General features: G+C 67.9%; 52 protein-coding genes and 1 riboswitch (2 of these 53 only partly in view). Of the genes, 35 read left to right on the plus strand and 17 right to left on the minus strand.

Annotated features, from left to right (window positions below; translation table 11 throughout):
* The 3 genes from mltB to OVA13_RS16115 form a co-directional block, all read left to right on the plus strand.
* Positions 1-274, plus strand: the 3' portion of a protein-coding gene (mltB, locus tag OVA13_RS16105; RefSeq protein ID WP_267791467.1) for a lytic murein transglycosylase B. The gene continues 860 nt to the left of window position 1, outside the view; the window shows 274 of its 1,134 coding nt (coding positions 861-1,134); the start codon falls outside the window, past its left edge; the stop codon is at positions 272-274.
* Positions 271-1,458, plus strand: coding sequence for a septal ring lytic transglycosylase RlpA family protein (locus OVA13_RS16110; protein ID WP_267791468.1), 1,188 nt, complete (start codon positions 271-273; stop codon positions 1,456-1,458). The genes mltB and OVA13_RS16110 overlap by 4 nt, the downstream gene beginning before the upstream one ends.
* Before the next feature lie 116 nt (positions 1,459-1,574).
* A complete protein-coding gene (locus OVA13_RS16115) occupies positions 1,575-2,777 on the plus strand; it encodes a D-alanyl-D-alanine carboxypeptidase family protein (RefSeq protein WP_267791469.1) in 1,203 nt (400 codons plus the stop codon).
* A gap of 59 nt (positions 2,778-2,836) precedes the next feature.
* On the opposite strand, the gene OVA13_RS16120 is transcribed toward OVA13_RS16115, so the two are convergent.
* On the minus strand, positions 2,837-3,700 hold the full coding sequence (locus OVA13_RS16120; protein WP_267791470.1) for an EamA family transporter: 864 nt from the start codon (positions 3,698-3,700) through the stop codon (positions 2,837-2,839).
* 274 nt (positions 3,701-3,974) lie between these two features.
* Between OVA13_RS16120 and OVA13_RS16125 the strand changes: the two genes are divergently transcribed.
* From OVA13_RS16125 to glnE, 4 genes are all read left to right on the plus strand, one after another.
* Positions 3,975-4,886, plus strand: a complete 912-nt coding sequence (locus OVA13_RS16125; protein ID WP_267793554.1) for a CsgG/HfaB family protein — start codon at positions 3,975-3,977, stop codon at positions 4,884-4,886.
* Positions 4,887-4,989: 103 nt separating this feature from the next.
* A complete protein-coding gene (locus OVA13_RS16130) occupies positions 4,990-5,268 on the plus strand; it encodes a DUF493 family protein (RefSeq protein ID WP_267791471.1) in 279 nt (92 codons plus the stop codon).
* Positions 5,265-5,924 carry a lipoyl(octanoyl) transferase LipB gene (lipB, locus tag OVA13_RS16135; RefSeq protein WP_267791472.1) on the plus strand — a complete coding sequence of 220 codons (660 nt, stop codon included), beginning with the start codon at positions 5,265-5,267 and terminating at the stop codon, positions 5,922-5,924. The genes OVA13_RS16130 and lipB overlap by 4 nt, the downstream gene beginning before the upstream one ends.
* A 190-nt stretch (positions 5,925-6,114) precedes the next feature.
* Positions 6,115-8,940 carry a bifunctional [glutamate--ammonia ligase]-adenylyl-L-tyrosine phosphorylase/[glutamate--ammonia-ligase] adenylyltransferase gene (glnE, locus tag OVA13_RS16140; protein ID WP_267791473.1) on the plus strand — a complete coding sequence of 942 codons (2,826 nt, stop codon included), beginning with the start codon at positions 6,115-6,117 and terminating at the stop codon, positions 8,938-8,940.
* Here glnE and OVA13_RS16145 read toward each other — a convergent pair.
* Positions 8,937-9,911 (minus strand): mitochondrial fission ELM1 family protein, encoded by a 975-nt coding sequence (locus OVA13_RS16145; RefSeq protein ID WP_267791474.1) that lies wholly within the window; start codon positions 9,909-9,911, stop codon positions 8,937-8,939. The two genes, glnE and OVA13_RS16145, sit on opposite strands and share 4 nt — an antisense overlap.
* A 116-nt stretch (positions 9,912-10,027) precedes the next feature.
* Between OVA13_RS16145 and OVA13_RS16150 the strand changes: the two genes are divergently transcribed.
* The 5 genes from OVA13_RS16150 to OVA13_RS16170 all read left to right on the plus strand — a co-directional run bounded on the left by OVA13_RS16150 (position 10,028) and on the right by OVA13_RS16170 (position 14,067).
* Complete coding sequence (locus OVA13_RS16150) at positions 10,028-10,621, plus strand: malonic semialdehyde reductase (protein WP_267791475.1); 594 nt, start codon at positions 10,028-10,030, stop codon at positions 10,619-10,621.
* A 24-nt stretch (positions 10,622-10,645) separates the two neighbouring features.
* A complete protein-coding gene (locus tag OVA13_RS16155) occupies positions 10,646-11,224 on the plus strand; it encodes a YceI family protein (protein ID WP_267791476.1) in 579 nt (192 codons plus the stop codon).
* A 151-nt stretch (positions 11,225-11,375) separates the two neighbouring features.
* Complete coding sequence (locus OVA13_RS16160; protein WP_267791477.1) at positions 11,376-11,573, plus strand: zinc-finger domain-containing protein; 198 nt, start codon at positions 11,376-11,378, stop codon at positions 11,571-11,573.
* A gap of 39 nt (positions 11,574-11,612) precedes the next feature.
* Positions 11,613-12,752, plus strand: a complete 1,140-nt coding sequence (locus OVA13_RS16165; protein ID WP_267791478.1) for a glycosyltransferase family 4 protein — start codon at positions 11,613-11,615, stop codon at positions 12,750-12,752.
* The gene (locus OVA13_RS16170; protein ID WP_267791479.1) at positions 12,724-14,067 is read left to right on the plus strand and encodes an O-antigen ligase family protein; all 1,344 of its coding nucleotides are present in this window, start codon (positions 12,724-12,726) and stop codon (positions 14,065-14,067) included. Before OVA13_RS16165 ends, OVA13_RS16170 begins: the two co-directional genes overlap by 29 nt.
* Positions 14,068-14,091: 24 nt before the next feature.
* On the opposite strand, the gene OVA13_RS16175 is transcribed toward OVA13_RS16170, so the two are convergent.
* The gene (locus OVA13_RS16175) at positions 14,092-15,027 is read right to left on the minus strand and encodes an LpxL/LpxP family Kdo(2)-lipid IV(A) lauroyl/palmitoleoyl acyltransferase (RefSeq protein WP_267791480.1); all 936 of its coding nucleotides are present in this window, start codon (positions 15,025-15,027) and stop codon (positions 14,092-14,094) included.
* 98 nt (positions 15,028-15,125) lie between these two features.
* Between OVA13_RS16175 and waaA the strand changes: the two genes are divergently transcribed.
* Both waaA and OVA13_RS16185 read left to right on the plus strand, forming a co-directional pair.
* A complete protein-coding gene (gene waaA, locus OVA13_RS16180; RefSeq protein ID WP_267791481.1) occupies positions 15,126-16,427 on the plus strand; it encodes a lipid IV(A) 3-deoxy-D-manno-octulosonic acid transferase in 1,302 nt (433 codons plus the stop codon).
* On the plus strand, positions 16,424-17,647 hold the full coding sequence (locus tag OVA13_RS16185; protein ID WP_267791482.1) for a CaiB/BaiF CoA transferase family protein: 1,224 nt from the start codon (positions 16,424-16,426) through the stop codon (positions 17,645-17,647). The genes waaA and OVA13_RS16185 overlap by 4 nt, the downstream gene beginning before the upstream one ends.
* 224 nt (positions 17,648-17,871) lie before the next feature.
* Here the strand turns inward: OVA13_RS16185 and OVA13_RS16190 are convergent, their stop codons facing one another.
* The 3 genes from OVA13_RS16190 to OVA13_RS16200 all read right to left on the minus strand — a co-directional run bounded on the left by OVA13_RS16190 (position 17,872) and on the right by OVA13_RS16200 (position 20,712).
* Complete coding sequence (locus OVA13_RS16190; protein ID WP_267791483.1) at positions 17,872-19,221, minus strand: TolC family outer membrane protein; 1,350 nt, start codon at positions 19,219-19,221, stop codon at positions 17,872-17,874.
* Positions 19,222-19,241: 20 nt separating this feature from the next.
* Positions 19,242-19,898, minus strand: a complete 657-nt coding sequence (locus OVA13_RS16195; RefSeq protein WP_267791484.1) for a protein-L-isoaspartate O-methyltransferase family protein — start codon at positions 19,896-19,898, stop codon at positions 19,242-19,244.
* Positions 19,899-20,043: 145 nt separating this feature from the next.
* A complete protein-coding gene (locus OVA13_RS16200; RefSeq protein ID WP_267791485.1) occupies positions 20,044-20,712 on the minus strand; it encodes a TetR/AcrR family transcriptional regulator in 669 nt (222 codons plus the stop codon).
* Between the two features lie 77 nt (positions 20,713-20,789).
* On the opposite strand from OVA13_RS16200, the gene OVA13_RS16205 reads away from it, so the two are divergent.
* Complete coding sequence (locus tag OVA13_RS16205) at positions 20,790-21,929, plus strand: efflux RND transporter periplasmic adaptor subunit (protein ID WP_267791486.1); 1,140 nt, start codon at positions 20,790-20,792, stop codon at positions 21,927-21,929.
* Between the two features lie 3 nt (positions 21,930-21,932).
* A complete protein-coding gene (locus OVA13_RS16210; RefSeq protein ID WP_267791487.1) occupies positions 21,933-25,100 on the plus strand; it encodes an efflux RND transporter permease subunit in 3,168 nt (1,055 codons plus the stop codon).
* A gap of 112 nt (positions 25,101-25,212) precedes the next feature.
* Here OVA13_RS16210 and leuB read toward each other — a convergent pair whose 3' ends face one another.
* The 8 genes from leuB to ilvC form a co-directional block, all read right to left on the minus strand.
* Positions 25,213-26,301 carry a 3-isopropylmalate dehydrogenase gene (leuB, locus tag OVA13_RS16215; RefSeq protein WP_267791488.1) on the minus strand — a complete coding sequence of 363 codons (1,089 nt, stop codon included), beginning with the start codon at positions 26,299-26,301 and terminating at the stop codon, positions 25,213-25,215.
* On the minus strand, positions 26,291-26,872 hold the full coding sequence (leuD, locus tag OVA13_RS16220) for a 3-isopropylmalate dehydratase small subunit (protein ID WP_267791489.1): 582 nt from the start codon (positions 26,870-26,872) through the stop codon (positions 26,291-26,293). Before leuD ends, leuB begins: the two co-directional genes overlap by 11 nt.
* Positions 26,872-28,311, minus strand: coding sequence for a 3-isopropylmalate dehydratase large subunit (gene leuC / locus OVA13_RS16225; protein ID WP_267791490.1), 1,440 nt, complete (start codon positions 28,309-28,311; stop codon positions 26,872-26,874). Before leuC ends, leuD begins: the two co-directional genes overlap by 1 nt.
* 40 nt (positions 28,312-28,351) lie before the next feature.
* Positions 28,352-29,911, minus strand: coding sequence for a 2-isopropylmalate synthase (locus tag OVA13_RS16230; RefSeq protein WP_267791491.1), 1,560 nt, complete (start codon positions 29,909-29,911; stop codon positions 28,352-28,354).
* Positions 29,908-31,029 carry a threonine dehydratase gene (locus OVA13_RS16235; protein ID WP_267793555.1) on the minus strand — a complete coding sequence of 374 codons (1,122 nt, stop codon included), beginning with the start codon at positions 31,027-31,029 and terminating at the stop codon, positions 29,908-29,910. Before OVA13_RS16235 ends, OVA13_RS16230 begins: the two co-directional genes overlap by 4 nt.
* 72 nt (positions 31,030-31,101) lie before the next feature.
* Entirely contained in the window at positions 31,102-31,374 is a 273-nt protein-coding gene (locus OVA13_RS16240) for an ACT domain-containing protein (RefSeq protein ID WP_267791492.1), read from the minus strand.
* Positions 31,358-33,106: an acetolactate synthase 2 catalytic subunit gene (ilvG, locus tag OVA13_RS16245; protein ID WP_267791493.1), complete on the minus strand. Its 1,749-nt coding sequence runs from the start codon at positions 33,104-33,106 to the stop codon at positions 31,358-31,360. Before ilvG ends, OVA13_RS16240 begins: the two co-directional genes overlap by 17 nt.
* Positions 33,103-34,110, minus strand: coding sequence for a ketol-acid reductoisomerase (ilvC, locus tag OVA13_RS16250; protein WP_267791494.1), 1,008 nt, complete (start codon positions 34,108-34,110; stop codon positions 33,103-33,105). The genes ilvG and ilvC overlap by 4 nt, the downstream gene beginning before the upstream one ends.
* 368 nt (positions 34,111-34,478) lie before the next feature.
* Between ilvC and ilvD the strand changes: the two genes are divergently transcribed.
* Entirely contained in the window at positions 34,479-36,332 is a 1,854-nt protein-coding gene (gene ilvD, locus OVA13_RS16255; RefSeq protein ID WP_267791495.1) for a dihydroxy-acid dehydratase, read from the plus strand.
* Between the two features lie 7 nt (positions 36,333-36,339).
* The gene (locus tag OVA13_RS16260) at positions 36,340-37,188 is read left to right on the plus strand and encodes a phosphate/phosphite/phosphonate ABC transporter substrate-binding protein (RefSeq protein ID WP_267791496.1); all 849 of its coding nucleotides are present in this window, start codon (positions 36,340-36,342) and stop codon (positions 37,186-37,188) included.
* Between the two features lie 24 nt (positions 37,189-37,212).
* On the opposite strand, the gene OVA13_RS16265 is transcribed toward OVA13_RS16260, so the two are convergent.
* Positions 37,213-39,159, minus strand: a complete 1,947-nt coding sequence (locus OVA13_RS16265) for an alpha/beta hydrolase family protein (RefSeq protein ID WP_267791497.1) — start codon at positions 39,157-39,159, stop codon at positions 37,213-37,215.
* A gap of 122 nt (positions 39,160-39,281) precedes the next feature.
* Positions 39,282-39,382, plus strand: a riboswitch (TPP riboswitch).
* A 150-nt stretch (positions 39,383-39,532) separates the two neighbouring features.
* Between OVA13_RS16265 and thiC the strand changes: the two genes are divergently transcribed.
* From thiC to OVA13_RS16300, 7 genes are all read left to right on the plus strand, one after another.
* Entirely contained in the window at positions 39,533-41,419 is a 1,887-nt protein-coding gene (thiC, locus tag OVA13_RS16270) for a phosphomethylpyrimidine synthase ThiC (RefSeq protein WP_267791498.1), read from the plus strand.
* Between the two features lie 103 nt (positions 41,420-41,522).
* Entirely contained in the window at positions 41,523-42,131 is a 609-nt protein-coding gene (locus OVA13_RS16275) for a DUF4136 domain-containing protein (protein WP_267791499.1), read from the plus strand.
* Entirely contained in the window at positions 42,128-42,289 is a 162-nt protein-coding gene (locus tag OVA13_RS16280; RefSeq protein WP_267791500.1) for a hypothetical protein, read from the plus strand. Before OVA13_RS16275 ends, OVA13_RS16280 begins: the two co-directional genes overlap by 4 nt.
* A 16-nt stretch (positions 42,290-42,305) precedes the next feature.
* Positions 42,306-42,983 carry an ion channel gene (locus OVA13_RS16285; protein ID WP_267793556.1) on the plus strand — a complete coding sequence of 226 codons (678 nt, stop codon included), beginning with the start codon at positions 42,306-42,308 and terminating at the stop codon, positions 42,981-42,983.
* 255 nt (positions 42,984-43,238) lie between these two features.
* Positions 43,239-45,566: a winged helix-turn-helix domain-containing protein gene (locus OVA13_RS16290; protein WP_267791501.1), complete on the plus strand. Its 2,328-nt coding sequence runs from the start codon at positions 43,239-43,241 to the stop codon at positions 45,564-45,566.
* Between the two features lie 139 nt (positions 45,567-45,705).
* Entirely contained in the window at positions 45,706-46,614 is a 909-nt protein-coding gene (locus OVA13_RS16295) for a helix-turn-helix domain-containing protein (protein WP_267791502.1), read from the plus strand.
* 58 nt (positions 46,615-46,672) lie between these two features.
* Positions 46,673-49,522, plus strand: a complete 2,850-nt coding sequence (locus tag OVA13_RS16300) for a TonB-dependent receptor plug domain-containing protein (protein WP_267791503.1) — start codon at positions 46,673-46,675, stop codon at positions 49,520-49,522.
* 126 nt (positions 49,523-49,648) lie between these two features.
* Here the strand turns inward: OVA13_RS16300 and ppa are convergent, their stop codons facing one another.
* On the minus strand, positions 49,649-50,203 hold the full coding sequence (gene ppa / locus OVA13_RS16305) for an inorganic diphosphatase (protein WP_267791504.1): 555 nt from the start codon (positions 50,201-50,203) through the stop codon (positions 49,649-49,651).
* A gap of 153 nt (positions 50,204-50,356) precedes the next feature.
* Here ppa and OVA13_RS16310 point away from each other — a divergent pair, with 153 nt between their 5' ends.
* From OVA13_RS16310 to OVA13_RS16320, 3 genes are all read left to right on the plus strand, one after another.
* Entirely contained in the window at positions 50,357-51,142 is a 786-nt protein-coding gene (locus OVA13_RS16310) for a lytic transglycosylase domain-containing protein (protein ID WP_267791505.1), read from the plus strand.
* Between the two features lie 116 nt (positions 51,143-51,258).
* The gene (locus tag OVA13_RS16315; RefSeq protein WP_267791506.1) at positions 51,259-51,762 is read left to right on the plus strand and encodes a hypothetical protein; all 504 of its coding nucleotides are present in this window, start codon (positions 51,259-51,261) and stop codon (positions 51,760-51,762) included.
* A gap of 61 nt (positions 51,763-51,823) precedes the next feature.
* Positions 51,824-52,282, plus strand: a complete 459-nt coding sequence (locus OVA13_RS16320) for a DUF4920 domain-containing protein (protein WP_267791507.1) — start codon at positions 51,824-51,826, stop codon at positions 52,280-52,282.
* A gap of 12 nt (positions 52,283-52,294) precedes the next feature.
* On the opposite strand, the gene OVA13_RS16325 is transcribed toward OVA13_RS16320, so the two are convergent.
* Positions 52,295-52,927 (minus strand): NAD(P)H-binding protein, encoded by a 633-nt coding sequence (locus tag OVA13_RS16325; RefSeq protein ID WP_267791508.1) that lies wholly within the window; start codon positions 52,925-52,927, stop codon positions 52,295-52,297.
* A 272-nt stretch (positions 52,928-53,199) separates the two neighbouring features.
* Here OVA13_RS16325 and OVA13_RS16330 point away from each other — a divergent pair, with 272 nt between their 5' ends.
* From OVA13_RS16330 to OVA13_RS16360, 7 genes are all read left to right on the plus strand, one after another.
* Positions 53,200-53,595, plus strand: a complete 396-nt coding sequence (locus OVA13_RS16330) for a hypothetical protein (RefSeq protein WP_267791509.1) — start codon at positions 53,200-53,202, stop codon at positions 53,593-53,595.
* 206 nt (positions 53,596-53,801) lie between these two features.
* Positions 53,802-54,182: an EF-hand domain-containing protein gene (locus tag OVA13_RS16335; RefSeq protein WP_267791510.1), complete on the plus strand. Its 381-nt coding sequence runs from the start codon at positions 53,802-53,804 to the stop codon at positions 54,180-54,182.
* A 110-nt stretch (positions 54,183-54,292) separates the two neighbouring features.
* On the plus strand, positions 54,293-54,577 hold the full coding sequence (locus OVA13_RS16340; protein WP_267791511.1) for an EF-hand domain-containing protein: 285 nt from the start codon (positions 54,293-54,295) through the stop codon (positions 54,575-54,577).
* A gap of 60 nt (positions 54,578-54,637) precedes the next feature.
* Positions 54,638-54,943 (plus strand): hypothetical protein, encoded by a 306-nt coding sequence (locus OVA13_RS16345; protein WP_267791512.1) that lies wholly within the window; start codon positions 54,638-54,640, stop codon positions 54,941-54,943.
* 135 nt (positions 54,944-55,078) lie between these two features.
* Positions 55,079-55,801, plus strand: a complete 723-nt coding sequence (locus OVA13_RS16350) for an HAD family hydrolase (protein WP_267791513.1) — start codon at positions 55,079-55,081, stop codon at positions 55,799-55,801.
* A 169-nt stretch (positions 55,802-55,970) separates the two neighbouring features.
* Positions 55,971-56,423 (plus strand): hypothetical protein, encoded by a 453-nt coding sequence (locus OVA13_RS16355; RefSeq protein WP_267791514.1) that lies wholly within the window; start codon positions 55,971-55,973, stop codon positions 56,421-56,423.
* Positions 56,424-56,472: 49 nt separating this feature from the next.
* A protein-coding gene (locus OVA13_RS16360) for a hypothetical protein (protein WP_267791515.1) crosses the window boundary here: on the plus strand, positions 56,473-56,509 show its 5' portion. Its footprint extends 425 nt past the window's final position; 37 of the gene's 462 nt are visible here — the first part of the coding sequence; the start codon lies at positions 56,473-56,475; its stop codon lies off the right edge, out of view.

Raw genomic sequence — 56,509 nt, forward strand, 5'->3', positions numbered from 1 at the left:
ACTGCAACCCGGGTTCGCCGAATTCAATCCCGACACCTGGACGCCGGACTACACCCTGGCGCAGCTGGCCGAGCGCGGCTATCGCCCGCTCGATCCGGTGGCGCCCGATGCGACCGCCACGCTGGTTTCGCTGGAAGGCAGCACCGGCAAGCAGTACTGGCTGGGCTTCCAGAACTACTACGCGATCACCCGCTACAACAATTCGAAGATGTACGCGATGGCCGTGCACCAGTTGTCGCAGGCCATCGCCGGTCGTGAGATTCCTTCCGCATGAAGTGGCTTGCGCTGCCGTTGCTGGCCGTGGCGCTGGCCGCCTGCAGTACCGCCCCGAAGAAATCCGCGCCAGCGGGCGCCGTGCAGCCGGGCAAACCCGCCTCCTCACCGCAGGGCGCCCCCGTCGCCGCGGGTCGCGATGAGAAGCCCTGCAAGACCTATGCACCGGCGCAGGAAGACCTTTCCAAGCGTGGCAACTACACGGCGGGCGGCCTGTATGCCCCGGGTGTCAGCGACAGCACGCCGGCCTACGTGCCGCAGGTGGAATGCATCCCCGAACCGCAGGTGACGGACGAACCCCGTTCGCGCGTGGGCAACAAGTCGCCCTATGCGGTGCTCGGCAAGCAGTACCGCGTGCTCGACCGCGTGGATGGCTACGTGGAGCGGGGCACGGCGTCGTACTACGGCAGCAAGTTCCATGGCCGCCGCACGTCCAACCAGGAGGTGTACGACATGTACGCCTTCACCGCCGCGCACAAGTCGCTGCCGTTGCCCAGCTTCGCCCGTGTCACCAACCTCGACAACGGCAAGTCGGTGGTGGTGCGCGTCAACGACCGCGGCCCGTTCCACGAGGGACGCGTCATCGACCTGAGCTATGCGGCCGCGGTGAAGCTGGGCATCACCCAGCGCGGTACCGGGCGTGTGGAAGTGCGGGGACTGACCCCCGGTGATACGGGTCTGGCCGCCACCCCGGCGCCGACCCCGGCCGCTGCCGCCCCGGCATCGGCGTCGGCAATGGACCAGCTGGTCGGGCAGTTGCCCGCTCGCGCCACGCCCACCGGCAACCGTTACCACGCGAACGCCGGTTCGGAAGGTTTCGAGTCGTGGATGAAGGCCAATGGCGTGCGCGTGGCCACGGGCAAGCCGGCCACGCTGTCGCCGGGCACGGCGACGGTGCCTGCCACCGTCCCGGTGGTGACCCCGCCGGTCGTTGTTTCCTCCGCGTCCTCGTCCAGTCCGCTGCAACTGCAGGTGGCCAGCTTCTCCAGTCGCGACAACGCGGATCGCGCGCTGGCGCGCCTGGCGGCCGCAGGCATCACCGATGCGCAGCTCAGTGACGTGGCCAGCAACGGTCGCGTGCTGTGGCGCCTGCGCGTGGCGGCGGCGGATCCCGCCAGCGCGGATGCCCTGGCCGGTCGCATCGCAGGACTGGGTTTCGGCCGCCCGCAGATCGTCCGCGAATAAGCCCGACGCGAAAAGCCGCGGTTTTTTACGTCTTTCCAACCCAAGGGGCCGCCCGCGTCCCTACAATGGCCGCTTGATGATGTCAGGCCCACGGCCTTGCCAGGAGTTCTCAACCGATGAAGTTCCGTTTCGCCCTCGCCGCGCTGGCGACCACTGCCATGGGGTTCGCACTCGCGCAGACCCCGGCCCCGCAGCCCGCTCCTGCCGCCGCGCCTGCGGCCGTCGCCGTCGCGATCCCGCCCGCGCCCAAGCCCACCGCGACCGCGTGGGTGCTGATGGATTACATCACCGGCCAGGTGCTGGCGGGCGAGAACTACAACGAGCGCGTCGAGCCGGCCAGCATCACCAAGGTCATGACCTCGTACGTGGTCGCGGCCGAACTGAAGAACGGCAAGATCCGCCTTGACGACCCGGTGATGATGAGCGAGCGCGCCTGGCGCGAAGGCGGCGCGGGGACGGACGGCAGCTACAGCGGTTTCGCGGTCAACAAGACGGCCCCGCTGCTGGACATGGAAAAGGGCATGGCTGTGCAGTCGGGCAACGACGCCGCCATCGCGCTGGCCGAGCACACCGCCGGCAGCCAGGAAGCCTTCGCTGCGCTGATGAACAACTACGCCGCGCAGATCGGCATGAAGGGCTCGAACTTCGTCAACGCGCACGGCCTGTCCGCGCCGGAGCATTACTCCACCGCCTACGACCTGGCGCTGCTGGGCCGCGCGATGATCCGCGACTATCCGGAAACCTACGCCTACAACGCGATCAAGGAATTCACGGTCGGCACCATCACCCAGCCCAACCGCAACCTGCTGCTATGGCGTGACCCCAGCGTGGACGGCATCAAGACCGGCCACCATTCCGGCGCCGGCTACTGCCTGATGAGTTCGGCCAAGCGCGGTGACCAGCGCCTGGTGGCGGTGGTGATGGGCTCCACGTCCGAAAAGCAGCGCGCCGATGACAGCCTGGCGCTGTTGAACTGGGGCTTCCGCTTCTACGAAACGCACCGACTCTACGAGCCGGGCAAGGTCATCGCCACGCAGCGCGTGTGGAAGGGCCAGGCGAAGGAAGTGCAGCTGGGCGTGGCGCAACCGCTGCTGGTCAGCGTGCCGCGCGGCAAGTACGACCAGCTCAAGCCGACGATGGATGTGCCTAAGACGCTGGTGGCGCCCATCGCGAATGGCCAGGCCATCGGCAGCGTGAAGGTCACGCTGGATGGCAAGGTGGTGGCGCAGTCACCGCTGGTCGCCGTGTCGGCGATCGAAGAAGCGGGCTTCTTCAAGCGCCTGTGGGATGCCTTCTGGATGTGGTGGGAGTCGGAGTGATCCGCCACACCCCTTGATGAAGAAGCCGGCGCAAGCCGGCTTCTTCGTTTCCGTACCCGTCAGGCCAGACTTGCCGCGATCAGGCCGATCGCCACGATCGCCAGCGGGATCGCCAGCAGGTTGACGCGGCTGAGCCGTTCGCCGAATCCGAACACGCCGACCAGCGTACCCAGCACCACCACGCCGATGTTCATCATCGAGAACACTACTGCCGGACTGTCCGGCAGGGCGCGGTGTGCCTTCACGTAGAACAGGATGTTGGCGAAATTGAGCGCGCCCAGCAGCAGGCCGGACCACAGGCCCTGGCGGGTGATCGCCGTGCGCGTGCGCCAGGCGCGCAGCACCTGTACCGCCAGCATCACCAGGAACGCAGCAACAAAAGCCGCCTGCAGCGACGCCGCGAACGGGGTACCCGCCGCCGAGAGATGCTTCAGCAGCACATCGACGCTGGCGTAGCCGACCAGCACCAGCAGCGGCAATGCCCACGCCTTCCAACCCTCGCCGGGGGCATCGCGCCCGGGCCGTGCCACCAGGCACGCGATGGCCGCCACGCCGAGCGCCAGCCCGGCGATCCGCAAGGTGTCGGGTTGCTCGCCGAACCACAGGAACGCCGCCAGCAGCGACAGCACCAGCGACATCCGTTGCGCCACGTCCGTCCGCACGATGCCCGCGGCCCGCACCGATGCCGACAGCGCCAGGAAGATGCCGGGCAGCAGCAAAGCCAGCAGGGCCAGTTCCAGGTGCGGTGCACCGGCGTGCGCCAGCGCGGCCAGCGGCGGGTCCAGCAGCAGGAAGCACAGCACCGACGCGGCGAGGTAATTCCACGTGATCGCCTGCGAGGTGTCGACGCCGCGCCGCTGCATCAGCTTGAGCAGCACCGAGACCAGCACACTGCAGACGACACTGATGATCAGGTAGGGCACGACGATGCTCGCGGAGTGGGGCGCGCGATTATGGCGTCAATGTGAAGCCCGGGCATCCGGCAGCCCGGGCACATGGCCGCCTGATGTCACTCTTTGCGTCCCTAGCGGGCAAGGCGCTCACCATGGCCTATCATCATCGCGGGGAGTCCGGCGCACAGTGCGTGCCGCCCCCGTATCGATGGAATGCCCACGACGTTGGGCGACAACCCTTCAAGGAGATGCACCAGTGAACAGGGGAACACGCAACACCGCCATCGCCACCGCCTGCCTGCTGATGGCGGCGGCGACGACGCCCGCATGGGCGCAGCGCCAGAGCGCGCAGGACCAGCGCAAGCAGCAGATGGCGGAGATCCCGACCTGCAGCAAGCCGCTGGGTACGATCTCGGTGATCGAGCCGGAAGACGGCGTGAACTGGTGGAGCGGACAGCAGCTGCCGGCGCCGTCGAAGCTGATCAAGGTCTTCGTCAACAAGTCGCGCTGCTTCACGCTGGTCGACCGTGGCGCCGGCATGGGCGCGGCGATGGCCGAGCGTGACCTGGCGGCCAGCGGCGAGCTGCGCAACCGTTCCAACATCGGCAAGGGCCAGATCCGTGCGGCCGACTACGTGCTGGTGCCGGACCTGATCGCGCAGAACAGCAACGCCGGCGGCAACGCCATCGGTGGCCTGCTCGGCGGCCTGCTGGGCGGCGACGTCGGGCGCGTGGTCGGTGGCCTGGATTTCAAGAAGAAGACCGCCGACGTGGTCCTGACCGTCACCGACGTGCGCTCCTCCGAACAGGTGGCGATGGCCGAAGGCAGCGCCAGGAAGACCGACATCGGCTGGGGTGCCAGCGGCAGCCTCTTCACCGGCAGCCACTGGGGTGGCGCGGGTGCCAGCGGCTATGCCAACACCGAGATCGGCCAGGTCATCACGCTGGCCTACCTGCAGGCGTACACCGCCCTGGTCGACGAGCTGGGCGGGCTGTCGGGCAATGCCTCGGCGTCCAACGCGCAGCAGGCGGTGGAGATGACGAAGCCCGGCCGCCTGTTCGCCAATGCCAAGGGTACGGGCAAGGCCGTCCGCGATCTCGACCCCGGCATGCTGCTGTACCCCACCGGCAACAAGGATGGCGTCATGTGGGAAGTGGAGGACGAACTGGGCAACAAGGGCTGGGTGTCGTCCAGCCTGGTGCAGTTGGCCCGCTGATCCTCACGGGATCCGCCGGAAGGCCGCGGCATGCCGCGGCCTTCCTGTTTCCGGGCGACGCGGCAGACTTGGCTTTCAGCCCCCGCGTCCCAATAATCCGCCCATGGAAATCAAATCCGACAACCCCGACCACGGCTTCCAGTTCCCCGGCAGCTTCGAACTCAGCGCCATGGGCACCGCCGGTACCGGGCTGGAAAGCGAGCTGCCACGTCTGCTGGAATCCGCCGGCGTGCAGGTGGAGCACGAGACCATCTCGTGGAAGCATTCGTCCAGCGGCAAGTTCGTCTCCGTGCGCATCAGCTTCCGGGCTGAGGACCGCGCGCAGTACGACGCCGCGCACGCGGTGCTGCGCGACCATCCGGAAGTGAAGTGGACGCTGTGACGGCACCCTGCATCGTCCGCGAACTCGGCCGACAGCCTTACGAACCGGTGTGGCGCGCGATGCAGCGCTTCACCGATGCACGCACCGACGAAACGCCGGACGAACTCTGGCTGGTCGAACATGATCCCGTGTTCACCCTGGGCCAGGCCGGCAAGGACGAACACGTGCTGGCGCCGGGCACCATACCGGTGGTCCATGTCGACCGCGGCGGGCAGGTGACCTATCACGGGCCCGGTCAGATCGTCGCGTATCCGCTGTTCGACCTGAAGCGGCTGAAGGTGGGCGTGCGCGACTACGTCTGCAGGATCGAGCAGTCCATCATCGACACGCTGGCCGACTGGAACATCGAGGCCGCGCGCAAGGACGGCGCTCCCGGCGTGTATGTGGCCGGCGCCAAGATCGGCGCGCTGGGCATCCGCGTGCGCCGTGGCTGCACCTTCCATGGCCTGGCGTTCAACATCGCGATGGACCTGGAACCATTCCACCGTATCAATCCCTGCGGTTACCAAGGCCTGCAGGTCGTCTCGCTGGCCGACCTCGGCGGCCCCACCGCCATGGACCAGGTGAAGCCGGTGCTGCTGAAGCACTTGGCGGAGCAATTCGGCCTGTCGTTGCGGCACGAGGCCGCCCTGCCGGACCTGTCGCAGGCGGCGTAACGCCGCTGGCCTGCAGGAGCGACGTCAGTCGCGACCGCAGGCCAACACGCGGCAGAAAACGATGGTCGACACGCCTGCGCTCAGGGTGCAGGCACAGGCATTCTCTTCACTCCCTCCGGCGACCACGCCATGCGGTCGCGACGCGCGTCGCGCCTACAACCATCACGGCCCCATGCCACAATCGGCCGCGATGAATGACGCGACCCCTTCCCTCGATACGGAACTCGACGCCCTGACCGAGCGAGGCCTGGCGCGCCTGCGTGCCGCATCGCCCGATGCCGCCGCGCAGCTCGCCGACGCGCGCAGCGCCGACCGTACCGCACGCGTCATCGCGGCCAGCGACTTCGCGCTGGAAACGTTGCGTCGGCAACCCGACCTGCTGGCCACCCTGCTGCACGATGACGGCACCGCACCCTTGCCGGTGCCTGCACTGCTGGCGGACAACACGACGCAATGGCCCGCGCTGTTGCGCCGTTACCGCGCCGCCGAGTCCACGCGCCTGGTCTGGCGCGACGTGCATGGCCTCGACACCGTCGACGACACGCTGGCCGGCACCACGCGGCTGGCCGAGGTCTGCCTGCAGACCGCACTCGACGCACTGGAAGCCGAATTCGCGCAGCGCCACGGCGTGGTGCGCGCACCGGATGGCAGCGTGCAGCAGCTGGTGGTGTTCGGCCTGGGCAAGCTGGGCGGCGGCGAACTGAATTTCTCTTCCGACATCGACCTGGTGTACGCCTATCCGCAAGGTGGGGAATCCGATGGCGCGCGTCCGCTCGCGGCCGAGGACTACTTCATGCGGCTGGGCCAGCGCTTGGCCAAGCTGCTGGACGAACCGACGGCGGACGGCTTCTGCCATCGCGTCGACCTCCGGCTGCGGCCGTTCGGCAACGCCGGACGCGTCGCGCTGTCGTTCGCCGGCATGGACCAGTATTTCCAGCGCGAGGGACGCGACTGGGAACGCTACGCCTGGCTGAAGGCGCGTGCGGTGGCGGGTGACATCGAAGCGGGCGAACGCTGGCTGCAGTCGTTGCGCCCCTTCGTCTACCGCCGTTACCTCGACTACACGGCGCTCGATGGCCTGCGCGAAATGAAGGCGGCGATCGCCGCCGAAGTCGCTCGCCGTGAGCTGGCCGACGACATCAAGCGCGGACCGGGGGGCATCCGCGAGATCGAATTCCTGGTGCAGGCCCTGCAGCTGATCCGTGGCGGCCGTGAATCCGCGCTGCGGGAACGGCGCCTGCGCGCGGCCCTGCCGGCGCTGGTCGCCACGCGGCAGATGTCCGAGGAAGAAGGCGACGCGCTGATGGCCGCGTACCGCTTCCTGCGACGGCTGGAGAACCGCCTGCAGATGCTGCGTGATGCCCAGACGCATGTCTTGCCGGAAGACCCGATGGATCGTCTGCGCATCGCGCGTGGCCTGGGTTATCCGGATTGGGAGGCGTTGCGCGTGGCGCTGGAGGCGCAGCGCGTGCGGGTCTCGGCGGAGTTCGCCGAACTGCTGGCGCCGCGCCGCCGTGATGCGGCGCCGGGCGCACTGGCGCAGTACTGGCGTGCGCTGCCGGACGGAGGCGATGCGGAGAGTCTTGCGTCAGCGGGCTTCCACGATGCGCCGGGCGCGGACGCGGCATTGCGTGAATTCGTGCAATTCTCCGGGGTGAGGACGTTGTCCGATGCATCCCGGGCACGCCTTGACCGGGTGTTGCCCGCGTTGCTGGAAGCATGCGCACGGTCATCGCAACCCGATGCCGCGCTGCGCCGCGTGCTGAGCCTGCTGCAGGCCATCCTGCGCCGTGCCAGCTACCTGGCGCTGCTGGATGAACAACCCAGTGCGCTGGCGCGGCTGGTCGATGTGCTGGCGCGCAGCGCGTTGCTGGCAGAACGCCTGGCGTTGTATCCGCTGTTGCTGGACGAACTGCTGGACACGCGCGTCTCCGGGCCGCTGCCGGATCGTGCGCAGATGCATGCGGACTGCGGGGAGGCACTGCAGGAAGACGACCCCGAGCTGCTGCTGCGCGCGCTCAACGAACGCCGCCTCGCATTGAGTTTCCGCATTGCGCTGGCGGCGCTGGACGGCCGGCAACCGGCGCGCGAGAGCACCCGCCAGCTGGCATGGCTGGCCGATGAAGTGGTGTGCATCGTGCTGAAGGTGGCCATGCGTGACGTGGCCACTGCGCACGGTGCGGTAGCCGATGGCCGCTTCGCGATCCTCGGTTACGGTAGCCTGGGCGGCGAGGAGCTGGGCTTCGGTTCGGACCTCGACCTGGTGTTCCTGTTCGATGCGCCGCCCGATGCCGTCTCCGACGGCGCGCGGCCGCTGGAAGCCGGTCGCTGGTACGCGCGGCTGGCGCAGAAGATCGTGGCGCTGCTGGGTGCGGTCACGGGTGCCGGCCGCCTGTACGACGTCGACGTGCGCCTGCGGCCCGACGGCGCCAAGGGGTTGCTGGTCTCGTCGCTGGCGAGTTACCGCGATTACCAGCGCGAGCGCGCCTGGACGTGGGAACACCAGGCGCTGGTGCGCGCGCGTGGGGTCGCGGGTGATGCCACGCTGCTGGATGCTTTCGAACAGATCCGTGCGCAGACGCTTTCCACGCCGCGCGATGCGACCAGGCTCAATGAGGACGTGACCAGCATGCGCGCCCGCATGCGTGGCGAACTGGACCGCAGCGATGCCGCGCGCTTCGACCTGAAGCAGGGCGCGGGTGGCCTGGTGGACCTGGAGTTCCTGCTGCAGTACCTGGTGCTGCGCGAGTCCGCCCAACACGCCGCGCTGCTGTTGCCGCGCGATACGCCCGGCCTGATCGCTGCGCTGGCCCGGTGCGGCGTGATGCCGGCGGGGGAAGCTGCAGCGCTTGAGCAAGTGCATGCCGCCTTCGTCGCCGATGGCCTGGCCTGCACGCTGGACCGGCGCCCGCGCCTGGTGCCCGAAAGCGGTGCACTGGCCGCCGCGCGGGCGATCGTCACGCGCGCCACGCAGGCACACGGCCTGCGGTTCGTCGACGCGGGCAAGCCGTCCTAGAGCGCCAGGCGCTCGCGCAGCACCGCGGCCACGCGCGCCGTTTCGCGCAGCGGTTCGCTGTCGAAAGCCACCATCGCGCTGTCGAGGGCGCGGATGCGTCCACGCTGCAACAGCGCATCGAGGAACCGCCGCGGCCGGCCATCCACGCGTTGCGGCTCGAAGACGTGGACCGGCACCGTGGTCGCGCAGGCTTCGGACACCATGTTCACCGAATCCGGTGTGCAGACGATGCGGTCTGCCCAGGCCAGCAGGCCGGGGTAGGGGTTGGGGCCATCGCGTTCCCCGCACCAGAGGATGCCCGGGGTGCCCGTGTAACGCTGGCGCACGGCATCGATCACCTGTGGCGGGGTGCGTCGCGAGGTGGTGACCAGCAGGCTGCCGCCGTCGCGCGCCCATGCCGCATCAAGGTCTGCCGCCAACGCCTGGAAGGCTTCGTGGTCGAAACGCGCATGCGCGCTGCCGCCGCCCAGCAGCACCGCTGTGCGGGGCGAGGGCAGTCGGGCGAAGGCTGCGAACTGCACGCGCGCCTCCGCCAGCCAGGCATCGTCGACCGGGGTGAGGCTGCCGGTCAGGGTGATGACGTTGGCACCGCGCAGGCCGTCATGCTCCGGTGCGATCACCACGTCCCAGTGGGTGGGATCGATGCGGGGATCCAGGATCTGCACGGCCTTGCTGCCGCGCGCGCGCAGCAGTCGCGTGGCCAGCGCCGCCTGCCGTCCGCAGCCGATGGCGAGCGCGGGAGGCGCGGATAGTCCCGTGGTGAACTCGCTGCCGAAGGCATGGCGGGCACCCGGCCAGTGCCGCGGCGCGACCCATCGCCACGGTGCGCGGGGCGCCAGCGTCCATTCCCGTGCGGGGCCGATACCCAGCTCACGCGCCAATGACCCGGCCTGCCGCACATTGCCGGCATTCCCGTCGGTCAGGGTCCAGAAGCGTGCGGAATCGGCGGCAGGCAGGCTTGTTCGTTCCACTGGTTAAAACAATCCGTTCCGGGGCGGTTGGATGTTGCCATAGTCAGGACACTCTACACTGGCCGCCTTCACCGCTGCGCCCACGGCAGCCACCCTTTCCTCTGCCAGGTATTCCCATGTCCGAAGCCCTCAATGCCGCCGCGCTGGACCAGCTGTTCCGCACCGCACGCTCCCAGAACGCCTTCCTGGACACCCCCGTCAGCGACGAGCAGTTGCACGCGCTGTACGAACTGCTGAAGTGGGGGCCGACGGCCGCCAACAGCACGCCGGCGCGCTTCGTGTTCGTCAAGTCGGCCGAAGCGAAGGCCAAGCTGGGCCCGGCGCTGGATGAAGGCAACTACGCAAAGACTATGGCCGCGCCGGTCACCGTGATCATCGGCTACGACCTGGATTTCCACGAGAAGATCAACTACCTGTTCCCGCACGCGCCGGATGCGAAGAGCTGGTTCGACGGTCCGCCGGAGGCCCGCTACGAGCGTGCCATCCGCAATGGCAGCCTGCAGGGTGCCTACCTGATGCTCGCGGCCCGCGCGCTGGGCTTGGACGTCGGGCCGATGTCCGGCTTCGACAACGCCAAGGTCGACGAAGCCTTCTTCGCCGGCACCGCCATCAAGTCCAATTTCCTGGTCAATCTCGGCCACGGCGATCCGGCCGGCGTGTTCCCGCGCCTGCCCCGCCTGAGCTTCGACGAAGCCGCCCGCATCGCCTGATCCACCACCCAAGGAGACATTCCCATGCGCAAGACCCTGCTCGCCGCCGTCCTGTTCGCCTTCGCCGGCACCGCTTTCGCCGCCCCGGTCACTTACAAGATCGATCCGGGCCACACCAACGTGCTCGCCCGCTGGGACCACTTCGGGTTCTCCAACCCGAGCGTCAACTTCGGCCAGGCCGACGGCACGCTGGTCTACGACGCCGACAAGGTCTCCGCATCCAGCGTCCAGGTCACCCTGCCGCTGAGCGGCCTGAGTGCGCTGGCCGACCAGTTCTACGAGCACCTGACCAGCGACAAGTGGTTCGATGCCGCCAAGTACCCGACGGCCACCTTCAAGAGCACCAAGGTCGAGGCCGCGGGCGACAACAAGCTCAAGGTCACCGGTGACCTGACCATCAAGGGCATCACCAAGCCGGTCGTGCTGGACGTGACGCTCAACAAGGCCGCCGAGCACCCGATGAAGAAAGTGCCGGCGATCGGTTTCGACGCCACCGCCACGGTCAAGCGCAGCGATTTCGGCCTGGGCGCCTACGCGCCGATGGTCAGCGACGAGGTCACCCTGAGCATCACCACCGAAGCGACGGCCAACGCCGCCAAGTAAGCCGGGCGATGGGCCTTCACGGGCCTGCTGCCGGAAACGCCGTCCCGCACCCGCGGGGCGGCGTTTTGCGTTGTGGAACCCGCGCGGCATGGGGCGTGGAGGTGCGGGTGCTAAACTCGCCGTCCTGTTCCCCCCTGCATGACACGCCGCCATGAGCCAGACCGCCACCGCGCCCGCCAACGCCGAGAAGCGCTACACCGTGTATCGCGCCGACCTGCCGCTGAGCTGCCCGCTGCCGTCCATGGCGCTGTGGAACTCGCATCCGCGGGTGTACCTGCCCATCGAAGATGCCCCGGGTGGCGACGTGCAGTGCCCCTACTGCGGCTCGCATTTCGTCCTGGCCGACTGACCGGCTGACGATGGGGTTGTCCGCACCGGCGTTGCGCCCATGCGGCGACTGACCGTCGTCCAGCTGCTGCCGGCGCTGCAGTCCGGCGGCGTCGAGCGCTCCACGCTGGAAATCGCCGACGCGCTGGTGCGCGCCGGCCATCGTGCAGTCGTCGTGTCCGCCGGCGGACGCCTGCTGCCGACGCTGCAGCAGAGCGGCGCCGAGCACATCACCCTCGACATCGGCCGCAAATCGCTGTTCACGCTGCGCCACGTGCTGGCGCTGCGGCGCCTGTTCGCTGACCTGCAGCCTGACATCGTGCATGCGCGTTCGCGCTTGCCGGCGTGGCTGGGCCTGTGGGCAGTGCGCGGCATGCCCGCCGCCAAACGGCCCCGCTTCATCACCACCATGCACGGCCTGAATTCTCCGGGCCGCTACAGCGCGGTGATGACCTTCGGTGAGCGCGTGATCTGCGTGTCCGACACGGTGCGCCGTTATCTGCTGCAGCATTATCCGCGGACCGATCCCGCCCGGCTGGTGGTGATCCCGCGCGGCATCCAGCCCGACCAGTTCCCGCGCACCGCGCATCCCGATGCCGACGCGCGCGCATGGGCGATGGCGCAGCATGCTTCGCTGGTGGGCGAGGGCCCGCTACTGCTGCTGCCCGGCCGTGGTACGCGCCTGAAAGGGCACGCCGATGCCCTGCGACTGCTGGCCGCGCTCCGTCGCGACGGCGGCGACGCACGCCTGTGGTTGCCCGGGTCGCGCGAACCGGGACGCGAAGCCTACCTGCAGGAGCTTGAAGCGGAATGCGCGCGCCTGGGCATCGCCGATGCCGTCGCCTTCACCCCGCCTATCGCCGGAATCGCGCGTGCCTACGCGGGCTGCGACATGGTGCTGCAGCTCTCGCGCAAGCCGGAGTCGTTCGGGCGCACGGTGATCGAGGCCTTGTCGGTGGGCCGGCCGGTGGTGGGCTGGGCGCACGGTGGCGTGGGCGAACTGCTGGCTGAGCTGCAGCCGCAAGGCGCGGTGCCGCCGTTTGACGAGTCCGCACTCGCCACCACCACGCGCGCGGTGCTCGCCCATCCGCCACCGCCATTGGCTACGATGGATGCCTACACCCTGCGCGCGATGCAGGACGCCACGCTGGCCCTCTACCAAGACCTCGCCGATGAACCACGCCCCCGCCACGCCGGCTGACCCGCCTTCACCCGTGCCCATGTCCGTGCAGGGCTGGCGCTGGGCACCGGCCTGGGTACTGACGTTCGTCGCGCTGTGGCCGGCACCCGGTTATGCGGAAGCGGTGATGGTGCTGGGTGCGTTCGCGGCGATCATCCTGCTGCTCGCGCGTTTCCGTGGTGGCGCGAAACTGCTGAGTGGCCCGGCCTGGGCGCTCACCAGCGCCCTGTTCGTCGCGTACTGGGCACCGCAGGTGATCTCCGCGGTCGACGCGATGGATCCGGCGCGCGCACTGCGCGAGTCGGTCGCCGACCTGCGCTACCTGCCTTTCCTTTGGCTGGTGGCGGCCGCGGTGGCCAACGCCGAGGCCAGGCGCATCACGTTCCGCGGGCTGGCGATCCTGGTGGCGGTGTGGACGGTGGATGCGCTGGCGCAGGTCGTGTTCGGCACCAGCCCGTTGTTCTGGGGACTCGACCAGTTGAAGCAGATGATCAGCGGGCGCGGCATGTGCACGCCGGAGGAGATCGCCGCGCTCGACCGCCTGAGCGGTTTCCTGGGGCCCTGCAACCTGAAACTCGGCATGGTGCTGGCCAGCCTGTCGCCGTTCGCGCTGTTCGCCGCCGCCAAGCGCCTGGACGTGCTGGGCTGGATGCTGGCCGCGGCCGCGATGGGCATCGTGATCCTGCTGGCGGGCGCGCGCGCGGCGTGGCTGACCTATGCGCTGGTGCTGGTGTTTTCCGGCTGGCGCCTGCTCGGCTGGAAGAAGCTGCTGGGCGTGCTGGGCATGGGCATGCTGGTGCTGGCGCTGCTGTCGGTGTCCTCCATCCAGGTGCGCGAGCGGGTGGCGCGTACCGCGCATGCGCTGGCCGCCGACGAAAGCGGCGTGGACAGCGCCCTGTCCGGCCGCGCGCAGATCTGGTCGGCCGCGGGCTGCATGATCGTGCAGCATCCGGTCAATGGCGTAGGCGCGCGCGGTTTCCGCCAGGCGTACCCGGAATGCGATGCCGGCAACGGCGACAGTCCACCGGCCTGGGGCGGCGGGCCGGCCCTGCATGCCCATCAGATCGTGCTGGAAGTGCTCAGCGAAACCGGTGTGATCGGCTTGCTGCTGTGGCTGGCCGGTGCGGCGCTCGCCTGGCGAGCGTGGCGCTACGCCACGCCGGTGGCCAAGGAGCGTGCGCGACCGGCGATGCTGGCGCTGGCGGTGACGGTGTTTCCGTTGAACACCCACCTGGCGTTCTACTCGACGTTCTGGGGCGGCCTGACGCTAATGCTGGCCGCGCTGTATGCCGGCAGCCTGCTTTCGCGCGACGACGACACGCTCGCGCGTACCTGAGGCGCGCTCCGACCCCTGCCGCCGTCAGGGCGAGGGCGGCGTGCGCCGGTACAGCAGTCGCGGCGCGCTGTCCGGCTGCCGCTTGAAGCGGCGGTGGATCCACAGGTACTGCGCGGGTGCTTCACGCACCATCGCTTCGATCGCCGCGTTGACGCGCGCGCTGTCGGCGGTGGCGTCCGCGGAAGGAAAATCCTCCAGTGGCGGCGCCACGCGCAGGATGTACCGGCCGCCTTCGCGGCGATGGAAGAAAGGCACCACCGCGCACCCGGTCAGGCGCGCAAGCTGGTGGGTAGCGGTGATGGTGGCCGCGGGCACGCCGAAGAACGGCGCGAACACCGTGTCCTTGCCGCGCATGTCCTGGTCCGGCGCATACCACAGGAACCCGCCCTGCTTGAGATGGCGGACGGCCCCGCGGATCTCCTCGTTGGTGAACATGTGCACCGCATAGCGCAGGCGGCCGCGCTTGACCGCCCATTCGAACACCGGGTTGCGGTGCTTGCGGTACATGCCCGCCAGCGGCACGTGGTCGCACATCAGCCGGCCGCAGATCTCCAGCGTCATGAAATGCCCCGACACCATCAGCACGCCGCGCTTCTGCGCCCGCAACGCGTCCAGGTGCTCCATGCCTTCGATGACCACGTCGCGCCGCATCGGCGTCACCGTGCCCCACCAGGCGCGGGCGAATTCGAACAGGCCCACGCCCAGCGCCGAAAAACTCGCGTTGCGCAGGGCGAGGCGCTGGGCGGGCGTCCACTCGGGGAAGCACAGCGCCAGGTTCACGTCCGCGGCGTGCCGGCGCGAGCCCGCCAGCCACGGCGCCACGGCCCCGATGACGCGACCGACCCCGCGCTGCAGCGCCCACGGCAACCGCCCGGCGGCCACCATCACGCCCAGCGCGATCCACATCGGCCAATGGCGCGGGGCGAAGGACGGGCGTTGGAGCGTGTCGGTGTCGGCCATCCCGCGATTCTAGGTTCTCGGCCCGGTGCGGGGAACCGCGCGGCGGATCCGCCGCACGCGCAGTGACAGGCCTGCGCCGCCTGCCTATCCTTGTCGGGATGCCGAAGACCCTGACCGAGCGCCTGTTGCGTGGACTGTATTCCGCCACGCTGTACCTGCTGACGCCGGTGACGGTCTATCACCTGATCTGGCGCGGGTTCCGCTTCACCGAATACTTCCAGCGCTGGGACGAACGCTACGGCCGCTACGACACGCCGGCGGGCCCCGTCGACGTCTGGCTGCACGCGGTGTCGGTGGGTGAGGTCAACGCGGCCGCGCCGGTGGTGAATGCACTGCTGCGCCAGCATCCCGGCCTGCGCATGGTGGTGACCACGATCACCCCGACCGGATCCGAACGCGTGCGCACCCTGTGGGGCGACCAGCTGATGCACGTGTACGCGCCGTATGACCTGCCGGGCGCGGTCGGCCGCTTCCTGCAGCACTACCAGCCGCGCGTGGCGCTGGTCATGGAAACCGAACTGTGGCCCAACCTGCTGTTCGGCTGCAGTGATCGCGGCATTCCGCTGTACATCCTCAATGCGCGCCTGTCCGCGCGCTCGCTGCGCGGCTACAGCGTGCTGCGGCCCCTGATCGCGCGTGCGCTGCGCTCGGTCAAACAGGTGGCGGCGCAGTCCGACGAGGACGCGGCGCGCTTCGTGCAACTGGGCGCGGAACCGGCGCAGGTGCGCGACATCGGCAACCTGAAGTTCGACATCCCCGTGCCCGACAGCCTGCCGGGCTTCGTGGCCGAATACCGCCAGCGTCCGGGCACGTCGCGCCTTACCTGGATCGCCGCCAGCACGCATGAAGACGAAGAGGCCGCCGTCCTGCAGATCCATCGTCGCCTGCGCGCGCGCTGGCCCGACCTGTTGCTGCTGTGGGCGCCCCGGCACCCGGAGCGTTTCGCGCGCGTGGCCGATGTCGCGCGCGAAGCAGGCTGGCGGGTCGCCACGCGCCGCGTCGAGCGCTGGCCCACGCCGGACTGCGATGTGTTCGTCATCGATACGCTGGGCGAACTGATGGCGTTCTACGCCTGCGCGGACGTGGCCTTCGTCGGCGGCAGCCTGCAGCCGATCGGTGGGCACAACCTGCTGGAACCCGCGGCGGTCGGCACGCCTGCGGTCACCGGCCCGCACCTGCACAACTTCACCGAGATCGCGCGCCGCCTGAAGGAAGCCGACGCGCTGGAGATCGGCGCCGATGCCACGGCCGTCGGCAACGCGCTGGAAGCCCTGCTCGACGATGATGCGCGACGGCTGCGCGTGGCGGTGAACGGGCGCTCGCTGGTCGAGCACGGTCGCGGCGCGCTCGGCCGCACGCTGGACATGATCGCGCCGGAGTTGCCGGCCGCATCGCCATGACCGCACCCGTCGATGCGCGGGCACTGCAGGGCATCCGCGTACTGGACCTGACACGCGTGTTGGCAGGGCCCTGGTGCACGCAGGTACTCGCGGACCTGGGGGCGGAGGTCATCAAGGTCGAGCGCCCGGGCACCGGCGACGACACGCGTGGCTGGGGACCGCCTTTCCTGCGCGACGGCGCCGGCGAGGACACGGCGGAGTCCGCGTATTTCCTGTGCACCAACCGCAACAAGCGTTCGCTGACCGTGGACATCGCGCAGCCTGCCGGGCAGGCGATCATCCGCCGCCTGGCGGGGACCTGCGATGTGCTGGTGGAGAACTTCAAGGTCGGCGACATGGCGCGCCACGGGCTGGACGCGGCCACGCTGCGTGCACTGAACCCGCGCCTGGTGTATTGCTCGATCACCGGCTTCGGCCAGGATGGGCCGTACGCGCAACGCGCCGGCTACGACTTCGCCGTGCAGGGGCTGGGCGGCTTGATGAGCGTCACCGGCGCGGTGGACGGCGAACCGCAGAAGGTCGGCGTGGCAGTGGCGGACCTGTTCACCGGCATGTATGCCACCGTTGCGATCCTGGCGGCGTTGCGCCACCGCGACGCGACCGGCGAAGGCCAGGTGATCGACATGGCCTTGCTGGACACGCAGGTGGCGATGCTGGCCAATCTCGGCAGTCATTACCTGGTCGGCGGCGAAGTACCTTCACGCCAGGGCAATGCGCACGCCAACATCGTCCCGTACCAGGTCTTCGCGGTCGCCGACGGCCACCTCATCGTCGCGGTCGGCAACGACCGGCAGTTCACGCGCCTGTGCGACCTGCTCGACCTCGCATCGCTCGCGCAGGATGCGCGCTACGCGACCAACGCCGCGCGCGTGCGCCACCGCGAGACGCTGGTGCCGGTGCTGCAGCAGGCATTGCATGCGCGCGGACGGCAGGCGTGGTTGTCGTTGCTGGAAACGGCAGGCATTCCCTGCGGCCCGGTCAACGACCTGCGCGATGTGTTCGCCGATCCGCAGGTACGCGCGCGCGGCATGGTCGTGGAAACTCCGCATCCGATGGCGGGCACGCTGCCGCTGGTAGGCAGTCCGATGAAGCTGTCCGCCACGCCGGTCCAGCCGCCACGCACGCCGCCAGGGCTCGGGCAGGACAGCGACGACGTGTTGCGCGAGGCGGGGTACGGCGAAGAAGAGATCGCGGCGTTGCGGGCTGGCGGGGTGGTCTGACACGCCACCCGTGGGAGCGACGTCAGTCGCGACCGCGCCCCCGATGGAGTGCGCCGCTGGAATTCAAACGCGCTGCAGCGCGACCGAAAGGCGAACGACCGGCGTTCCGGGTGAAGCCCGGCCGTGCGGTCGCGACTTACGTCGCTCCTACAGGATCTTCTGGCGCGGAAACGACGACGGCGGGCCGAAGCCCGCCGTCGTGATCGCGTGCAACGGGTGAATGCTTACTGCTGCGTGGTACCCGGTGCTGCCAGACGCGCTTCGGCATCGGCCGTCAGCAGGCGGTTGATGTCCTGCACGTCGGTGCCGTCCAGCGTGCCGGCGGCCTGTTCCAGCAGCAGTCGGTTCTGCAGGAACTGGTACTTGGCTTCGGCATACACCACCTGTGCCTGGAACAGCGTGCGCTGGTTCTGCAGCACGTCCAGCACGGTACGGGTACCGACTTCCAGGCCGACCTGCGAGGCATCCAGCGCGCTCTGCGCGGAGAACACCGCCAGGCGGCGTGCTTCCACTTCGCTGACGCCGGCCACCAGGGCCTGGTAGGCGCTGCTGGTGTTGCGGACCAGGGCGCGACGGGTCTGTTCCAGCGCATCGGTGGCGCGATCGCGCTGGGCCAGTGCCTGGCGCACGCCGGACTGGGTGGCGCCGCCGGCGAAGATCGGCACGCGCAGGGTCAGGCCCCAGTTGTAGCCTTCCGCGTCTTCCGACACGGTACCGCCGACGGAATCCCAATCGGTGCCGTTGGAGTAACCGCCGCCGAAGCTCAGCGTGGGGTAGTGGCCGGCACGCGCGCTGGAGACGCCGAACTCGGCGGATTCGGCCTGAAACTGCGCCGACTTCAGGCTCGGGTTCTGCTCGAGCGCACGGTTGACCCACACGTCAGCGGTCTGGTCGACCGGCAGTTCCGGGCGGAAGTCATCCGGCAGGCCCTTCAGGCCGCTGATCGGCTGGCCGGTGATCTCGGCCAGCGCGCGGTAGCGGTCGTCCAGCAGGTTGCGCGCCAGGATGGTGTTGGCGCGCGCGCTGTCGTACTGCGCGCGGGCTTCGTGCACGTCGGTGATGGGCGCCAAGCCCACGTCCAGGCGCTTCTGCGCGTAGTCGAACTGCTTCTTCGAGGCGGCCTCGTTGGTTTCCGCGGCGGCCAGCGACTCGATGCCGATCAGCACGTCGAAGTAGGCGGCCGAGGTGCGCGTGATCAGTTCGTTGTTCGCCGCGGCCAGGTCGTAGTCGGCGGCGTTGCTGATGGCGCGCTGGCCACGCAGGTTGGCGATGCGGCTCCAGTCGAAGACCGACTGGCTGACCTCCACGCCGTAGCTGCGGCCCTTGGCATCGCCCAGCGGGCTGCCCGGGCGGCTGCTGTGCGCACGGCTGTATGCCGCAGTACCGTCAATCCGCGGCAGCAGCGCGGCGCGTGCCTGCACGGCGCCTTCCTTGTCGAACAGGCGGGTGGCTTCGGCGATGGAAAGCTGCGGGTCGCCGGCGCGCGCCAGCTCATAGGTCTGCATCAGGTCGGTGGCGTTGGCCGAGAACGGCAGCGCCAGAGCGAGCGCGAGTACGAGGGGGCGACGGCTCATGCGGTTTCCTTTTTTAATCTTCAGAAGACGAACTGGGGTGCCGGCGCGGCACCGATCAGATAGGGGAGGTCGGTTTCGAACAACGATTCGGTGCGCGTCCCGTTGACATCCTGGACGTGCAGCACGGCTTCCATCACCGGTGATGCGCCCTGCACCACGAACAGGCGTCCGCCCGGGCGCAGCCACTTCAGGAAGTGCGCCGGCAGCGCGCTGACCGCGCCCGTGACGCACACCACGTCGAAGCGGCGGTCGGTGTCGTAGGTCAATGCATCCGCGGTTTCGATGCGCACGTTGTTGCCCAGGCCCGCCGCATCCAGGCGTGCACGCGCGGCCGCGGCCAGGCCGGGATGGATTTCGAGGCTGAGCACGTCGCGCGCCAGGTGGCCCAGGCAGGCGGCCAGGTAGCCGCTGCCGGTGCCGATCTCCAGCACGTCTTCGTCGGCCTGCGGCTTCAGCGCCTGCAGCGTGCGGCCTTCCACCACCGGCTTCATCATGGCCTGGCCGTCGCCCAGCGGCAGTTCCAGGTCGGCGTAGGCCAGCGCGCGGTGCGCGTCGGCCACGAAGGCCTCGCGCGGCAGCGTCGCCAGTGTGTCAAGCACGCGCGCGTCCAGCACGTCCCAGGGACGTACCTGCTGTTCGACCATGTTCTCGCGGGCTTGGGTGTAATCGATCGTCATGGGGGGTTATCCGACGCGGAGGGCTGGGCCGGGCATTTTAGCGGGCTGGCCCCGTCCGCGCTGCGCAAGGATCGCGGTTGGCCCTGCAACGGACGCAGTGCCGGAAGTCACCGCGACCTCCGTCGGCCGGGGGCGGGCTTCAGGTTCAGCGCCGGCCATAGGCTCTCAGGAACATGTCCACGGTGGCGTCGATGTGGCGGTTGACGTCGCTGCGGCCCATCTGGCCACAAAGGCCGCAGGTCATCCGCATGTGCGCCTCGCCCTTGACCAGGGTGAAGAACTGCACCGAGGCCGTGGCAACGTCCGGGATATCCAGCTCGCCCTGGGCCACCTGGGCCTGCAGGAGGGCGGCGAACGCATCATGGGTGCGCTGCGGACCGGCTTCCCAGAAGGTCTGCTTGAGGCGGTCGTCGATGTTGCCGGGCACCATCATCATGCGGTGCGTGCTGATGGCCTCGTCGCTGCTGATCAGCGCGAAGAAGGCGTGCGCGATGGCTTTCAGCTGTTCGCGCAGCGAGCCTTTCAGCTCGATCTGGAACAGGGTGTCGGGCAGCATTTCCTCGCACTTGGCCTGCACGGCGGCGGCGAACAGCGCGTCCTTGTCGCCGAAATGGCTGTACACGGTCAGCTTGGAGACGCCCGCTTCGGCGGCAATCTGGTCCATGCTGACGCCATTGAAGCCCTCGCGGGCGAACAGCAGCTTGGCGGCTTCCAGGATGGCGGCGCGCTTGCCCAGGTCCTTGGGGCGCCCCGGCCCGCTGGCGGGCTTGGCGGCTGGCTTGCGACGGCTGGCAGGGGAAGAAGGACTGACCATCAGTGAATACTAGACTACCCGGTTCGATATTTATACTATACCGCCAAGTCTACTAATTGTTGAGCCGCGGAGCGGTTATGCCAAGCATGCGCTGGAACAGAGTGTTCGGGATCCTGTTGGTCGGCCTGGCGGCCTGCAGTGCGGAGCCGCCTGCCGAGTCGCCACGCCCCGCGCTGGTGGTGCAGCCGGGCGGTGGTGCCGAGGCCGCGTTGTCGGCCTACGCCGGCGAAGTGCGCGCCCGCGAGGAAAGTCCGCTGTCGTTCCGCGTGGGCGGCAACCTGGTCCGCCGCAACGTCGATGCCGGCGCGCGGGTGCAGAAGGGCGAGGTGCTGGCGCTGCTGGACCCCGGCGACTTCGCTCTGCAGGCACAGGCCGCGCAGGCACAGCTGGCCGCTGCCGAAGCCGACCTGGTCCGCACCCGCGGTGACCGCGACCGCTACGCCACGCTGGTGGGCGACAAGCTGATCAGCCAGTCCGCCTATGACGCGCAGGTCGCCGCCTACAAGGCGGCCGAAGGCCAGGCGCGCGCCGCGCGGGCGCAGATGGACGTGATGCGCAACCAGGAAGGCTATTCGCAGTTGCGCGCGCCGCGCGACGGCGTGATCGCCAGCCGCCAGGCCGAAGCGGGCCAGGTGGTGGCCGCCGGCCAGACGGTCTTCACCCTGGCCGCCGACGGCGGGCGCGAGGTGGCCATCGGGCTGCCGGAAAACCGCATCCGCGACTTCAGCATCGGCCAGCCGGTGGCCATCGAGCTCTGGAATGCCCCCGGCCAGCGCCTGCCCGGCGCCATCCGCGAGATCGCGCCTGCCGCCGATGCGCAGACGCGGACCTACGCGGCACGCGTGACGCTGGTGGGCGACGCTGCGCAGCAGGTGGAACTGGGCCAGAGCGCGCGCGTGTACGTGCAGGAAAACGGCACGAAGGCCGCACTGAAGCTGCCGCTGTCGGCCATCCAGCGCGGTGAAGGTGGCAAGACCACGGTATGGGTCGTCGATCCCGCCACGGGCAAGGTGCGTTCGCAGCCCGTGCAGCTGGGCGCGTACGGCGAGGTGTCCGTGCCCGTACTGGGCGGCGTGAAAGCCTCCGACTGGGTGGTCGGCGCCGGCGGGCACCTGCTGCGGGAAGGCCAGGTCGTCACGCCGGTGGACCGCAACAACCGGCCGTTGAAGCCCGCGGCCGGTGGTGGTGCCGCGGCCGTCGCGTCGCGCGCGGAGTAAGCCATGCGCCGCTTCAATCTTTCCGAATGGGCGTTGACCAACCGCAGCCTGGTGCTGTTCCTGATGATCCTGCTGGGCATCATCGGCGCGTGGTCGTACCGGCACCTGGGCCAGTCCGAGGACCCGCCCTTCACCTTCAAGGCGATGGTGGTGCGCACGGTATGGCCGGGCGCCAGCGCCGAGGAAGTCTCGCAGCAGGTCACCGAGCGCATCGAGAAGACGCTGATGACCACCGGCAACTACGAGTTCATCCGCTCGTACTCGCGCCCGGGGGAGTCGCAAGTGATCTTCATGGCGCGCGACTCGATGAAGTCGAAGGAGATCCCCGATCTCTGGTACCAGGTACGCAAGAAAGTCGGCGACATCCGCGCCACCCTGCCCAGCGGCGTGGTGGGGCCGTTCTTCAACGATGAATTCGGCGACACCTTCGGCAACATCTATGCACTGACCGGCGAAGGCTTCGACTACGCGGTGATGAAGGACTACGCCGACCGCATCCAGCTGGAGCTGCAGCGCGTGGATGACGTGGGCAAGGTCGAGCTGGTCGGCCTGCAGGACGAGAAGATCTGGATCGAGCTGTCCAACACCAAGCTGGCCACGCTGGGCATTCCGCTGAGCGCGGTCCAGCAGGCGCTGGAGGAACAGAACGCGGTCACGCCGGCGGGCTTCTTCGAGACGCCCAGCGACCGCGTGCAGCTGCGCGTCAGCGGTGAGTTCACCACGGTCGACGAGATCCGCGACTTCCCGATCCGCGCCGGCGGGCGCACGGTCAAGCTGAGCGACATCGCCACCATCAAGCGCGGCTTCGCCGACCCGGCCGCGCCGCGCATGCGTTTCATGGGCAAGCAGGGCATCGGCATCGCGGTGGCAATGAAGGACGGCGGCGACATCCTCACGCTGGGCGAAACCCTCGAAGCCGAATTCCAGCGCCTGCAGAAGACGCTGCCGCTGGGCATGGAGCTGCGCAAGGTGTCCGACCAGCCGGCGGCGGTGGAAGAGTCGGTGGGCGAGTTCGTCCGCGTGCTGGCCGAGGCGGTGATCATCGTGCTGCTGGTCAGCTTCTTCTCGCTGGGCATGCGCACCGGCCTGGTGGTGGCGGTGTCGATTCCGCTGGTGCTGGCGATGACGTTCGCGGTGATGCACTACTTCGGCATCGGCCTGCACAAGATCTCGCTGGGCGCGCTGGTGCTGGCGCTGGGCCTGCTGGTGGACGACGCGATCATCGCGGTGGAGATGATGGCCATCAAGATGGAACAGGGCTTCGACCGGTTGAAGGCGGCCAGCTTCGCCTACGAATCCACCGCCTTCCCGATGCTGACCGGTACGCTGGTGACCGCGGCGGGCTTCCTGCCGATCGCCACGGCGGCGTCGAGCACGGGCGAGTACACGCGTTCGCTGTTCCAGGTGGTGACGATCGCGCTGGTGGTGTCGTGGATCGCGGCGGTGCTGTTCATCCCCTACCTGGGCGACAAGATGCTGCCCGACCTGGGCAACCCGCAACCGCCAAAGCCCGGTTCGCTGGCCGCGCGCTGGCACGGCTTCCGCGCGCGCCTGGCCGATCGCTGGCCGCAGTACGCCGGCATGCTGGCACCCAAGGCGCATGATGCGCACGACCACAACCCCTACCACACCCCGTTCTACCAGCGCTTCCGTGGCTGGCTGGACGCGTGCCTGCGCCATCGCTGGCTGGTCATCGGCATCACCGTGGTGGCGTTCATCGGTTCCATCGCGCTGTTCCGCTTCGTACCGCAGCAGTTCTTCCCGGATTCCGTGCGGCCGGAGCTGATGGTGGACCTGGAACTGGCCGAAGGCAGCTCGCTGAAATCGACCGATGCCCAGGCGCACAAGCTGGAACAACTGCTGGCCAAGCGCGACGGCATCCAGAACTACGTGGCCTACATCGGCACGGGCTCGCCGCGCTTCTACCTGCCGCTGGACCAGCAGCTGCCACAGGCCAACTTCTCGCAGTTCGTGGTGCTGACCGACAACGCCGAGGCGCGCGAGGACATCCGCCGCTGGCTGATCGACGAGGTCGGACCGCAGTTCCCCGAGCTGCAGTTCCGCGTGACGCGCCTGGAGAACGGGCCACCGGTGGGGTATCCGGTGCAGTTCCGTGTCTCCGGCGAGCACACCGAACGCGTGCAGGCCATCGCGCGCCAGGTCGCGGAGAAGGTGCGCGCCAACACGCAGGTGACCAACGTCAACCTGGACTGGAGCGAACCCAGCAAGGTCGTGCGGCTCGCCATCGACCAGGACCGTGCCCGCGCGCTGGGCGTCAGCACGGCGCAGGTCTCGCACTTCCTCAGCGGCTCGCTGTCCGGATTGAGCGTCAGCACCTACCGCGAAGGCAACGAACTGGTGGAGATCCTGCTGCGGGGCCCCGACGAGGAGCGCACGCGGCTCGACCTGCTGGGCAGCCTGGCGGTGCCGACCAGCAGCGGCGGCACCGTGCCGCTGTCGCAGATCGCCAACCTGGAATACGCCTTCGAGGACGGCATCATCTGGCACCGCGACCGCCTGCCGACCGTCACCGTGCGCGCCGACATCAAGACGGACGACGTGACGGCACCGACGGTCATCGCGCAGATCCTGCCCACGCTGGACGGGATCCGGGCCGAGCTGCCGCAGGGCTACCTGCTGGAAACCGGCGGCACGGTGGAAGATTCGGCACGCGGCCAGAAATCGATTGCCGCGGGCATGCCGCTGTTCCTGCTGGTGGTGGCGACGCTGCTGATGCTGCAGCTGCGCAGCTTCTCGCGCGTCGCGCTGGTGCTGCTGACCGCGCCGTTGGGCCTGGTGGGCGTGACGCTGGCGTTGCTGATATTCCGCGTGCCGTTCGGCTTCGTCGCCATGCTGGGGACCATCGCGCTGGCCGGCATGATCATGCGCAACTCGGTGATCCTGGTGGACCAGATCGACCAGGACATCCGTGCCGGGCACGACCGCTGGCACGCCATCATCGATGCGACCGTGCGCCGCTTCCGTCCCATCGTGCTGACCGCGCTCGCCGCGGTGCTGGCGATGATCCCGCTGTCGCGCAGCGCGTTCTTCGGCCCGATGGCGGTGGCGATCATGGGTGGCCTGACCGTGGCCACCGTGCTGACCCTGTTCTTCCTGCCGGCGCTGTATGCGGCATGGTTCAAGGTGAAGCGGGAAGAGGCCACGTCCTGACGTCCGGGTGAAGCCGGGCTTGCCCGGCTTCGCTGGCGTATCCAGTCGGCAATGGCGCGCGCTGCGTTCCCTGTTGCCAGGATGGAGCCGGGGGAACCCCGGCTCTGCGCCATCAGTCCCGCAGTTCGGTCACGTAGCAGTGCGCCTGCATCTGCTCCAGCACCGCCTGGGTGGCGGCCTGGGTGGAGACGCCGCGGCCGCCGGTGGCCAGGTCATTGGTGAAGACCTGGGCGTTGAGTGCGCCGTCCACCGCGCGTTCGATGCAGTCGGCTTCCTCGTAGAGGCCCAGCGAATGGCGCAGCAGCATCGCGCAACTCAGGATGGTGGCGTAAGGGTTGGCGATGCCCTTGCCGGCGATGTCGGGGGCGGATCCGTGGATGGGTTCGTACAGGCCGATCCTGCCATCACCCAGCGACGCCGACGGCAGCAGGCCCAGCGAGCCGGCCAGCATCGAGGCTTCGTCCGTCAGAATGTCGCCGAACATGTTCTCGGTGACGATGACATCGTATTCGCGCGGCTTCGCCAGCAGATGCATGGCCATCGAGTCCACCAGCTGGTGCTCCAGCCGCACGTCGGGAAACTCTTCGCGCCCCAGCCGCGTGGCGACGTCGCGCCACAGCCGGGAGGTTTCCAGCACGTTGGCCTTGTCCACCGATACCAGGTAGCCGCGACGCTGGCGCGCCAGCCGGAACGCACTGCGCACCACGCGTTCGATCTCGGTGACGCTGTAGCTGCACAGGTCGCTGGCGCCGCGCGCATCGCGCGTCTTTTCGCCGAAGTAGATGCCGCCGGTCAGCTCGCGCACCACCACGATGTCCACCCCGGTCAGCAGGTGCGGCTTGATGGGCGATGCATGCAGTGCCGCCGGATGCGGGCGCACCGGGCGCAGGTTGGCGAACAGCCCCAGCCCCTTGCGCAGCGCCAGCAGGCCCTGTTCGGGGCGCACTCTGGCATTCGGATCCGACCATTTCGGGCCACCCACCGCCCCAAGGAGCACGGCATCGGCCTGCTGGCAGGCCTGCAGCGTGGCCTGTGGCAGCGGCTCGCCATGCCGGTCGATGGCGATGCCGCCGATGTCGTGTTCGTGGAACGCGAACGTGTGGCCATGGCGGCGCGCCAGGGCGCGCAGGACGGAAACGGCGGCCTGGGTGACTTCGGGGCCGATGCCGTCACCGGGCAGTACGGCGATGTCAGCGTGCATAGCGGGTTGCCTCGTAGCGTTCGATGTCGGTCTGGCGGGCCAGCAGGTAGCCCAGTTCGTCCACGCCTTCCAGCAGGCAGGTGCGTGCGAAGTCATCCAGCGGGAAGGGGAAGATGGAGCCGTCGGGTGCGCGCAGCTCGCGGGCGGCGACGTCGATGACCAGGGTGTCGTCCGGGCGTTCCATCAGCGACTGCACGATCTCTTCCGCCAGCACCACGGGCACCAGGCCGTTCTTCAGGCTGTTGTTGCGGAAGATGTCGGCGATCTCGCTGCTGACGATGGCACGCAGGCCCAGGTCGGTCAGCGCCCACGGCGCATGCTCGCGCGAGGAACCGCAGCCGAAATTGCGCCCGGCCAACAGGATCTGCCGCCCGGTGTTCTCGGGCTGGTTGAACGGGAACGAAGGATTCGGCGTGCCGTCGGGCAGCCGGCGCCAGTCGTTGAACGCATGCTGGCCCAGGCCGGCGCGTTCGGTGGTGGACAGGAAGCGCGCGGGGATGATCTGGTCGGTGTCGATATTGGTTTCGGCCAGCACCACGCTCTTCGAACGGATTTCGCGGAAGCCGGCCATCACGCCACCTCCTTCCGCGAGGAGAAGGCCGCATCGTCGAACAGCCTGCGCGGATCGCTGACGCAGCCGTTCACCGCCGCCCATGCGGCGGTCAGCGGTGATGCCAGCAGCGTGCGCGAGCCCGGACCCTGGCGGCCTTCGAAGTTGCGGTTGCTGGTACTGACCGCCAGCTGGCCCGGTGCGACCAGGTCGCCGTTCATGGCGATGCACATCGAACAGCCCGGCTCGCGCCATTCCGCGCCGGCGGCACGCACGATGCGGTCGATGCCCTCGGCCTCGGCCTGGCGCTTGACCTGCTCCGAACCCGGCACGACCAGCATGCGCACGCGCGGATCGACCTTGCGGTCGCGCAGTACGCTGGCGACCTCTCGCATGTCGCTGAGGCGGCCATTGGTACACGAGCCGACGAACACCACGTCCACCGCGGTGCCCTCCAGCGCATGGCCACTTTCGAAGGCCATGTAGTCCAGCGATTTCTGCGCGGCGGCATCGTTGGCGGCAGGGATCGGCGTGTCCACCGCGATGGCGGTGCCGGGGTGCGTGCCCCAGGTCAGCGTCGGGCGGATGTCGCGGGCGTCGATGGCCACTTCCACGTCGAAGCGCGCGCCGTCGTCGGTGACCAGCGTGGCCCACTCGGCCTTCGCCGCCTCGAACGCTTCGCCTTTCGGTGCGCGCGGTGCGCCGGCCATCCAGTCGAGGGTGGCCTGGTCCGGGGCGACCATGCCAGCGCGCGCGCCGGCTTCGATCGACATGTTGCACAGGGTCATGCGCTGCTCCATGTCCATCGCGCGGATGGTGGAGCCGCGGTACTCGATGACATGGCCGGTACCGCCGTTCACGCCGATCACGCCGATGATGTGCAGGATCACGTCCTTGGCGCCGACCCCAGGCGCGAGCGGGCCTTCGACCGTGATGGCCATGGTCTTGGGCTTGCGCTGCAGCAGGCACTGGGTGGCCAGCACATGGCCGACCTCGCTGGTGCCGATGCCGAATGCCAGTGCGCCGAACGCGCCATGCGTGGAGGTGTGGCTGTCGCCGCAGACGATGGTCATGCCCGGCTGGGTGAAGCCCAGTTCCGGTGCGATGACATGGACGATGCCACGCTGGTCCGAGCCCATGTCGAACAGCTCGATGCCGTACTCGGCGCAGTTGCGCGCCAGCGTGTCCACCTGCGACTCGGCGGCCCTGGTGTAGTACGGCAGCCTGCCGTCGGTACCGGCCGGCAGCGTGGGCGTGGAATGGTCCATCGTCGCCTTGGTGCGGTCCGGGCGACGCGGCGCCAGTCCGCGCGAGGCCAGCTCGGTGAACGCCTGCGGCGAGGTCACCTCATGGATCAGGTGCAGGTCGATGTACAGCACGGCGGGCGCGGCGTCGGTCTCGGGGACGACGACGTGGGCGTCCCACAGCTTGTCGAACAGGGTACGGGGGTGCGGGGTCATGCGGAGGTTCCGGTGATGCGGTCGGCGTGGTGGGGAGACGTCATGCGGCGGCCATTTCCTGTCGCGTCGGGTTGCGCTGGCGGAGCAGGCGATTGGCGACGTCCAGCCAGGCCAGCGCGCTGGCTTCGATGATGTCCTTGCTGGTGCCCGTGCCCTCGTACTCGACGCCATCGCAGCGTACCGACAGGCTGGCTTCGCCGCGCGCGTCGGCACCGATGCCCACGCTGTGCACCTGGTAGCTTTCCAGCTGCAGCTGCACGCCGGTCGCGGCCGCCAGCGCACCGAACAGTGCATCGACCGGGCCGTTGCCCTGTGCGGTTTCCGAAATGCGGTTGCCGTCCGGATCGGACAGCTCGACCAGCGCGTTGGCGCGCGAGCCCACGTCGCTGATGGTCATCGACGACAGGCGGTAGCCTTCGCTGACGGGCGCATCCTGCATCAGGGTCTGCAGGTCGTCGTCGTCCACCACGCGCTGTTTCTCGCACAGCGCCTTGAACTGTTCGAACACCAGGACCAGTTCGTCCTCCTCCAGCAGGTAACCCAGCGCCCGCAGGCGCTGCTCGACCGCGGCGCGGCCGCTGTGGCGCCCCAGCACCATCTGCGACGACGGCCAGCCCACGTCCTGCGGCTGCATGATCTCGTAGGTACCGCGATGGCGCAGCATGCCGTGCTGGTGGATGCCAGACTCGTGCGCGAAGGCATTGGCGCCGACGATGGCCTTGTTGCGCTGCACGGGCATGCCGACCAGTCGCGACAGCAATTGCGAGGTCGGGACGATGCGGCGGGTGTCGATGCGGGTATCCAGGTTGTAGAAGGCGTTGCGCACCTTCAGCGCCATCACGATCTCCTCGATGGCGCAGTTGCCGGCGCGCTCGCCGATGCCGTTGATGGACCCCTCCACCTGGCGCGCGCCGCCTTCGATGGCCGCCAGTGAGTTGGCCACGGCCAGGCCCAGGTCGTTGTGGCAGTGCGCACTGAACACCACCTTGTCGGCGCCCGGTACCTGCGCGATGACCCGCTCGAACATGCCGCGGATTTCCTCCGGTGTGGTGAAGCCGACCGTGTCGGGCAGGTTGATGGTGCGCGCGCCGGCCGCGATGGCCACGGCGACCACCTTGTGCAGAAAGTCCTCCTCGGTACGCGTGGCGTCCTCGGCCGAGAATTCGATGTCGTCGATGTGGGCGCGCGCCAGCGTGACGTGCTTCTGCACCGATTCCAGCACCTGCTCGCGGGTCATGCGCAGCTTGTGCTCGCGGTGCAGCGGGCTGGTCGACAGGAACAGGTGCAGGCGCGGCTTCGCCGCGGGCTGCAGCGTGCGCAGGGAGGTCTCGATGTCGCCGGGCAGGCAGCGCGACAGCACCGCCAAGGTGGTGTCGCGCAGGTCGCGCGAGATCAGTGCATGCGCTTCGCGGTCGGACTGCGAACTGGCCGGGAAGCCGGTCTCGATGACGTCCACGCCCAGGTCGGCCAGGCCGCGCGCCATCACCAGCTTCTGCTGCGGTGACATGCTGCAGCCGGGCGACTGCTCGCCGTCCCGCAGGGTGGTGTCGAAGATGCGGACGTAGGCCGGTCCGTTCGGCGTGGCAATGGATGTGGTCACCAGATGGATTCCTCTACGACAGCGGTTGCGGTGCGGCGGGTCCTGGACTTGTGCGGCACGGCAGGGGGAAGGGAAACGGGAAGCGGGTTGGAGGGCGCGAGCGAAGGTTCGCCTTCGGCCGCGCGCCGGCGCGGTTTGCGCGGTGGGCGTGGACGCACGTCGGACAGCAGCTGGGCCAGCACGGTGGCGTCGATGTTGCCGCCGGACACCACTGCGCACTTGCGTTTGCCGGCCACGCGGCGGCCGGCGGCCAGCGCCAGCGCACCGGCCCCTTCGGCGATCAGGTTTTCTTCCAGTGCCAGCCGCACCAGGGTTTCGCGAAGCTCGGCCTCGCGCACGATGACCACGTCGTCCAGCAGCTGCGTGCACAGCCGGCGGGTGATGAAGCCGGGCACCTTGACGCGCACGCCATCCGCCAGCGATGCGACCGGATTGATCGGTGCGGTGTCGCCGCGCATGGCACGGATCATCGAGTCCACGCCTTCCACCTGTGCGCCGACCACGCGCACGCCCTGCGACTTCAACGCAAGCGCGACGCCGGAGGCCAGGCCACCGCCACCGATCGGCACGATGACCACGTCCGGCGCATAGGGTGCGATCTCGATGCCCACCGTGCCCTGCCCGGCGATGACGTCGGGATCGTCGAAGGCGGACAGGAAGCGGTAGCCGTTCTGTTCGGCCAGGTCCCTGGCGAAGGCGAAGGCCTCGTCGTAGCTGTTGCCATGCTGGCGCACCGTGGCGCCCCAGTGGGCGACACCGGCGATCTTGGTCGCCGGCGCGCCATGCGGCATCACCGTGATCGCCTGCACGCCCAGGCGATACGCCGCCCATGCCAGTCCCTGCGCGTGGTTGCCGGCCGACGCGGCGATGACCGGCCGGCGGTCGCCGCGCTCGCGGGCGGCGAGCAGGGCATTCAGCGCACCGCGGACCTTGTACGAACCGGTGCGCTGCAGGTTCTCCAGTTTCAGCATCACGCCGAAGCGTTCGGCGTGATGCAGCGGCGTCGGCGGCAGGTAGCGCCGCAGCCGCGCCTGCGCCGCCAGCACGTCGGCCACGGTGACGACGACGTCGCCTACGTCGGGCTCATTGCTGGCGGGGGCGCGGCCGGCGTCAGGCATCGCGGCACGCGAATGGCTGATGTCGAAGAAGACGCCTCCGGACCACGACGTCCGCGTTGGCGGGCGTGGCATTCATGCGGCGCGGTCCTGGTGGCGGCGATCCCTGCTCAGTTCCTGCACGGCGCTGAAGGACAGTTCCTCCACATCGTAGATCTTCAGCAGCTGCTGGCGCAGCGTCTCCGGGGCACGGGTGCTGTCGATCACCAGCGCCAGTGCCCAATAGCCTTCGCTGTCGTGGGTGGCGTGTACCGCATGGGGCGGGAAACCACGGCGCTCGATCATGCCCAGCACGCGCACCAGCGCGCCCTCGGCAGGTTTGAGCTTCAGTTCAAGCCGGTAACGCATTCTTCTTCTCCGGGCCGTCGGCCGTGACGGCAGGCTCGGCGGTTGGGGTCGCGGGATTGGCATCCAGCATCGAACTGTTGGCGTGGTTCGGCGGCACCAGCGGCCAGACGTTGGCCTTGATGTCGATGCTGACGTGCAGCAGGGCAGGGCCGGGCTGGGCCAGCAGGTCGGCCAGGCCATCCTCGACTTCATCGCGCAGGCGGATGTGGCGTGCGGGGATGCCGAACACGCGCGCCAGCGCGGCGAAATCCGGGTTGTCGGACAGGTCGATCTCGCTGTAGCGCTCGGCGAAGAACAACTCCTGCCATTGCCGCACCATGCCCAGCGCGCTGTTGTCCAGCAGCACGATCTTCACCGGCAGCCGGCAGCGCGCGATGGTCGCCAGCTCCTGCACGTTCATCATGAAGCTGCCGTCGCCGCTGACCAGTACCACCGTGCGGTCCGGGCACGCGAACTGCGCGCCCATCGCCGCCGGAAGGCCGAACCCCATCGTGCCCAGCGCGCCGCTGGTCAGGTGGTTGCGCGGATCGTTGAACCGGCAGTGCTGCGCCACCCACATCTGGTGCTGGCCCACGTCGCAGGCAATGATCGTATCGGCGGGCGCGACCTCGCTCAGCCGTTTCAGCAGGCCGGGCGCGTAGATGTCGGTGCCCGGCGCGTCGTAGCGGAAGCCGAACTTCTCGCGATGGGTCTGGCAGCGCTTGCGCCATTCGTCGCAGGTGGTGCGCGCCGCAGTCAGCGTGCGCAGGCCGGTGGCGACGTCGCCGGGAATGGCGATGTCGGCGGTGCGCAGCTTGCTGATCTCGTAGGCATCGGCATCCAGGTGGATGACGCGGGCGAACGGCGCGAACTCGGCCAGCTTGCCGGTGGCGCGGTCATCGAAGCGTGCGCCGACCACGATCAGCAGGTCGGATTCCTGCACCGCCATGTTCGCCGCGCGCGTGCCGTGCATGCCCAGCATGCCCAGGTAGTGCGGGTGACTGGCAGGCAGCGCGCCCAGCCCGCGCAGGGTCAGCACGGTCGGGATGCGGGTGGCATCGACGAACTGGCGGAACGTGTCCACCGCATTCGCCAGGGAAATGCCACCGCCGCCGTAGATGACCGGCTTCTCCGCGCCGGCGATCGCGGCCAGCGCGTCGGCCAGCTTCGTGTCTTCCGGTGCCGGCAGCGGATCGACACTGGCCGGCACGTGGTCGGGGAGGTGCGAGGCATCGGCCATCTGCACGTCCTTCGGCAGGTCGATCAGCACCGGACCCGGGCGGCCTTCGCGCGCGATGCGGAAGGCTTCGCTGACGATCCGCGGCAACTCGTCCACGCGCCGCGCGATGAAACTGTGCTTGACGATGGGCAGGGTCAGGCCGAACACGTCCAGTTCCTGGAACGCGTCGGTGCCCATCAGCGCAGTGGCGACCTGGCCGGTAAGGCAGACCATCGGCACCGAATCCAGCATCGCATCGGCGATGCCGGTGACCAGGTTGGAGGCACCCGGGCCGGAGGTGGCCACGCACACGCCGACCTTGCCGCTGGCGCGCGCGTACCCGTTCGCCGCCAGCGCCGCGCCCTGCTCATGGCGCACCAGGATGTGTTTCAGGTTCGAATCCACCAGCGCGTCGTAGAACGGCATGATGGTGCCGCCCGGATAGCCGAACAGCGTGTCCACGCCCTCGGCTTCCAGGGCGTGGGCCAGCCAGCGGGCGCCATTGCGTGGTGCAGTGGCCGCGGGTGCGTTCATGCGGCGGCCTGCTCGTCTGTATCGGGTTGCGAGGCGTTGGCCTGCAGCCACACCATCTTCGCGCGCAGTTCCTTGCCGACCTTCTCGATCGGATGGTCCTTGTCCGCCTGCTGGAACCTCTTGTAGTTCGGCAGGCCGGCGTCGTACTCCGCCTGCCAGTTGCGGGTGAAGGTGCCGTTCTGGATGTCGGTCAGCACGTCCTTCATGCGCGCCTTGACCGAGGCATCGATGACGCGCGGGCCGCTGACGAAGTCGCCGTACTGCGCGGTCTCGGAGATGAATTCCAGCATGCGGGTGATCCCGCCTTCGTAGAACAGGTCGACGATCAGCTTCAGTTCGTGCAGCACTTCGTAGTAGGCGATCTCCGGCTGGTAGCCGGCTTCCACCAGCGTCTCGAAGCCGGCCTGCACCAGCGACGACGCGCCGCCGCACAGCACGGCCTGCTCGCCGAACAGGTCGGTCTCGGTCTCTTCCTTGAACGTGGTCTTGATGATGTTGGCGCGCGCGCCGCCCAGGCCGCCGGCGTAGGTCAGCGCGAACTGCTCGGCCTTGCCGCTCTTGTCCTGGTAGACGGCGTAGATGCATGGCACGCCGCGGCCGATCTCGTACTCGCGGCGGACCAGCGCACCCGGGCCCTTCGGTGCCACCAGCACCACGTCCAGGTCCGCGCGCGGGGCGATCATGCCGAAATGGACATTCAGGCCGTGCGCGAACAGCAGCACCGCGCCCTGCTTCATGTGCGGCGCCAGCACGTCCTCGTAGAGTTTCTTCTGCACCATGTCCGGCGTCAGCACCGCGACCAGGTCCGCGTCCTTCACCGCGTCCGCGGGCGCCTTCACCGTGAATCCGTCCGCCTGCGCCTTCGCTTCGGTCGGCCCACCCGGGCGGAGGCCCACGGTGACGTCGAAGCCGGAATCGCGCAGGTTGAGTGCATGCGCACGGCCCTGGCTGCCGTAGCCGACGACGGCGATCTTGGGCTGGGAAACGGTGTTGGCGGTGGTCATTGCGCTGGATTCCTGAGGGTTGAAGTGGTGTGGAAGATGCCTAAACAAAAAACCCCGCACTTCTCAGTGCGGGGTTTTGCGAATCTGGCGTGCTTTTCTGCTTACGCGCCGGTTCGTCCCGCACCTGTTGGCGAGGTAATAAGGACGAGTACGAGGACGGACGCCGCAGCGGGTGCGGTCAGGTCGGTCGTCGGGGGCGTGTGGCGCTGCAACATGGGGCCAAGAAAAACATGCCCCTGTCGGCAGTGTCAAGCGATTTGTCCACCCTTGCGACGATCGGATGATTTCAAGAGAGATGGTTGCAACTGAAACCGTGAAAAGCCCGCAGAATCAGGCCTCTCCCGCGTCATCGCAGTGATTCCGTTTCCATGCCCGAGTACCGCTCCAAGACGTCCACCCACGGCCGCAACATGGCCGGTGCCCGTGCGCTGTGGCGCGCCACGGGCATGAAGGACGACGACTTCCACAAGCCCATCGTGGCCATTGCCAACTCCTTCACCCAGTTCGTCCCGGGCCATGTGCACCTCAAGGACCTTGGGCAGCTGGTGGCGCGCGAGATCGAGCGCGTCGGCGGCGTCGCCAAGGAGTTCGACACCATCGCCGTTGACGACGGCATCGCGATGGGCCACGACGGCATGCTGTATTCGCTGCCCAGCCGCGAGGTGATCGCCGACTCGGTGGAATACATGGTCAACGCGCACTGCGCCGATGCACTGGTGTGCATCTCCAACTGCGACAAGATCACGCCCGGCATGCTGATGGCCGCGCTGCGGTTGAACATTCCCACCGTATTCGTGTCGGGCGGGCCGATGGAAGCCGGCAAGACCCGGCTGGCCAACCAGCAACAGGAACAGAAGCTCGATCTGGTCGATGCGATGGTGATGGCAGCCGACCCGAACGTGTCCGACGAACAGGTCGCCGCCGTCGAACGCAGTGCGTGCCCCACCTGCGGTTCGTGCAGCGGCATGTTCACCGCCAACTCGATGAACTGCCTGACCGAAGCGCTGGGCCTGTCGCTGCCGGGCAACGGCACGGTGGTGGCCACGCATGCCGACCGTGAGCAGTTGTTCCTGCGCGCGGGTCGTGTCGCGGTCGAGCTGTGCCACCGCTGGTATGGCGCGGAAGACCCCACGGCGTTGCCGCGCGGCATCGCCACGTTCGAGGCGTTCGAGAACGCGATGACGCTGGACATCGCGATGGGCGGTTCCACCAACACCATCCTGCACCTGCTGGCCGCCGCGCAGGAAGGCGAGGTGCCGTTCGACATGCGCGACATCGATCGCCTGTCGCGGCGCGTGCCGCAGCTGTGCAAGGTGGCGCCGAACACCCAGAAGTACCACATCGAGGACGTGCATCGCGCCGGCGGCATCATGGCGATCCTTGGCGAGCTCGCGCGTGGCGGCCTGCTGCATACGCATGTGCCCACCGTGCACGCGAAGACGCTCGCCGATGCCATCGCGAAGTGGGATATCACCATCGTCGATGACGAGGCGGTGCAGACGTTCTACAAGGCCGGGCCGGCAGGCATTCCCACCCAGGTCGCCTTCAGCCAGGCCACGCGCTGGGAATCGCTCGACGTGGATCGCGCCGACGGCTGCATCCGCAGCGTCGAGCACGCGTTCTCGCAGGAAGGCGGGTTGGCCGTGCTCTACGGCAACATCGCGCGTGACGGCTGCGTGGTGAAGACGGCGGGCGTGGATGAATCGATCCATGTCTTCGAAGGCACCGCACGCGTCTACGAGAGCCAGGACGCCGCGGTGGCCGGGATCCTCGGCGATGAAGTGAAGGCCGGCGACGTGGTGGTGATCCGCTACGAAGGCCCGAAGGGTGGCCCCGGCATGCAGGAGATGCTGTACCCCACCAGCTACCTGAAGTCGAAGGGACTGGGCAAGCAGTGCGCGCTGCTCACCGATGGCCGCTTTTCCGGCGGCACGTCGGGTCTTTCCATCGGCCACGCGTCGCCGGAAGCGGCAGCCGGTGGTGCGCTCGGGCTGGTGCGCGATGGCGACCGTATCCGCATCGACATTCCGCAGCGCTCGATCGATCTGCTGGTCACCGACGACGAACTGGCGGCCCGACGCAGCCGGCAGGACGCGAGCGGCTGGAAGCCCGCGCACCCGCGCACGCGCAAGGTCACGACCGCACTGAAAGCCTATGCGTTGCTGGCGACCAGCGCGGACAAGGGCGCGGTGCGTGACAAGGCCATGCTGGATGCCGTCTGATAGGGGCATGTTGCGTCCTTTCTTCGTCGCTTGCCTGCTTGCCCTTGTCGCGCTGCCCGCCTTCCCGCAGGAGGTCGCGCGAAAGCCGTGGGTCGTCGCCACCTACGCCTATCCCGACCGCGACCGCGCGGCCGCGATCCAGCCGCTGGCCGACTATCTGGCCAAGCGCGGCCTGCACCCCGTGCAGGTGCGCCTGTTCCCGTCGCCCACCGCACTGGTCGAAGCACTTCGCCGCGGCGAGGTGGATGTAGCCGTGCCCAACCTGCATGCGTACCTGCAGGCACGGCGCGGGCAAGAGCCCGTGGTCACGCTGCCCGTGCCGGACGTGCCTCCTGCGCAGGCCGATCGTTATCGTGCGGTGCTGGTGGCGCGTGGCGTGTCTTCACTTGATGCACTGGAACGCGATGCGCGACGGCTGAGGCTGGTGCTGGTCGGCCGCGACTCGGCGTCCGGCGGGTTCGTGCCGGCAGACCACCTCCGCAGGCTGGGACTCGATGCGGAAACGGCGTTCGCATCGGTGAAGTACGCGGGTTCACACGCCGCCGCCCTGCAGGCCGTCGTCGACGGCCGGGCAGACGTTGCCGCGCTCGCGGCCGACGTCTACGACGCGTCGCGGCCGCAGAGCGTCGTGGAGCTGTGGCGCTCCGACCCCATTCCACCGGGGCCGCTGCTGTGCCGTCCGGGGCCGGGCGTCCCCTGCCAGGCAATCACGGCATGGCTGCTGGAGGCGCACCTGCAGGATCCCGCCGTGATGGCGGCCCTTCGCGCTGGCTGGCCGGAATTCGGCGACGCGGAGCGCTTCATGGTGCCGGCGCGCGACGTCGCGGGTGCCCTGTTGCTGCAGATGGAGCCGTAGTCCCTGCCTCTGCGTGCCGCCGAGTCATTGTGGGCGCGGACCGATGTTTCGCGTAAGAAAGGCTTCCAACCGACGGTAGAACGCGATGTTGTTGGAATCAGCGTGGAATCCGTGGCCCTCGCCCCGGACCTGCATCCATTCCGGCACATTGCCGGCTCGCTCCAACGCCGTCTTCATGGCCTGGGCCTGGGCGATAGGCGTGCGCTCGTCGAGTTCGCCATGCGCGAGGAATACCGGAACCCTGATCCGCGCCGCCAGTGACGTGGGTGAATTGGCGGCGAGTTCCCCCTCGCTGCGTCCGATGGCGCGCCCCAGATAGTTGTTCCCCCAACGGGTAGCGTGTATGTCGCCCTTGGCATACATCATCTTCAGGTCGTATACGCCAGACATGCCCGCCGCGCACTTGATCAAGCCAGGCTCCTTCGCTGCGAGCATCATGGCGGAATACGCGCCAAAACTGATCCCGAATGTGCAGACGCGGTCCGCATCGGCGTAGCCTTGTGCGATGGCCCAGCGCAAACCGTCGAGCACATCGTCCTGCATCCGCGTTCCCCATTTCAGATAGCCGGCTTCCTGGAACGCCCGGCCACGTCCGCCGGAGCCGCGGAAATTCACCTGCAGGACCAGATAGCCGCGGCTGGCCAGGAACTGCGCATCCAGATCGAAGGCCCAGCCGTCCCGGATACCGTGCGGTCCGCCATGCGGCAGAACCACGACAGGAAGTTTCTCTGGAGTGGCGATGTCGTGGGGCAGGGTCAGAATGCCCTCAAGCTCCATGCCGTCGCTGGCCTTGAACCGGAATGGGCGCCGCTCACCCATGCGGCTCGCATCGAGTCCCTGGATGCTGGACAGCAGTATGGATGCCTTGCGCTTCACGCGATCAAACAGGTACCAGGAACCCGGGTCACGGTCGCTGTAGGCATATAGCAGGGTGACATTGCCGTCGCTGCTATGGTCCACATACTGGATGTAATGGTCGGGGAAGCTCAGATTGAGCGCATCATGCAGTTTGGCGTCCGGTGATTCCGGGTCGAAGTACACCACGCGGGGGCGTCCGTCACCGAGGGTTGCCGCGAACGGTAGCGACGGCCCGGATGACCATTCGATGGTGCCGAAGCTTCCGAGCGGATCGCTTGCCAGTACCTGGCGATCGGATGCGTCGGGGCGCGAACGTACGAACATCACCGGCCCACCCGCGACCGAATAGGAAGCGAACACCTGGCTGCCATCTGCGCTGAATCCGTACGGCGTCCACTGCGCACCCTGCTGGGGAGGAGGCATGGGCATCCATTCTTTGCCGCCCGCCTGGTTACCTGCTGTGTATAGAAGATAGCGGTTTTCGTCATCGGTGCCATACGCGTAGCGGGGTATGCCCTGACGGTCCAGGACGAAATTCAGGTCCCTGACGCCGATATCAGCGACCAGGCGAGCCACTGCCGTGTCCGCGTCTACATCGTAGAGTTGCGAACGATTGCTGTCGTGCGAGAGGCGGCGCAGGTAGAAGTGACCGTTCGGCTTCTCCGGTACGCCTGCGATATGGCCGAAACCCGGTTCGATGTTGCCGCTGCGCGTGGATTGCTGGTAGCCGAAGATGTACTTCTGGTTCCTGCCATCGAAGTCGGTGGCAACGATCTCGCCCATTGAGGTGGGTTGCTCGCGCGATCCCAGCAGGCGCCCCTTTGCAATGACGAGTCGCGTGGGGCTGACCCACTGTGCTTGTGCCGCCATCTCGTAGCGGGGCAGGCGCAGGAGCGTGGTCTGCTTCATGTCTTCGGTCCTGTAGACCGCCAATCCGTGATTGCCTTCGCCCAGATCCACGGATACGGCAATGTGGCGACCGTCGGTGGACAGCCGTGGCGAACTGACCTTGTTCGACGTCGCGAAAGCCTCTACAGGGACATCCTGTGCCGACGCATGAAGCGCGGACAAGATCAACGAGGCCACGGCGGCGGCCCTTATCGCAACATGCATGCTTCCCCCTGGTCCGCTTCAGCGTGCCTGCGGTCAGGTTAGCGTGTGCCTGCGCGGCAGGCCAGCGGGCGGGGGGACATGGACGCCCACGTGGCATTCGCCGGGGTTTGGATGTCTAATAGGCCCCGAAGCGGGGGTATCGCCGGCCTGGCCGGTGATTGAGACAGACCCTTCGAACCTGATCCGGTTGAGACCGGCGTAGGGAAGCTTCGCAGGATGCGCCGTATTGCCGTGTCGCCCGTCGCGGGCCCGCAATCCGTCCACCCATGCGCCGCCGCTTCGTCCGTGATGCGAGTTCCTCGCATCCCATTATGCGAATCCCTCGCAAGAGCCCGCACATCCATGTGCGGGGATTCAAAAAGGACGAACGCCGATGAATGCCATTCCCAAGCCCGCTACCGATCTGCTGCAACAGACCGGACAACTCTCCGAGTCCGTGACGCGCCCCATCCCGGGGTCGCGGAAGATCTTCGTGCAGGGTTCGCGCGCGGACCTGCAGGTGCCCATGCGCGAGATCACGCTGACGCAGACGCCGACGCTGTTCGGCGGCGAGGAGAACGCACCCGTCACCGTGTACGACACGTCCGGCCCGTACACCGATCCGGCAGCGACCATCGACCTGGCCGCCGGCCTGCCTGCGCTGCGCGCCAAGTGGATCGAGGAGCGTGGGGATACGGAACAGCTGCCGGCGCTCAGCTCGGAATTCGGCCGTTCGCGCGAAACCAATGCCAAGCTCGACAGCGTGCGCTTCCCCGGCCGCATCCTGCCCCGACGCGCGAAGGCGGGCGCCAACGTCAGCCAGATGCATTACGCCAGGCGCGGCATCATCACGCCGGAGATGGAGTACGTTGCCATCCGCGAGAACCAGCGCCTGGACGCGGTGCGCGATGCGATGCTGCTGAAGCAGCATCCCGGCGAATCCTTCGGTGCCAGCATCCAGACGTTCATCACCCCGGAGTTCGTGCGCGACGAGATCGCCCGCGGGCGCGCCATCCTGCCCAACAACATCAACCACCCGGAAAGCGAGCCGATGATCATCGGCCGCAACTTCCTGACCAAGATCAACGCCAACATCGGCAACAGCGCGGTCTCCTCCGGCATCGCCGAGGAAGTCGAGAAGCTGGTGTGGTCGATCCGTTGGGGCGGCGACACGGTGATGGACCTGTCGACCGGCAAGCACATCCACGAGACGCGCGAGTGGATCATCCGCAACTCGCCGGTACCGATCGGCACGGTGCCGATCTACCAGGCGCTGGAGAAGGTCGACGGCCGCGCCGAGGCGCTGACGTGGGAAATCTTCCGCGACACACTGATCGAACAGGCCGAGCAGGGCGTGGATTACTTCACCATCCATGCCGGCGTGCTGCTGCGCCACGTGCCGCTGACGGCGAAGCGGGTGACCGGCATCGTCTCGCGTGGCGGTTCGATCATGGCCAAGTGGTGCCTGGCGCACCACAAGGAGAACTTCCTCTACACGCACTTCGAGGACATCTGCGAGATTATGAAGGCCTACGACGTGGCCTTCTCGCTGGGCGACGGCCTGCGTCCGGGCTGCATCGCCGACGCCAACGACGCGGCGCAGTTCGGTGAACTGGAAGCGCTCGGCGAACTGACCAAGATCGCCTGGAAGCACGACGTGCAATGCATGATCGAAGGCCCGGGCCACGTGCCGATGCAGCTTATCAAGGAGAACATGGACAAGCAGCTGCGGGAGTGCGGCGAGGCGCCGTTCTACACGCTGGGGCCGCTGACCACCGACATCGCGCCAGGCTATGACCACATCACGTCCGCGATCGGCGCGGCGATGATCGGGTGGTTCGGCACGGCGATGCTCTGCTACGTCACGCCGAAGGAGCACCTGGGCCTGCCCAACCGGCAGGACGTGCGCGACGGCATCATGGCCTACAAGATCGCCGCGCACGCGGCCGACCTGGCCAAGGGCCATCCGGGTGCGCAGGTGCGCGACAACGCGCTGAGCAAGGCGCGTTTCGAATTCCGCTGGGAGGACCAGTTCCACCTGGGCCTGGATCCGGAGAAGGCCAAGGAATTCCACGACGAGACGCTGCCCAAGGATGCGCACAAGCTGGCGCACTTCTGCAGCATGTGCGGGCCGCACTTCTGTTCGATGAAGATCACCCAGGACGTGCGCGACTACGCGGCCGAACATGGCGTCGAGGAGCAGGCGGCGCTGGAAGCCGGCATGGCGGAAAAGTCGGCGGAGTTCCTGGCGCAGGGTGCCCAGGTGTATCGTCAGGGCTGAACCACCGCGCGGCCGCCTGCATCCATGGGGCGGCCGCCGGCGTATACCGTGATGACGTGCCTGCGGCCGGTGGGCACCATCGCCAACTCTTGAGGGCACGCCGATGGCACGACGCAATGCATTCACGCAGTACACGTTCTGGACCCTGCTGGTGGCTGCGGCGTGCCTGCTGTCGGCCTGCGCCACGGGGCCGCGCGTCACCAGCGACGTCGATCCGACCGCCAACTTCGGCGGCTATCGCACGTTCGCGTTCTATTCGCCGCTGGCCATCGAAGGGCAGGGCTACGCCACGCTGACCAGCGGCCGGGTCAAGGCCGCGGCGCGTGCGCAGATGGAGTCCCGGGGTTACGTGTACCGCGAAGCCTCGCCGGACCTGTGGGTGAACCTGAATGCCTACATGCAGGAAAAGACCGACGTGGTCACCATCCCCGAGGTGGACTACGACTACTACTACAGCTATCGCGCGCGCCGCTACGTGTCGGTGCCGTATTGGCGCGACCGCACCGACGTGTACCGCTACACCGAGGGCACGTTGAACGTGGACCTGGTGGATGCGAAGGAAAACCGGCTGGTGTGGGAAGGCGTGGCCGTCGGCCGCGTGGGCCGCAGCAAGCCGGAAGAGCGCGGCGCCAGGATCGATGCGGCGGTGGCGGAGATCTTCGCGCGCTACCCCTATCGCGCCGGCAGTGCAACGACCGTGGCGGCGCCATGAAAGGCGGCGGGGCGGTTGTCCGCGCGGGCATCGGCTTCGGCACGGCATTGGCCATCACCATTTCATGGAGCGCCAACAAGTCGCTGCTGTGGGTGGTGATCCACGGGCTGCTGTCGTGGATCTACGTCGCGTACTACGCCCTGGTCCATCACCGTTGATGCGGCGCGCATGACCATGCCGTTGACATGGCTGCGCTGGATGGTCACGGCGCGCCGGCATCCGTCCGCATTCCTGCTGCTGGTGCAGCTGTGCGGCGTGCTGCTGTATCCGGTGATGGAAGACACCCAGGCCGGCCGCGCGCTGTTCGGTGCGTTCGGCATCCTGGTGCTGGCGCTGGCGTTGTGGGTGGTCAACCGCAGCCGCTCGGTCAACTGGATCGCGTGGTCGCTGGCGGTGCCGTCGGTGGCGCTTTCGCTGGTGGCCGCGCTGTGGCACCAGCCCGGCCTGGGGGCGTATGCGCACCTGCTGGAAAGCGCGCTTTACTTCTATACGGCCGGCAGCCTGATCGCCTACATGCTGCAGGACCACAAGGTCACCAGCGACGAGCTGTTCGCGGCGGGCGCGACGTTCACGCTGCTGGCATGGGCGTTCGCGTTCGCATTCTCGGTGTGCCAGCAATGGTATCCGGGCAGTTTCACCGCGGCGGTGGATGCGGACTCGCCACGCACATGGATGGAACTGCTGTTCATCAGCTTCAGCCTGCTGTCCGGCGTGGGGCTGAGCGACATCATGCCCATCCTGCCGCAGGCGCGCGCGCTGGTGATGCTCGAACAGTTTGCCGGCGTGATGTACATCGCCGTGGTGGTGTCGCGACTGATCGGCCTGACCATCCTGAAACTGCCGCGCTCCTGAGCGCCGGCAAATCCGCAGGCAAAAAAATTCGCGCCGGAGCGCGAATGATGGAGCGTATGTAATAGGACGTCGGCGAGAGAGAGAGTTTGCCTGTGCTGCTCCCGTTCATGGGGAGCATGCGGGGAACTGTAAAATGCACCGCCACGGTGCGCTTTCCCCATCCCGTCCCTGCGTTTTGCCGGATCTGTCCTTTGGATGCGGCCTAGGCGTTCAGGCACATGACGGGTCGCTGGCCTCCGCGCACTATCCGCCCCGATGCCACGACCTCCCGAGCCCCCACCACCGCTGCCGTCCGACTGCCTCAGGGTCGGCGAATGCCATGTCGACATCCCGCTCCGCGAGGTGCGGGCGGTGGGCGCGCGCCGTCCTGCGCGGATCACGCCCAAGTCCATGGGCGTGCTGCTGGTGCTGGTGGAGAATGCGGGACGCGTGGTGTCGCGCGATGCCCTGCTGGCAGAAGTCTGGCCGGACACACTGCCCACCAACGACGTGGTGACGCAGGCCATCACGCAGCTGCGCAAGGCGTTCGGTGAAGGCCGCGACGAGCCGCGCTATATCGAAACCATTGCGAAAAGCGGCTATCGCCTGCTCGCCGAGGTGGACTGGTTGCCGGCATCCGAGCGCCCCGCCACGACGCCCGCTATGCCAGATGCCCCGGCGGTCGAAGCACCGCCCGCCCGCGAGCCTTCCGACGACAGCGACGGCTCCGGCAGTGCCGCCGCCGATCCGGAACGCCGGCCGCCGGTGTCCCTGCACCGGCGATGGGTCTGGGGGATGGCGCTGGGCGCGCTGGCGCTGGTGTTGCTGGGGGTTGGGCTGTGGCTGGGCCTGCAGCGGGACGCCCCCCAGGTGGGCCAGGCGGCGCCGGGGCTGCCGCTGGTGCCTGCCTCGCGCCCGTACCGGCTCATCACCTCGGCACCGGGATTCGAGCTTTCGCCCTCGCTGTCGCCGGACGGCTCGCAGGTGGCCTACCTGGCCAGTCCCACCGAGGAACTGGCCGGCACGGCTGTGCTGGTGCAGACCACGGAGCCCGCGCAACCCCGCACGCTGACGTTCCCGCCGGAAGGCGCCTGGGACAGCAATCCGGAGTGGTCGCCGAACGGCCGCGAGATCGCTTTCCTGCGCCGGTTCCCGGGTGAGGACTGCCGCATCATGGCGGTGCCGGCCAGTGGCGGCGACCCGCGGGTGCTCGCCGAGTGCGACCCCGCCAATCGCCCGAGCTTCGACTGGACGCCGGATGGCAACGGTCTGATCTTCAGCAGTTCGCTGGGCGGGGGCGAGCCCGGGCTGCGCCTGCTGGCGCTGGCAACCGGCCAGTGGCACTCGCTGCGATACGGCGCCACCGCGCAGGACGTGGACACCGCGCCCCGCTATTCCCCCGACGGCAAATGGATCGGCTTCGTCCGCAACACACCGCTGGGCGACCTGTGGCGCATCCCCGCGAAAGGGGGTCCGGCGGAGCGACTGACCCGGCAACGGGCGGAGTTCCGCGGCTGGGACTGGGCGCCCGATGGCCAGTCCATCGTGTTCGGCCGGCGCGTGGACAGCCATACCCGGCTTTACCGGTTGGTGCTGGACGACGGCAGCGTGCACGACCTGGGCATCGAGGATGCGCAGGCACCGGCGATGGCCGCCAAGATCGGGCAGGTCGCCTTCGTCCAGCGCAAGCCCCAGTTCGGCATCTACCGGATCGCATCCGACCCGGGCGCGGAAAACGGCGCCAGGGCGGCAACCCAACTCTTCGCCTCCACTGGTCGCGACACGTTGCCGTCGATTGCGCCGGACGGGCGCCAACTGGTGTTCACCTCGGACCGCTCCGGGGAATTCGCACTGTGGTGGGCCGACCTGCAGCGGCCGGCGTCACTGCGGCCCATCGAAGGCATCCGTCCGGAATCGCGTCACCTGCCGATGTGGTCGCCGGACAGCCGGCACCTGCTGGTGATCGGCACCGATGCGCGGGGACAGTACGGCCTGCATGAGGTGAACCCGGCCAATGGCCAGCTGCGCCGGTTGCCGGTGCCGGTGGCGTCGGAAGAACTCCTGTTCGCCGCCTACATGCCCGATGCTGACCAGTTGCTGGTGATCGCGGGCAAGGGCGACGGCCAGCAGCTGGTGCTTTATGACCGCCGTGGGTCGCCGTGGCGGAGCCTGGCCGTCATCGATGGCGTGTCCTTCGCGCGCGCGGACGTGGCGCAGGGGCGGGTGCTGTTCACCCGCATGGCGCGGGACGGCCTGTGGCAGGCGGACTTGGCGCTGAGCCCGGCCAGCATCCGCCAGGTGGATGGCAACCGCCCGGCCAGCCAGCGCTACCGGACCTGGACCGTGACCGAGGACGGGCAGGTGGAGTATCTGGAGTCGTTGCCCGGCTGTTATGTCAGCCTGCGGCACATCGGCCTGGGCCGGTCACATCCCGCGCCCCGTTGCCTCGAAGCCACCCACCTGGCCACCATCAACGGATTCAGCGCGCATGCGCGCGAACGGGTCACCTACGTCGCCATGGCGGTCAACGATGGTTCCGACATCGGCTTCATGCCGCTGGAGATGGACGCCGAACCCTCCGCATCCGGTGGCGCAGGCTATTGATTGGAAAGGAGTTAGTGTTTTCGTAAGTCTTTCGTAACGGGTATCGCGAAGATTTCGCGCAACTCTCCCGCAAATTTCCTGCGGGTTCCGTGCGTCTCGGGCAAATGAAACGCCCATTACACGCAAAGCGGAACGACCGATGGAGCAAACACTGTGGGGGGACCGGGGCCAGCTGGTGAAGCTGGAGCCGTCGGAATCGAATGACCAGACCGGCTGCGTGGCGGTGTCGCGGCTGGGCAATGCCCAGGTCGGGGCCGAACTGTTCTCGGTCTGGGTGCAGCTTCGCGGGGCCTCGTGGGTGGAGGCGAAGGAAGGCCGTTTCCGGCTGCGGCGTGGGCACTGGATCGCGCTGGAAAAAGATTCCAAGCCATTGGTCCAGACCGACCGCTACGGCCTGTGCCTGGGCGTGACGCTCAGCATGGAGGGCCTGCGCGCCATGGCGCGCTTCGCCGACAGCCCGCTGTACGCCGGGCGTGGGCGCCTGAACCGTCGCGACGCCCTGACCCTGGTGAGGCTGTGGCGGGAAGCGGGTCGCCGTGCGCAGGACGGCGCCGACATCAGCGCGCTGCGTCCGCTGCTGCTGCACCTGGCCGGCGTGCAGCAGGAGTTTTCCGAATTCATCCAGCGCTGCCCGGGCCGTTCGCGCAACCGCAAGCGCCAGGTGTTCGGCCGCCTGCAGCGCGCGCGCCTCTATCTGGAAGGCAACTGCGACCGCGTGGTACGCATCAGCGAACTGGCCGAACTGACCAGCTTCTCCAGCTGGTACTTCTCGCGCACGTTCTACAGCCTGTACGACGAAAGCCCGCAGGCCGCGGCGGCGCGCATGCGGCTGGAACACGCCGCGGAGCTGCTGCGCAACACCTCGATGATGGTGGGTGAAGTGGCGGCGGCATCGGGCTTCGACAACTGCTGCAGCTTCGCGCGGGCGTTCCGCGCGCGCTTCGGCACCTCGGCCAGTCGCTATCGCTCCTCGCTGGTGCCGTCCAGGACAGACTCGGCAAAGTCATCGGCCGCTGCCCGCAAAGCAGTGACGCGGACCGGAACGTAAGTTTGCAAGGCGTTTTAACACGCCCATAACGCTACACGTTCCTCTGAGGAGAGATTGAATGAACCATCGTAGTCCGCGTCAGGCGATGCGGGTCGGCTTGCTGCCGGCCGGTATTGCCATCGCATTGGTCCCGGCGTTCGCAATGGCGCAGGACGCCACCGATTCGTCCAGCACCACCACGCTCGACCGCCTTGAAGTGACGGGCTCGCGCATCCGCGGCGCCGACATGGAGACGCAGCAGCCGATCGTCACGCTGAGCCGCCAGGATATCGAGAAGCAGGGCTTCACCTCGGTCGCCGACATCCTGCAGAACCTGACGTCGGCCGGTTCGCCGGCGATCTCGCGCTCCGACGCGCTCGCTTCCGGCGAGAACGTGGGCGGTTACTACATCGACATCCGCAACCTGGGCGCGCAGCGCACCCTGATCCTGCTGAACGGCAAGCGCCTGGGCGCGACCACGTCCGGCTTCCAGGATCTGAGCCAGGTGCCGATGTCGGCCATCGACCGCGTCGAGATCCTGAAGGACGGCGCATCGGCCATCTATGGTTCGGACGCCATCGCGGCCGTGGTCAACGTGATCACCCGCAAGCGTTTCGACGGCGCCGAAGCCGAAGCCTACGTGGGCCAGTACAGCCAGGGCGACGGTGAGACCCAGACGTATTCGTTCACCACGGGTTCGACCAACGACCGTGGCGGCACGACGCTGTCGGTCGAGTACTCCAAGCAGGAACCGGTGTTCGCTCGCGACCGCGATTTCAGCAAGTTCGGCAACGCCGGCCCTGATTATCCGGGTTCGGGCTGGAGCCCGGTCAGCCAGAACGGTTCCTGGTTCGGCCCCTGCGGCACCGGCGGCGCCGATGCCTGGTGCACCCTGCGTGACGGTGGCAACCCGAACAATCTGGCGGACTACGTGCCGCACACGGCCGACTACAACGCCAATGCCAACCTGCAGATGATGCTGATGACCGGCATCGAGCGTCGTTCGGTGTTCGCCAACTCGAACTACGACGTGACCGACAACATCACGTTCAACGCCGACATCCTGTACAACCACCGCATCACCGACCAGCAGATCGCCGGTTACCCGTACCAGTCGGGCGCGTTCGACACCCCGCTGTCGGGTGACAGCGCGTTCAACCCGCTGCCGGGCACCGACATCGACTTCCGTCGTCGTCTGTGGGAAGTGCCGCGCACCACGCGCAGCGAGCTGGAAACCTACCGCTTCGCCGGTGGCTTCGCCGGCTTCTTCGAGATGGGCGGCAACACCTGGGACTGGGACGTCGGTGCGCTGATCAACCGCAACAACACCACCAAGACCGGTCACGGCGACGCCAGCCTGATCGCCACGCGCCAGGCACTGGGCCCGTCGTTCATCAACGCCGAGGGTGTCGCGCAGTGCGGTACCGCCGCCAACCCGATCGCATTGGGCGCCTGCCGTCCGTGGAACCCGCTGCTGCCGAACGGCGTGGCCGGCCAGGGCTCGCTGTCCGATCCGGACCTGCAGCGCTTCCTGTTCCCGTACTACACCGACACCGGCACCACCCGCACCACCAGCTACACCGCCAACCTGGCCGGTTCGCTGTTCGAACTGCCGGCGGGCGACCTGGGCATCGCGGTGGGTTACGAGCACCGCCGTGAGCAGGGCCGCTTCGTGCCGGACGCGTTCGCGCAGTCGGGCGAGAGCACCGGCCTGGCCGCGACCACCACCGAAGGCGATTACTCGCTGGACGAGTTCTACATGGAACTCAACATCCCGGTGCTGGCCGACATGGCGTTCGCCAAGGAACTGACCATCAACCTGGCCAGCCGTTACTCCGACTACAGCAACTTCGGTGACACGCTGAACAGCAAGTTCGGTTTCACCTGGCGCCCGATGGACGAGCTGCTGGTCCGTGGTACCTACGCCGAAGGCTTCCGCGCGCCGACGATCTCCGACCTGTACGGCGGCATCGGCAGCAGCTTCGAGTCGTACACCGATCCTTGCGGTACCGGTGCGGTGAACAGCGTCAACGGCAATGCCGCCTGTAATGCAGCGGGCGTCCCGCTGGGTTACGTGCAGCTGGGCCAGGGCCTGGTGCCCTGCACGGCCTACCCGTGCCAGACGCCGGACCAGTTCATCAGTGGCTCGGATCCGAACCTGCTGCCGGAAACCTCCGAGAGCCGCACCGTCGGTGTGGTGTGGAGCCCGCGCTGGGTGGAAGGCCTGGACATTTCGCTCGACTGGTACAACTACCAGCTGACCGATATGATCATCGAGGACAGCGTCGACCGCATCCTGCGCGACTGCTACGTGCTGGGTAACGCCGCACGCTGCAACGGCGTGGTCCGCGGCGCCGACGGCCACATCACCGACCTGTTCTACGGCCTGGCCAACCTGGGCGAGATGGAAACGGAAGGCTGGGACCTGGGCGTCAAGTACCGCCTGCCGGAACTGTCCGTGGGCCAGTTCGCCATCGACTGGCAGACCTCCTACGTCAGCAAGTACGACGAAGCGGGCGAGAACAGCGACGGCGAGCCGATCACCATCGGTCGCGTCGGCGAGCCGGGCATCTTCCGCGTGCGCTCCAACATGGGCGTGAGCTGGGAGAAGGACAGCTTCGGCGTGGCGTACACCGCGCGTTACTACTCGGGCATGAACGAGGCGTGCGTGGCCGGTCGTCCCTGCAACAACCCGGACCGCTACCAGAACGGCGAAGGTGCAGCCCAGCGTCAGACGGGTTCCAACACCTTCCACGATCTGCAGCTGAGCTGGAAGGCCCCGTGGAATGCCACCATCGCCGTGGGTGCCAACAACGTGTTCGACCACGAAGGTCCGATCATGTTCACCTCGCCGAACAGCGACTTCGCCTACTACGGCGGCTTCGACATCGGTCGTTACGTGTACATGAAGTACCAGCAGCGCTTCTGATCCCTGATCAGTGCGTTGTCGCTTGACTGCTACGGCCCCGGAAGGGGCCGTAGTTTTTTGCGGCGTGGCATGCGGCCAGAAAAAAGCCGCCCATCGGGCGGCTTTTTCGTTGCGTCGTCCTGTGGATCAGAACTTGTGCTTGTCGTTCTCGGGCTGGTCGGCCTGGCGGGCGATGGCGTCCAGCAGCACGGCCTTGGCTTCGGCGGCGTTGCCCCAGCCATCCAGCTTCACCCACTTGCCCTTCTCCAGGTCCTTGTAGTGCTCGAAGAAGTGGCCGATGCGCTCCAGCCAGTGCGGGCTGACCTGGTCGATGTCGTGGATGTGGCTGTAGCCGGAGAAGATCTTGTCCACCGGCACGGCCAGCAGTTTCTCGTCGCTGCCGGCTTCGTCGCTCATGCGCAGCACGCCGACCGGACGGCAGCGGATCACCGAGCCGGGGATCAGCGGCAGCGGCAGCACCACCAGCACGTCGGCCGGGTCGCCGTCGCCGCACAGCGTGTGCGGCACGTAGCCGTAGTTGCAGGGGTAGCGCATCGGGGTGGACAGGATGCGGTCGACGAAGATCGCGCCGCTGGCCTTGTCCACTTCGTATTTCACCGGCTCGGAGTCCTTGGGGATCTCGATGATGACGTTGATTTCGTCCGGCGGGTTCTTGCCGGCGCTGACCAGATCCAGGCCCATTGCGTGCTCCGAGGGGGTGCGGTGAAAGAGGGCCCGCATTTTACGCGGTTGGCTGTTGCGGCGCAGCAGCGCCCGCCGGATCTGGCCGAATATCACCGCCGCGGGCGTGATAAAGCCTGTCCTTCAGCTTTCCGGGCCTAGAATCCGCCCCCCATGGTCCCTTTCCCGCGCGCCGCCTGGCTGTTGCTCCCCGTTCTGGCCCTGGCCAGCGCGGAGGCCGGTGCGCGCACGGTCTACCGTTGCGTGAAGGGCGGCACGGTCAGCCTGGCCACGGCGCCCGAACCGGGCTCTAAGTGCACGGCGAAGGAGCTCGACGACAACGCCGTGGCGCAGCCCAACCTGTGGGGATCGATGGGCGTGTTCAGCGGCACCCTGTACGAGCGCGAGCAGGACGGCCAGCTGGTCTATTCCACCCGCAATCTTCCCGGCTCGCGGGTCTACCTGAAGTTCACCGTGCAGACGCCCCCGGGCGAACCCGCGCATCCGGGCCTGGGCAAAGTCGGCAAGCCCCGCCTCAACATGTATCCGGCCGAGTTCAAGGCGGCCGCGCGCACCACCGGCGTGGACGATGCCTGGTTGCGCGCGGTGGCGCACGCCGAGAGCGACTTCGACGCGAAAGCGGTGTCTCCGAAGGGCGCGATGGGCGTGATGCAGCTGATGCCCGATGTCGCCAAGGAGTACGGCGTCGCCGATCCGTTCTCGTCCGGCCAGTCCATCACCGCCGGCGCGCAGCATCTGCGCCAGCTGATGCGGCGGTACAAGGGCGACCTGACCCTGGTGGCGGCCGCATACAACGCCGGCATCGGCACGGTATCGCGTTACGGGGGCGTGCCACCGTACGCGGAGACGCAGGAATACGTGGCCAAGGTCACCGCCCTGTACGAACTCTACCTGCGTGCCATGGGCCGCAAGCAGGCGCCCGAACGCCCCGCGCTCTGACGCATGCACCGTGCGTCGGCGCGCGCCGATGCTTAAGCCTTTCTTCACCCGCTCGCGTCGCGCGCACGGCTAGGGTGTCCATGACGCAGCCCTTCCCGGTTGCGGAGGAGGCTGTCATGAAAACGCGCCGCGTATTCAGCGCACCCGACCTGGACACGGCCGAGCACGCACTGCACGCCGCCCTGGACATGGGCATCCGGCCCGACCATGCGGCCCTCGTGGGCGACGCCGACATCGAGATGACGCGCATGCCCGATCACGAAAAGGAAGGCTCTCCCACCGATTTCATTCCCGCCGCGTTGCGGGGACTGGTCGGCGGCGGCGTGGTCGGCCTGGCCTTCGGCCTGCTCGCCATGGCGGTGCCCGTCACCGGCATCCCGTGGCAGGCCGTCCTGCTGACCACGGTGGTGGGCGCGCTGGTCGGGGGCTGGGCGTCGGCACTGGCGGGCTCCTCGGTGCCCAGCGAGGTGCGCCGCGACTACCGGACCGAGATCGAGGCGGGCCAGGTGCTGGTGGTCATCGACGAGGAAGATGAAGCCCTGCTGGAGCGTGCCAGCCGCGCGGTGGCGGCCGCCGGCACGCAGCCGCTCAGGCTGGTCCACCACGGCCTGTTGCACTGACTCGCGCCGGCCGCCGCGGCGGGACTATCATCGCCGCTGATGAATTTCGCGGGGAGTTCCCATGCGGCAATGGCTGATGGCGGTGGGCTTGGTGGTGGCGGCGACGGGCGCGTTGGCGCAGTCGGCGGCTGCACCGGTGTGGGAGAAGTTCGGTGCCGACGTGCCGGCGGGTGATGCCGTGCCGTTGTCACAGGCATTGGCCGATGCCGCCGCGCACGAAGGACAGCCGCGCAAGTTCCGCGGCCGCATCACCGACGTCTGCCAGAAGAAGGGCTGCTGGGTGATGCTGGAGGACAACGGCCGCAGTGCGCGTGTCCTGATGGGTGACCATGACTTCTACGTGCCCAAGGATGTACGTGGCCCTGCCGAAGTCCATGGCGTGCTGTCGCGCGTGACCCTGTCGCCGGCGGCGCGCGAGCACACGGCCAAGGAAGCCGCGACAGGGGGCGCGGTGCCGGAGATCGAGTACCGCATCGTCGCGGAAGGCGTGCAGGTCCTCGCGGACGATCCCGGCGCCTGAGTCGACGCCGCGTCAGCGGATTTCACCGGACTCGATGATGCGGGTCCCCGGCGATGCGGTCAGCACGGCGGCCAGCAGGACATCGGCCACGCGTTCGGCCGGTACCACCCGATAGCGAAGCGGCAGTACCGGGTCCAGCGCATTCAGCGCGAGTGATGCCAGCCATTCGCCCGTGCGCCGCTGCGGGCGCTCCCCGCCCAGCAGCCCCGGCCGGACGAACGTCAGCGAGTCGAAACCGCAAGCCTGCAGGTCGCGTTCCAGCTCTCCCTTGGTGCGCGAGTAGAAGATGCGCGACGTCGGGTCGGCGCCCATGGCCGACACCAGGCCGTAAGTGCGCGCACCGTGGGCCTGCGCATGCCGGGCCACGTCCAGTGGATAGGCGTGGTCGACCCGCCGGAAGGCGTCCTTCGAGCCGGCATCGCGGATCGTGGTGCCCAGCGCGCAGATCACCGCGTCCACCTGCCACCAGTCCGCATCGGCGGGAAGGGCATCGAAATCGACAACCGGATTGAGCAGCCCCGCCTGTGCGGGGAGGGGGCGACGGGTAGGTGCGACCAGTCGGCTCACGCGTGGAGACGCGAGCGCTCTTTGCAGCACGGCACGTCCCACCAGGCCGGTGGCACCTGCCAGCAGGATGCGGGTCATGGCGTCTCCTGGGCGGCATGCAGTGCCGCGCACCGTCATGATGCCTGAGTACGCGGGCATGCCGTGTGCGGGTGCATCGGGTACGCTTGCAGGCTCTGCGTGCCGATGCCTGCGCGCGACTGACGGATCACCGTGGACCTGCGCACCGACCCTCGCGACACGATTTCCCGTACGCCCTGGTGGCGCACCGTGCACATGCACTGCGTCATTGCCATCGGGGATGCCTGCAAGAGCGGGGACAGCCTCTTCGTGGGCTGCGGAACCGCGTCCGCATGAATCTTCCTCTTCATCTGGGCTTCCTCGGCGCCCTGGAAGCCGGCGTCATCGCCTTCGTGATCGGCCTGCTGTGTTTCCTGCTGTGGCAGTGGCTGTGCCGGATGATGGCCTGGTCGGTGGGTCACGTGATCGGCTGGGCCTGCGTCACCGCCGTCATCATCAGTGCCGGCATCGACACCTGGAACCTGTTCTACCTGGGCATGATGAAGCTGGAATCCCCGCTCTACGCCCGCCTTGCACTGCAGGGCATCCACGATGCGGACGCGTTGGGTGCACGCGTGATCTGCGAACTGACCGGCGCACTCTCCGGCGTCGCCATGGGTTGGCAATGGTTCAGCAAGAAAAAGCGTGAAGACGATGCGGTCCAGAGCGACGGAAAAACGCCTTCCTAACGACAAAATCCGGCACGCGTCACGCAATCCGTCCTTCCACAACATCCGGCTCACGACGCACTAACGAAGCGTGTAGCGGATGCGTTTCGACGAGTGGTTAAGCAGGCGTGCACGTTCATTTCAGTACGCAAGTTTCGTTCAGTGGTGGCTTTGCATGGTGGGGTCGTGCGCAATCGGACGCACTCCCAACACACGGAGCAGACCCCATGAAGAACACCAACCGCAAGCCGCTGATTGCCCTGGTCGCCCTGAGCGCCGCGCTGGCCATGCCGCTGGCATTCGCCCAGGAGAAGACCGAAGACGCCGCCACGCAGGCGCAGACCGAGCAGACCCAGTCCACCGACCAGTCGGCCACGGGCTCGGCGACGCAGTCGCCCACCCAGAGCACGCAGGCAGCGGGCCAGAGCAAGCAGGGCTGGGCGGATGTCGATACCGATGGTGATGGTTCCATCAGCAAGCAGGAAGCCGCCGCCAACGCCGGCCTCAGCCAGGTGTTCGACCAGGCCGATGCCGACACCGATGGCAAGCTGACCGCCGATGAATACAAGGCGTTCGTCAGCAAGAACTACGGCGACCCGCAGAAGTAAGCCGCCCCTGCCCACGCGCCCGTGGGCTGACCGTGAACAGGGCGGCCACGTGCCGCCCTGTTTTCTTCCGGAATGCGCGACAGCGCCGTAACCCTGTCAGGAACCCGCCGATGAAACGTCTGTTGGCCCCATCCCGCATCGCCGTGCTGGCGATATTGCTTGCAGCCCATCCGCTGGTCCATGCGCAGGCCTCCGGCGCTGATCCCGCGACGACGGGCACGCCAGCGCCCAAGCCGTTCGAGGAACTCGACACCAACGCGGACGGCGCCATCAGCAAGGACGAGGCAGCGGCCGATCCGGCGCTGGTCCAGCTGTTCGGCACGCTGGACAAGGATGCCGATGGCCGCCTGACGGCGGAGGAATACGCCGACTACGTGCCGTTGGCCACGGATTGATCCCGGGGCGAGGCTCGCCGCGCAGTGATGGACCCATCCAACCCCTCTTTGGAGATCCCCATGAAACGTTCCCCCACTTCATTCACCCGCCTTGCGCTTTCGCTGGGCATCGCACTCGCCGGCGCAGGACTGCTGACCGCCTGCAACCCGTCGCCGGATGAAGTCGCCCCGCCGACTGCCGCGCCGGAACCGGTCGAGACGGTGCCGCCCGCCGACAACATGACGCCGCCGGCGCCCACGCCCACCGATCCCGCCGTACCGGCGCCGACCGATCCGAACCTGCCGCCGCCGGCCAACCCCAACGCGCGCCCGCCGACCGATACGCCGCCGCCGACGGACCAGCCTGCAGCATCTAACGGCGGTTGAACGGCCAGTCGTCCGTTTCAGGAAGCAACATCAACCGGGGCCGTCGGCAACCTTGTGCAGGTGTGCCGACGGCCCCGGCGTGCTGACGTCACCCCGCGACTTGCTATCCTGCGCACCCTTTGACGGAGACGGGTGATGGCAGGCATTCGCTGGGTGGGCTTCGATGGCGATGACACGCTGTGGAAGAGCGAGGATTACTACCGGAAGGCCGAGGCCGATTTCGAAGCGATCCTCGGCGCGTACATCGATCTTTCGGATGCACGAACGCACCGGCACCTGCTGGACGTCGAGCGCCGCAACCTGAAGATCTTCGGCTACGGGGTGAAAGGCATGACCCTGTCGATGCTGGAGTCCGCCATCCAGCTGACCGATGAGCGCATCAGTGCGAGCGACCTGCACCGCATCATCGAGATCGGCAGGGCAACCCTTCAACATCCGGTGGAACTGCTGCCCGGCATCCGTGAAGCGGTGGAAGCCATCGCCCGCGACCACGAGATCGTCCTGATCACCAAGGGTGACCTGTTCCACCAGGAAGCGAAGATCGCGCTGTCGGGCCTGGCCGACCTGTTCCATCGCATCGAAGTCGTGTCCGAGAAGGACGAAGCCACGTACGCGCGCGTGCTGCATGAATTGCCGGTGGAACCGGCCCGGTTCGCGATGATCGGCAATTCGCTGCGTTCCGACATCGAGCCGGTGCTCGCTTTGGGCGGGTGGGGTGTGCACATGCCATACCACGTCACCTGGGCCCTTGAAGCCGAACATGGCGTGCATGCCGATGCCCCGCGCCTGCGCGTGGTCGAACACGCCGGCCAATTGCCCGATGCGCTGGCACTGATCGAGGCATCGCAGGGCCCATAAGCGCGACGCAATTCGCACTCCGCGACCGCAGCCTTAACCCGCGTTGTACGCCGCCGGAGTGTTAACGTTTTCACAGGCTCGGGTTAAATACGCGTTCACCCGGCGAAGTCCATCGTCTGTCCACGCCCGAAGCGAATACCTGCCCGGGAAACACACATGGAGATGAGACATGGCCAGCTTTTCCTTCGCCCGCCTGTTTGCCCCCGCCCTGCTGGCTGCCGGTCTCGGCCTGGCGGCGCTGACGCCTTCGCAGGCGCGCGCCGATGATGATCTGGTCAGGGTGATCGTGGGTATCGCCGACGTGGTCTACCACGGCGGGCACCCCTATTACCGCCATGGCCACTATGGTCCGCACGACCGCCTGATCGTGGTGCGCGACCGTTATCACCGCCCCACCTACTATCGTTATGCACCGCGCGTGGTCCATTACGGTCCGCCGCGCCATGCCCCCGCCTACGGCTACTACAAGAAGCCGCGCCACCATGGCCACTACGTGCGCTATGACGATCGCCGTTATCGCGACTACGGCCGCTACGACGACCGTCGTCGTGACCGCTGGGACGACGATCGCGATGACCGCCGCCATGATCGCCACGATCGTCGTGGTCGCGGGCGCGACTGACCGGATCGCCCGCTGACCACCGGCGGGCGGAGTGGGGCACAATGCTCCGATGCCTCCTCTCCGCCCGCACCTGCTGTGGATCACGT

Origin of the sequence: Pseudoxanthomonas sp. SL93 (genome assembly GCF_026625825.1) — a bacterium.
Lineage (GTDB): Bacteria > Pseudomonadota > Gammaproteobacteria > Xanthomonadales > Xanthomonadaceae > Pseudoxanthomonas_A.

Coding starts and splice junctions, on each gene's coding strand:
- OVA13_RS16110 (WP_267791468.1), top strand. CDS start 271: ATGAAGTGGCTTGCGCTGCCGTTGCTGGCCGTGGCGCTGGCCGCCTGC.
- OVA13_RS16115 (WP_267791469.1), top strand. CDS start 1,575: ATGAAGTTCCGTTTCGCCCTCGCCGCGCTGGCGACCACTGCCATGGGG.
- OVA13_RS16125 (WP_267793554.1), top strand. CDS start 3,975: ATGGCGGCGGCGACGACGCCCGCATGGGCGCAGCGCCAGAGCGCGCAG.
- OVA13_RS16130 (WP_267791471.1), top strand. CDS start 4,990: ATGGAAATCAAATCCGACAACCCCGACCACGGCTTCCAGTTCCCCGGC.
- glnE (WP_267791473.1), top strand. CDS start 6,115: ATGAATGACGCGACCCCTTCCCTCGATACGGAACTCGACGCCCTGACC.
- OVA13_RS16150 (WP_267791475.1), top strand. CDS start 10,028: ATGTCCGAAGCCCTCAATGCCGCCGCGCTGGACCAGCTGTTCCGCACC.
- OVA13_RS16155 (WP_267791476.1), top strand. CDS start 10,646: ATGCGCAAGACCCTGCTCGCCGCCGTCCTGTTCGCCTTCGCCGGCACC.
- OVA13_RS16160 (WP_267791477.1), top strand. CDS start 11,376: ATGAGCCAGACCGCCACCGCGCCCGCCAACGCCGAGAAGCGCTACACC.
- OVA13_RS16165 (WP_267791478.1), top strand. CDS start 11,613: ATGCGGCGACTGACCGTCGTCCAGCTGCTGCCGGCGCTGCAGTCCGGC.
- OVA13_RS16170 (WP_267791479.1), top strand. CDS start 12,724: ATGAACCACGCCCCCGCCACGCCGGCTGACCCGCCTTCACCCGTGCCC.
- OVA13_RS16175 (WP_267791480.1), bottom strand. CDS start 15,027: ATGGCCGACACCGACACGCTCCAACGCCCGTCCTTCGCCCCGCGCCAT.
- waaA (WP_267791481.1), top strand. CDS start 15,126: ATGCCGAAGACCCTGACCGAGCGCCTGTTGCGTGGACTGTATTCCGCC.
- OVA13_RS16185 (WP_267791482.1), top strand. CDS start 16,424: ATGACCGCACCCGTCGATGCGCGGGCACTGCAGGGCATCCGCGTACTG.
- OVA13_RS16190 (WP_267791483.1), bottom strand. CDS start 19,221: ATGAGCCGTCGCCCCCTCGTACTCGCGCTCGCTCTGGCGCTGCCGTTC.
- OVA13_RS16195 (WP_267791484.1), bottom strand. CDS start 19,898: ATGACGATCGATTACACCCAAGCCCGCGAGAACATGGTCGAACAGCAG.
- OVA13_RS16200 (WP_267791485.1), bottom strand. CDS start 20,712: ATGGTCAGTCCTTCTTCCCCTGCCAGCCGTCGCAAGCCAGCCGCCAAG.
- OVA13_RS16205 (WP_267791486.1), top strand. CDS start 20,790: ATGCCAAGCATGCGCTGGAACAGAGTGTTCGGGATCCTGTTGGTCGGC.
- OVA13_RS16210 (WP_267791487.1), top strand. CDS start 21,933: ATGCGCCGCTTCAATCTTTCCGAATGGGCGTTGACCAACCGCAGCCTG.
- leuB (WP_267791488.1), bottom strand. CDS start 26,301: ATGCACGCTGACATCGCCGTACTGCCCGGTGACGGCATCGGCCCCGAA.
- leuD (WP_267791489.1), bottom strand. CDS start 26,872: ATGGCCGGCTTCCGCGAAATCCGTTCGAAGAGCGTGGTGCTGGCCGAA.
- leuC (WP_267791490.1), bottom strand. CDS start 28,311: ATGACCCCGCACCCCCGTACCCTGTTCGACAAGCTGTGGGACGCCCAC.
- OVA13_RS16235 (WP_267793555.1), bottom strand. CDS start 31,029: ATGCCTGACGCCGGCCGCGCCCCCGCCAGCAATGAGCCCGACGTAGGC.
- OVA13_RS16240 (WP_267791492.1), bottom strand. CDS start 31,374: ATGCGTTACCGGCTTGAACTGAAGCTCAAACCTGCCGAGGGCGCGCTG.
- ilvG (WP_267791493.1), bottom strand. CDS start 33,106: ATGAACGCACCCGCGGCCACTGCACCACGCAATGGCGCCCGCTGGCTG.
- ilvC (WP_267791494.1), bottom strand. CDS start 34,110: ATGACCACCGCCAACACCGTTTCCCAGCCCAAGATCGCCGTCGTCGGC.
- ilvD (WP_267791495.1), top strand. CDS start 34,479: ATGCCCGAGTACCGCTCCAAGACGTCCACCCACGGCCGCAACATGGCC.
- OVA13_RS16260 (WP_267791496.1), top strand. CDS start 36,340: ATGTTGCGTCCTTTCTTCGTCGCTTGCCTGCTTGCCCTTGTCGCGCTG.
- OVA13_RS16265 (WP_267791497.1), bottom strand. CDS start 39,159: ATGCATGTTGCGATAAGGGCCGCCGCCGTGGCCTCGTTGATCTTGTCC.
- thiC (WP_267791498.1), top strand. CDS start 39,533: ATGAATGCCATTCCCAAGCCCGCTACCGATCTGCTGCAACAGACCGGA.
- OVA13_RS16275 (WP_267791499.1), top strand. CDS start 41,523: ATGGCACGACGCAATGCATTCACGCAGTACACGTTCTGGACCCTGCTG.
- OVA13_RS16280 (WP_267791500.1), top strand. CDS start 42,128: ATGAAAGGCGGCGGGGCGGTTGTCCGCGCGGGCATCGGCTTCGGCACG.
- OVA13_RS16285 (WP_267793556.1), top strand. CDS start 42,306: ATGCCGTTGACATGGCTGCGCTGGATGGTCACGGCGCGCCGGCATCCG.
- OVA13_RS16290 (WP_267791501.1), top strand. CDS start 43,239: ATGCCACGACCTCCCGAGCCCCCACCACCGCTGCCGTCCGACTGCCTC.
- OVA13_RS16295 (WP_267791502.1), top strand. CDS start 45,706: ATGGAGCAAACACTGTGGGGGGACCGGGGCCAGCTGGTGAAGCTGGAG.
- OVA13_RS16300 (WP_267791503.1), top strand. CDS start 46,673: ATGAACCATCGTAGTCCGCGTCAGGCGATGCGGGTCGGCTTGCTGCCG.
- ppa (WP_267791504.1), bottom strand. CDS start 50,203: ATGGGCCTGGATCTGGTCAGCGCCGGCAAGAACCCGCCGGACGAAATC.
- OVA13_RS16310 (WP_267791505.1), top strand. CDS start 50,357: ATGGTCCCTTTCCCGCGCGCCGCCTGGCTGTTGCTCCCCGTTCTGGCC.
- OVA13_RS16315 (WP_267791506.1), top strand. CDS start 51,259: ATGAAAACGCGCCGCGTATTCAGCGCACCCGACCTGGACACGGCCGAG.
- OVA13_RS16320 (WP_267791507.1), top strand. CDS start 51,824: ATGCGGCAATGGCTGATGGCGGTGGGCTTGGTGGTGGCGGCGACGGGC.
- OVA13_RS16325 (WP_267791508.1), bottom strand. CDS start 52,927: ATGACCCGCATCCTGCTGGCAGGTGCCACCGGCCTGGTGGGACGTGCC.
- OVA13_RS16330 (WP_267791509.1), top strand. CDS start 53,200: ATGAATCTTCCTCTTCATCTGGGCTTCCTCGGCGCCCTGGAAGCCGGC.
- OVA13_RS16335 (WP_267791510.1), top strand. CDS start 53,802: ATGAAGAACACCAACCGCAAGCCGCTGATTGCCCTGGTCGCCCTGAGC.
- OVA13_RS16340 (WP_267791511.1), top strand. CDS start 54,293: ATGAAACGTCTGTTGGCCCCATCCCGCATCGCCGTGCTGGCGATATTG.
- OVA13_RS16345 (WP_267791512.1), top strand. CDS start 54,638: ATGAAACGTTCCCCCACTTCATTCACCCGCCTTGCGCTTTCGCTGGGC.
- OVA13_RS16350 (WP_267791513.1), top strand. CDS start 55,079: ATGGCAGGCATTCGCTGGGTGGGCTTCGATGGCGATGACACGCTGTGG.
- OVA13_RS16355 (WP_267791514.1), top strand. CDS start 55,971: ATGGCCAGCTTTTCCTTCGCCCGCCTGTTTGCCCCCGCCCTGCTGGCT.